The sequence below is a fragment of the Allobosea sp. 01N443 genome, assembly GCF_056399325.1.
Map to the genome: position 1 here is coordinate 1 of NZ_JBFTRC010000015.1, position 53,584 is coordinate 53,584.

General features: G+C 65.6%; 52 protein-coding genes, 1 pseudogene and 2 riboswitches. Of the genes and pseudogenes, 21 read left to right on the top strand and 32 right to left on the bottom strand.

Features of this window, described 5'->3' with window-relative positions:
• Both AC1DRP_RS06650 and coxB read right to left on the bottom strand, forming a co-directional pair.
• The coding region (locus tag AC1DRP_RS06650; RefSeq protein WP_476768145.1) for a cytochrome c oxidase subunit I at positions 1–1,375 on the bottom strand (1,375 nt) is incomplete at its 3' end.
• Between the two features lie 56 nt (positions 1,376–1,431).
• Positions 1,432–2,316: a cytochrome c oxidase subunit II gene (gene coxB, locus AC1DRP_RS06655; protein WP_441488911.1), complete on the bottom strand. Its 885-nt coding sequence runs from the start codon at positions 2,314–2,316 to the stop codon at positions 1,432–1,434.
• Positions 2,317–2,762: 446 nt separating this feature from the next.
• Between coxB and AC1DRP_RS06660 the strand changes: the two genes are divergently transcribed.
• The 7 genes from AC1DRP_RS06660 (at position 2,763) to AC1DRP_RS06690 (ending at position 10,206) form a co-directional block, all read left to right on the top strand.
• Entirely contained in the window at positions 2,763–3,275 is a 513-nt protein-coding gene (locus AC1DRP_RS06660) for an invasion associated locus B family protein (RefSeq protein WP_441488912.1), read from the top strand.
• A complete protein-coding gene (locus AC1DRP_RS06665) occupies positions 3,272–3,883 on the top strand; it encodes a hypothetical protein (RefSeq protein ID WP_441506444.1) in 612 nt (203 codons plus the stop codon). The genes AC1DRP_RS06660 and AC1DRP_RS06665 overlap by 4 nt, the downstream gene beginning before the upstream one ends.
• 94 nt (positions 3,884–3,977) lie before the next feature.
• Positions 3,978–4,077, top strand: a riboswitch (glycine riboswitch).
• A 4-nt stretch (positions 4,078–4,081) separates the two neighbouring features.
• Positions 4,082–4,179, top strand: a riboswitch (glycine riboswitch).
• A 57-nt stretch (positions 4,180–4,236) separates the two neighbouring features.
• Positions 4,237–5,394, top strand: a complete 1,158-nt coding sequence (gene gcvT / locus AC1DRP_RS06670; RefSeq protein ID WP_476768146.1) for a glycine cleavage system aminomethyltransferase GcvT — start codon at positions 4,237–4,239, stop codon at positions 5,392–5,394.
• A 32-nt stretch (positions 5,395–5,426) separates the two neighbouring features.
• Positions 5,427–5,801, top strand: a complete 375-nt coding sequence (gene gcvH / locus AC1DRP_RS06675; protein ID WP_113512857.1) for a glycine cleavage system protein GcvH — start codon at positions 5,427–5,429, stop codon at positions 5,799–5,801.
• An 82-nt stretch (positions 5,802–5,883) separates the two neighbouring features.
• Positions 5,884–7,224: an aminomethyl-transferring glycine dehydrogenase subunit GcvPA gene (gene gcvPA / locus AC1DRP_RS06680; protein WP_476768147.1), complete on the top strand. Its 1,341-nt coding sequence runs from the start codon at positions 5,884–5,886 to the stop codon at positions 7,222–7,224.
• On the top strand, positions 7,224–8,798 hold the full coding sequence (gene gcvPB, locus AC1DRP_RS06685; RefSeq protein ID WP_441488917.1) for an aminomethyl-transferring glycine dehydrogenase subunit GcvPB: 1,575 nt from the start codon (positions 7,224–7,226) through the stop codon (positions 8,796–8,798). The genes gcvPA and gcvPB overlap by 1 nt, the downstream gene beginning before the upstream one ends.
• A 130-nt stretch (positions 8,799–8,928) precedes the next feature.
• On the top strand, positions 8,929–10,206 hold the full coding sequence (locus tag AC1DRP_RS06690) for a L,D-transpeptidase family protein (protein ID WP_441506446.1): 1,278 nt from the start codon (positions 8,929–8,931) through the stop codon (positions 10,204–10,206).
• A gap of 4 nt (positions 10,207–10,210) precedes the next feature.
• On the opposite strand, the gene AC1DRP_RS06695 is transcribed toward AC1DRP_RS06690, so the two are convergent.
• The 11 genes from AC1DRP_RS06695 to AC1DRP_RS06745 all read right to left on the bottom strand — a co-directional run bounded on the left by AC1DRP_RS06695 (position 10,211) and on the right by AC1DRP_RS06745 (position 19,891).
• Positions 10,211–10,966 (bottom strand): dienelactone hydrolase family protein, encoded by a 756-nt coding sequence (locus AC1DRP_RS06695; protein ID WP_476768148.1) that lies wholly within the window; start codon positions 10,964–10,966, stop codon positions 10,211–10,213.
• 173 nt (positions 10,967–11,139) lie between these two features.
• A complete protein-coding gene (locus AC1DRP_RS06700; RefSeq protein ID WP_441488920.1) occupies positions 11,140–11,616 on the bottom strand; it encodes a F0F1 ATP synthase subunit B family protein in 477 nt (158 codons plus the stop codon).
• 12 nt (positions 11,617–11,628) lie between these two features.
• Positions 11,629–12,213, bottom strand: coding sequence for a F0F1 ATP synthase subunit B family protein (locus tag AC1DRP_RS06705; protein ID WP_441506448.1), 585 nt, complete (start codon positions 12,211–12,213; stop codon positions 11,629–11,631).
• Positions 12,214–12,293: 80 nt separating this feature from the next.
• Positions 12,294–12,521 (bottom strand): F0F1 ATP synthase subunit C, encoded by a 228-nt coding sequence (locus AC1DRP_RS06710; protein ID WP_043231023.1) that lies wholly within the window; start codon positions 12,519–12,521, stop codon positions 12,294–12,296.
• Between the two features lie 64 nt (positions 12,522–12,585).
• The gene (locus AC1DRP_RS06715; RefSeq protein ID WP_441506449.1) at positions 12,586–13,344 is read right to left on the bottom strand and encodes a F0F1 ATP synthase subunit A; all 759 of its coding nucleotides are present in this window, start codon (positions 13,342–13,344) and stop codon (positions 12,586–12,588) included.
• A gap of 44 nt (positions 13,345–13,388) precedes the next feature.
• Entirely contained in the window at positions 13,389–13,736 is a 348-nt protein-coding gene (locus tag AC1DRP_RS06720) for an AtpZ/AtpI family protein (RefSeq protein WP_113512844.1), read from the bottom strand.
• A 219-nt stretch (positions 13,737–13,955) separates the two neighbouring features.
• A complete protein-coding gene (gene smc, locus AC1DRP_RS06725; protein WP_441506450.1) occupies positions 13,956–17,411 on the bottom strand; it encodes a chromosome segregation protein SMC in 3,456 nt (1,151 codons plus the stop codon).
• 42 nt (positions 17,412–17,453) lie between these two features.
• A complete protein-coding gene (locus tag AC1DRP_RS06730) occupies positions 17,454–18,083 on the bottom strand; it encodes a DsbA family protein (protein ID WP_441488923.1) in 630 nt (209 codons plus the stop codon).
• Positions 18,084–18,187: 104 nt separating this feature from the next.
• Positions 18,188–18,670, bottom strand: a complete 483-nt coding sequence (locus AC1DRP_RS06735) for a DUF721 domain-containing protein (RefSeq protein ID WP_441506452.1) — start codon at positions 18,668–18,670, stop codon at positions 18,188–18,190.
• Positions 18,671–18,718: 48 nt separating this feature from the next.
• Positions 18,719–19,282, bottom strand: coding sequence for a GNAT family N-acetyltransferase (locus AC1DRP_RS06740; RefSeq protein WP_476768149.1), 564 nt, complete (start codon positions 19,280–19,282; stop codon positions 18,719–18,721).
• A gap of 12 nt (positions 19,283–19,294) precedes the next feature.
• Positions 19,295–19,891, bottom strand: a complete 597-nt coding sequence (locus AC1DRP_RS06745; protein WP_441506555.1) for a demethoxyubiquinone hydroxylase family protein — start codon at positions 19,889–19,891, stop codon at positions 19,295–19,297.
• A 92-nt stretch (positions 19,892–19,983) separates the two neighbouring features.
• Here AC1DRP_RS06745 and mutY point away from each other — a divergent pair.
• Positions 19,984–21,054, top strand: a pseudogene (gene mutY, locus AC1DRP_RS06750) (A/G-specific adenine glycosylase); the annotation flags it as partial.
• On the opposite strand, the gene AC1DRP_RS06755 reads toward mutY, so the two are convergent.
• The 3 genes from AC1DRP_RS06755 to AC1DRP_RS06765 all read right to left on the bottom strand — a co-directional run bounded on the left by AC1DRP_RS06755 (position 21,035) and on the right by AC1DRP_RS06765 (position 24,263).
• Complete coding sequence (locus tag AC1DRP_RS06755; protein WP_113512834.1) at positions 21,035–22,219, bottom strand: site-specific DNA-methyltransferase; 1,185 nt, start codon at positions 22,217–22,219, stop codon at positions 21,035–21,037. The pseudogene mutY and the gene AC1DRP_RS06755 overlap by 20 nt on opposite strands.
• Positions 22,220–22,409: 190 nt before the next feature.
• Positions 22,410–23,021: a ribonuclease HII gene (gene rnhB / locus AC1DRP_RS06760; protein WP_441506454.1), complete on the bottom strand. Its 612-nt coding sequence runs from the start codon at positions 23,019–23,021 to the stop codon at positions 22,410–22,412.
• A 51-nt stretch (positions 23,022–23,072) separates the two neighbouring features.
• Complete coding sequence (locus AC1DRP_RS06765; protein WP_441506455.1) at positions 23,073–24,263, bottom strand: PA0069 family radical SAM protein; 1,191 nt, start codon at positions 24,261–24,263, stop codon at positions 23,073–23,075.
• Positions 24,264–24,390: 127 nt separating this feature from the next.
• Between AC1DRP_RS06765 and AC1DRP_RS06770 the strand changes: the two genes are divergently transcribed.
• The gene (locus AC1DRP_RS06770) at positions 24,391–24,879 is read left to right on the top strand and encodes a glycosyltransferase family A protein (protein ID WP_441506456.1); all 489 of its coding nucleotides are present in this window, start codon (positions 24,391–24,393) and stop codon (positions 24,877–24,879) included.
• Between the two features lie 102 nt (positions 24,880–24,981).
• Here the strand turns inward: AC1DRP_RS06770 and ypfJ are convergent, their stop codons facing one another.
• The 4 genes from ypfJ to AC1DRP_RS06790 all read right to left on the bottom strand — a co-directional run bounded on the left by ypfJ (position 24,982) and on the right by AC1DRP_RS06790 (position 29,384).
• Positions 24,982–25,863, bottom strand: a complete 882-nt coding sequence (gene ypfJ / locus AC1DRP_RS06775; RefSeq protein WP_069877471.1) for a KPN_02809 family neutral zinc metallopeptidase — start codon at positions 25,861–25,863, stop codon at positions 24,982–24,984.
• Between the two features lie 109 nt (positions 25,864–25,972).
• Positions 25,973–26,977 carry a cytochrome d ubiquinol oxidase subunit II gene (gene cydB, locus AC1DRP_RS06780; protein WP_441506457.1) on the bottom strand — a complete coding sequence of 335 codons (1,005 nt, stop codon included), beginning with the start codon at positions 26,975–26,977 and terminating at the stop codon, positions 25,973–25,975.
• Positions 26,978–26,990: 13 nt separating this feature from the next.
• Positions 26,991–28,421, bottom strand: a complete 1,431-nt coding sequence (locus AC1DRP_RS06785; RefSeq protein ID WP_476768150.1) for a cytochrome ubiquinol oxidase subunit I — start codon at positions 28,419–28,421, stop codon at positions 26,991–26,993.
• A 150-nt stretch (positions 28,422–28,571) separates the two neighbouring features.
• Positions 28,572–29,384 carry a uracil-DNA glycosylase gene (locus AC1DRP_RS06790; protein ID WP_441506459.1) on the bottom strand — a complete coding sequence of 271 codons (813 nt, stop codon included), beginning with the start codon at positions 29,382–29,384 and terminating at the stop codon, positions 28,572–28,574.
• A gap of 219 nt (positions 29,385–29,603) precedes the next feature.
• Between AC1DRP_RS06790 and AC1DRP_RS06795 the strand changes: the two genes are divergently transcribed.
• From AC1DRP_RS06795 to AC1DRP_RS06805, 3 genes are all read left to right on the top strand, one after another.
• Positions 29,604–31,283, top strand: coding sequence for an electron transfer flavoprotein-ubiquinone oxidoreductase (locus AC1DRP_RS06795; protein WP_441506460.1), 1,680 nt, complete (start codon positions 29,604–29,606; stop codon positions 31,281–31,283).
• Positions 31,284–31,701: 418 nt separating this feature from the next.
• On the top strand, positions 31,702–33,480 hold the full coding sequence (locus AC1DRP_RS06800; protein ID WP_476768151.1) for a tetratricopeptide repeat protein: 1,779 nt from the start codon (positions 31,702–31,704) through the stop codon (positions 33,478–33,480).
• Between the two features lie 32 nt (positions 33,481–33,512).
• Positions 33,513–34,397 (top strand): 4-(cytidine 5'-diphospho)-2-C-methyl-D-erythritol kinase, encoded by an 885-nt coding sequence (locus AC1DRP_RS06805; RefSeq protein WP_476768152.1) that lies wholly within the window; start codon positions 33,513–33,515, stop codon positions 34,395–34,397.
• Between the two features lie 34 nt (positions 34,398–34,431).
• Here AC1DRP_RS06805 and AC1DRP_RS06810 read toward each other — a convergent pair whose 3' ends face one another.
• Positions 34,432–35,448 (bottom strand): polyprenyl synthetase family protein, encoded by a 1,017-nt coding sequence (locus AC1DRP_RS06810; protein ID WP_441506462.1) that lies wholly within the window; start codon positions 35,446–35,448, stop codon positions 34,432–34,434.
• A 150-nt stretch (positions 35,449–35,598) separates the two neighbouring features.
• Here AC1DRP_RS06810 and AC1DRP_RS06815 point away from each other — a divergent pair, with 150 nt between their 5' ends.
• Both AC1DRP_RS06815 and AC1DRP_RS06820 read left to right on the top strand, forming a co-directional pair.
• Positions 35,599–35,823, top strand: coding sequence for a putative signal transducing protein (locus tag AC1DRP_RS06815; protein WP_069877466.1), 225 nt, complete (start codon positions 35,599–35,601; stop codon positions 35,821–35,823).
• Positions 35,816–36,571 (top strand): tRNA1(Val) (adenine(37)-N6)-methyltransferase, encoded by a 756-nt coding sequence (locus tag AC1DRP_RS06820; protein ID WP_441506463.1) that lies wholly within the window; start codon positions 35,816–35,818, stop codon positions 36,569–36,571. The genes AC1DRP_RS06815 and AC1DRP_RS06820 overlap by 8 nt, the downstream gene beginning before the upstream one ends.
• Positions 36,572–36,696: 125 nt before the next feature.
• Here the strand turns inward: AC1DRP_RS06820 and AC1DRP_RS06825 are convergent, their stop codons facing one another.
• On the bottom strand, positions 36,697–36,918 hold the full coding sequence (locus AC1DRP_RS06825; protein WP_476768153.1) for a hypothetical protein: 222 nt from the start codon (positions 36,916–36,918) through the stop codon (positions 36,697–36,699).
• Positions 36,919–37,178: 260 nt separating this feature from the next.
• Positions 37,179–37,469 (bottom strand): hypothetical protein, encoded by a 291-nt coding sequence (locus tag AC1DRP_RS06830; protein ID WP_441488938.1) that lies wholly within the window; start codon positions 37,467–37,469, stop codon positions 37,179–37,181.
• Between the two features lie 238 nt (positions 37,470–37,707).
• On the opposite strand from AC1DRP_RS06830, the gene AC1DRP_RS06835 reads away from it, so the two are divergent.
• The 6 genes from AC1DRP_RS06835 to upp all read left to right on the top strand — a co-directional run bounded on the left by AC1DRP_RS06835 (position 37,708) and on the right by upp (position 44,485).
• The gene (locus tag AC1DRP_RS06835; RefSeq protein WP_069882152.1) at positions 37,708–38,625 is read left to right on the top strand and encodes a glycine--tRNA ligase subunit alpha; all 918 of its coding nucleotides are present in this window, start codon (positions 37,708–37,710) and stop codon (positions 38,623–38,625) included.
• Positions 38,625–40,763 carry a glycine--tRNA ligase subunit beta gene (gene glyS, locus AC1DRP_RS06840; protein WP_441506465.1) on the top strand — a complete coding sequence of 713 codons (2,139 nt, stop codon included), beginning with the start codon at positions 38,625–38,627 and terminating at the stop codon, positions 40,761–40,763. Before AC1DRP_RS06835 ends, glyS begins: the two co-directional genes overlap by 1 nt.
• Before the next feature lie 236 nt (positions 40,764–40,999).
• A complete protein-coding gene (locus AC1DRP_RS06845) occupies positions 41,000–41,167 on the top strand; it encodes a Thivi_2564 family membrane protein (protein ID WP_441488940.1) in 168 nt (55 codons plus the stop codon).
• A gap of 110 nt (positions 41,168–41,277) precedes the next feature.
• Positions 41,278–42,540: a GTP cyclohydrolase II gene (locus tag AC1DRP_RS06850; RefSeq protein ID WP_441506466.1), complete on the top strand. Its 1,263-nt coding sequence runs from the start codon at positions 41,278–41,280 to the stop codon at positions 42,538–42,540.
• 15 nt (positions 42,541–42,555) lie between these two features.
• On the top strand, positions 42,556–43,773 hold the full coding sequence (locus AC1DRP_RS06855) for a URC4/urg3 family protein (RefSeq protein WP_476768154.1): 1,218 nt from the start codon (positions 42,556–42,558) through the stop codon (positions 43,771–43,773).
• Positions 43,774–43,843: 70 nt separating this feature from the next.
• Complete coding sequence (gene upp / locus AC1DRP_RS06860; RefSeq protein ID WP_441506468.1) at positions 43,844–44,485, top strand: uracil phosphoribosyltransferase; 642 nt, start codon at positions 43,844–43,846, stop codon at positions 44,483–44,485.
• A 99-nt stretch (positions 44,486–44,584) separates the two neighbouring features.
• Here the strand turns inward: upp and AC1DRP_RS06865 are convergent, their stop codons facing one another.
• The 9 genes from AC1DRP_RS06865 to AC1DRP_RS06905 form a co-directional block, all read right to left on the bottom strand.
• Entirely contained in the window at positions 44,585–45,016 is a 432-nt protein-coding gene (locus tag AC1DRP_RS06865; RefSeq protein WP_441506469.1) for a DUF1236 domain-containing protein, read from the bottom strand.
• A gap of 121 nt (positions 45,017–45,137) precedes the next feature.
• Positions 45,138–45,665: an ureidoglycolate lyase gene (locus AC1DRP_RS06870; protein WP_476768155.1), complete on the bottom strand. Its 528-nt coding sequence runs from the start codon at positions 45,663–45,665 to the stop codon at positions 45,138–45,140.
• A gap of 81 nt (positions 45,666–45,746) precedes the next feature.
• Positions 45,747–46,721 (bottom strand): tripartite tricarboxylate transporter substrate-binding protein, encoded by a 975-nt coding sequence (locus AC1DRP_RS06875; protein WP_476768156.1) that lies wholly within the window; start codon positions 46,719–46,721, stop codon positions 45,747–45,749.
• A 62-nt stretch (positions 46,722–46,783) separates the two neighbouring features.
• Positions 46,784–48,286: a tripartite tricarboxylate transporter permease gene (locus tag AC1DRP_RS06880; protein WP_113518957.1), complete on the bottom strand. Its 1,503-nt coding sequence runs from the start codon at positions 48,284–48,286 to the stop codon at positions 46,784–46,786.
• Between the two features lie 4 nt (positions 48,287–48,290).
• On the bottom strand, positions 48,291–48,809 hold the full coding sequence (locus AC1DRP_RS06885; RefSeq protein ID WP_476768157.1) for a tripartite tricarboxylate transporter TctB family protein: 519 nt from the start codon (positions 48,807–48,809) through the stop codon (positions 48,291–48,293).
• On the bottom strand, positions 48,809–49,798 hold the full coding sequence (locus AC1DRP_RS06890) for a LysR family transcriptional regulator (protein WP_476768158.1): 990 nt from the start codon (positions 49,796–49,798) through the stop codon (positions 48,809–48,811). The genes AC1DRP_RS06885 and AC1DRP_RS06890 overlap by 1 nt, the downstream gene beginning before the upstream one ends.
• A 135-nt stretch (positions 49,799–49,933) precedes the next feature.
• A complete protein-coding gene (locus AC1DRP_RS06895; RefSeq protein ID WP_441506473.1) occupies positions 49,934–50,878 on the bottom strand; it encodes a DMT family transporter in 945 nt (314 codons plus the stop codon).
• A gap of 82 nt (positions 50,879–50,960) precedes the next feature.
• The gene (locus tag AC1DRP_RS06900; RefSeq protein WP_476768159.1) at positions 50,961–51,623 is read right to left on the bottom strand and encodes a glutathione S-transferase family protein; all 663 of its coding nucleotides are present in this window, start codon (positions 51,621–51,623) and stop codon (positions 50,961–50,963) included.
• A 26-nt stretch (positions 51,624–51,649) separates the two neighbouring features.
• A complete protein-coding gene (locus AC1DRP_RS06905; RefSeq protein ID WP_441506475.1) occupies positions 51,650–52,807 on the bottom strand; it encodes an acyl-CoA dehydrogenase family protein in 1,158 nt (385 codons plus the stop codon).
• 323 nt (positions 52,808–53,130) lie between these two features.
• On the opposite strand from AC1DRP_RS06905, the gene AC1DRP_RS06910 reads away from it, so the two are divergent.
• The coding region (locus tag AC1DRP_RS06910) for a magnesium transporter MgtE N-terminal domain-containing protein (RefSeq protein WP_476768160.1) at positions 53,131–53,584 on the top strand (454 nt) is incomplete at its 3' end.

Sequence of the window (53,584 nt, forward strand, 5' to 3'; positions counted from 1 at the left end):
GGCCAAGGAAATGCTGCGGGAAGAACAGCAGGTTGGCGCCGAAGAAGGCGACCCAGAAGTGCAGCCTGCCGATCCAGTCCGGCATCACATAGCCCGACATCTTCGGGAACCAGTAGTAGAAGCCGGCGAAGATGCCGAACACGGCGCCGAGCGACAGCACGTAGTGGAAGTGGGCCACGACGTAATAGGTCGCATGCAGCGAGCGGTCGACGCCGGCATTGGCCAGCACCACGCCGGTCACGCCGCCGACGGTGAACAGGAAGATGAAGCCGATAGCCCAGAGCATCGGCGCGGTGAAGCGCAGGCTGCCGCCCCACATCGTCGCGATCCAGGAGAAGATCTTGATGCCGGTCGGCACCGCGATCACCATCGTGGCGAAGACGAAGTAGCGCTGCGTGTTGAGCGAGAGACCGGCGGTGTACATGTGGTGCGCCCACACGATGAAGCCGACGACGCCGATCGCCACCATCGCATAAGCCATGCCGAGATAGCCGAAGATCGGCTTCTTCGAGAAGGTCGAGATGATGTGGCTGACGATGCCGAAAGCCGGCAGGATCATGATGTACACTTCGGGGTGACCGAAGAACCAGAACAGGTGCTGGTAGAGCACCGGATCGCCGCCACCGGCCGGGTCATAGAAGGTGGTGCCGAAATTGCGGTCGGTCAGCAGCATGGTGATGGCGCCGGCGAGCACGGGCAGCGACAGCAGCAGCAGGAAGGCGGTGACCAGAACGCCCCAGGCGAACAGCGGCATCTTGTGCATGGTCATGCCAGGCGCGCGCATGTTCAGGATGGTGGTGATGAAGTTGATCGCGCCGAGGATCGAGGCAGCGCCCGCGAGGTGAAGCGCGAGAATGCCGAAATCGACCGAAGGACCTGGGTGGCCTGCCGACGAGAAGGGCGGATAGATCGTCCAGCCCGTGCCGACGCCGTGGGCGCCAGGTGCGCCTTCGACGAACATCGAGATGACCAGCAGCACGAAGCCGGCGACGGTCAGCCAGAACGAGATGTTGTTCATGCGCGGGAAGGCCATGTCCGGCGCGCCGATCATCAGCGGCACGAACCAGTTGCCGAAGCCGCCGATCACGGCGGGCATGACCATGAAGAAGATCATGATCAGGCCGTGGCCGGTGACGAAGACGTTGTAGCTCTGGCCGTTGGCGAAGATCTGCAGGCCGGGCTGCTGCAGCTCGATGCGCATCATGATCGAGAGGAAGCCGCCGACCAGACCAGCCATGATCGAGAAGGTCAGGTAGAGCGTCCCGATGTCCTTGTGATTGGTCGAGAGCAGCCAGCGCCGCCACCCGGTCGGGTGGGCGTGGGCGTCATCATGTCCGTGTGCGTGGGCGTGGGCGCCCGGAGCCGCAGTTGCCATGGATTCGTCTCCTCGTGCGAAATCTGTTCGCGTGAGTTCAGTCAGATCTGGTTCGTTCACTCGGCCGCGGCGGCGACCTTGCCGGCGGCGTCGCCGGCGCTGGCGAATTTCTTCTTCGATTCGGCAAGCCAGGCCGCATAGCGCTCGGCGCTCACGACGCGGAACGCGATCGGCATATAGGCGTGGTTCTGCCCGCAGATGAACGAGCACTGGCCATAATAGATGCCTTCGCGATCGGCGCGGAACCAGGTCTCGTTGAGACGGCCGGGGATGGCGTCGATCTTGATGCCGAAGGACGGCACGGTGAACTTGTGGATGACGTCGGCCGCGGTGACCTGGACGCGCACGACCTTGCCGACCGGCACGACCGCCTCGTTGTCGACAGCGAGCAGGCGCGGAGCCTCGGCTGCGGCGATCTTGTTGCTGGCGATCGCTTCGGCGCGCTGCTTTTCGTCGAGCATCAGCGAATCGAAGCCGAAGGCGCCGCCGTCCTGCGGATATTCGTAGGACCAGTACCACTGCTTGCCGGTGACCTTAACGGTCAGGTCCGACTGCGGAATCTCGAGCTGGAGCTTGAGCAGGCGGAAGGAGGGAATGGCGATGACGACGAGAATCAGGACCGGGATGACCGTCCAGGCCACTTCAAGCAGCGCATTATGCGTCGTCTTGGAGGGGACGGGGTTCTTCCTCTCGTTGAAGCGCCACGCGACATAGATCAGCAGCCCCAGCACGAAAATCGAGATCGTGAAGATGATCACGTTAAGCCAGTCATGGAACCAGTGAATGTATTCCGAGACCTCGGTGGCGGCGCCCTGCAGATTCATCTGCCAGGGCGAAGGCATGCCGGTGCCGGCCAGCGCACTTTCAGGAAGAAGCGTCGTCGCGCCCGCGGCGAGGGCCGCTGCGGCCACTGTTGCAATGGTCCTGCTCAGAAATCGCATCGGTCCGACATAGCTCCTGTGATCCCGTCGCGGCCCGCTGTCCTTGTCTATGCGGCCCACGCGCAACGAGGCCGGCTGATCGGCCCGCCTCGTTCTTCGGCATTGCGATAAATCAAAGATCACGCTTGCGCCAGAGGGGCAATGCAGGCCTTCCACGCAGCCCGTGCGGCATAATCACGCGAGGTCTCGGCCTCAAGAAGTGCTTCCGTTGTGGCTCTGTCCTTGACAGGGCGGGGTCTGCATGGTCCCAACGCAGGCACATTCGGAGCGTGATTGTTTTGTGTGGAAGCCCTTCTGGCATCCCTCAAAACATGGATCGCCCTCTCGAATATGATTAGAGACGGATGGCGGTTTTGTCGGAATCGGACGAACGATTCCCGCAAGGGCGATCCGGCTTCAGGGGGCGATGTCCGGCTATTCGTGCCGGTTTGAAGGGAATGACGGGGATGGGCAAGTTCATCGGACCTGTCTTCGCGGCTGCGCTGGCGGCCGTGGGCGTATGTCTGGGTTCGAGCAGCGTGGCTTTCGCCCAGGGCGCTGTGAAGTCGACGCACGGCGATTGGCAGTTGCGCTGCGAGGTGCCGCCTGGCGCCAAGGCTGAGCAATGCGCGCTCGTGCAGAATGTCGCGGCCGAGGATCGGCCGAATTTGACGCTGCTGGTGATCGTGCTGAAGACGGCCGACCAGAAGAGCCGGCTTCTGCGTGTCGTGGCGCCCCTGGGTGTGCTGCTGCCGTCGGGGCTCGGTCTCAAGATCGACGACAAGGACATCGGCCGCGCTGGCTTCGTTCGTTGCCTGACCACGGGCTGCGTTGCCGAGGTGGTGATGGACGATACGCTGCTCGGCCAGCTCAAGGCCGGAAAAAGCGCCACATTCATCGTATTTCAGACTCCGGAGGAGGGCGTGGGTATCCCCGTCTCGCTTTCCGGATTCGGGCCTGGCGTGGAGACCCTGCCGTGAATGACGTGATGCCTCGCCGGCTGACTATGCTGGCTGCTTCTGTGCTGTGCCTTGGCCTTGCCGGCTGCGGTTCGCGCTCGCCCGCGGGCGAGCAGAGCGGCATGCAGACGCTGAGCAATATCGTGATGTTCCAGTCGACCAAGCCACCTCCGCCGGTGGAGAAGCCGCTGGTCGATCAGGAGGCGGACTTCGTCTGCCCGAGCGTGACCATTGCCGATGGTGGCGCTGCCATTCGCGCCCAGTCCGGCCCCGATAGCGGTAGCCTGCGGCACCAGATTTCGATCCTGAACGTGGCGCGCGAGTGCACGCCGACGGGCGGTGGCGGCTTCAGGCTGAAGGTGGGTGCCGAAGGCCGTGTGCTGGCTGGTCCGGCCGGTGGCCCCGGCAGCTATTATGCGTCGATGAGCACGGAGGTCCTGCGCGGGACGACCGTCGTTGCACGCCGTGCGGCGCGCGTCGGCGGCACGATCTCGTCCGGTCAGGCGGGCACCGATTTCACCCATATCGAGGACGGCATTGTCGTCCCGGCGGGCAAGGGCGACGTCGAGATCATCGTCGGCCTCAACACCGCTGGCGCTGCGGCGCCGGCTCGCGCGCGGCGCCGGTAGTCCTGCAGTCGCGAATGGCGCCGGTGTTTGCCGTGAACTGAGGCAAGGCGCCGATTGACTCGAAGGCGGCGTCTTGTATCTGTGCTGACGCCGCATCATCCCCGCGGGAGAGACCGGGTCCGGACTTGTCCAGGCCCGGCGCCGAAGGCGCAACCGCCCCGGAAACGCTCAGGCAAACGGACCGCGTGGGAATTGGCGCTCTGGAAAGCGGCGGATGCAACTCCGCCCACCGACGGGTGTAACCTGTCCGGCTGATCCTGCCGGTTCGGGGAAATCTCTCAGGTCCCAAGACAGAGGGGGCGCGCTCCGGACATTCCGTCCGKGGCTTGCGCTCGATTCTGGAAGGGGCCGCCATGGCTGCCGAAGCCGTTGAAGCTGATGCCGCAGGCGCCGAGGCGCTGCTCAAGACCCCGCTTCATTCCCGTCATGTCATGCTCGGTGCCCGTATGGTGCCGTTTGCCGGTTATGACATGCCGGTGCAGTACCCGATGGGTATTCTCACCGAGCATAACTGGACGCGCGAGAAGGCCGGGCTCTTCGACGTCTCGCATATGGGGCAGGCCTTTCTGCTCGGGCCCGATCACGAGACCACCGCGCGCGCGCTCGAGGCTTTGGTCCMCGCCGACATCGTCAACCTCGCTCCCGGCAAACAGCGTTATTCGCAGCTCCTCGATGAGAATGGCGGCATCCTCGACGATCTGATGGTCACGCGCTCCAGCGAGCCCGACGAGGACGGCGCTCTCCTCCTCATCGTCAATGCGGCCTGCAAGACGGCCGACTACGCCCATATCGAGGCGCGCCTGCCGGCCAATGTGAAGCTCGTCCGCGCGGAACATCGCGGGTTGATCGCGCTGCAAGGGCCTGCTGCCGCTGAATCGCTCGCCGCGCTGGCGCCCGAGGCCGCCGAGATGGGCTTCATGAGTGCGCGCAGCATGAAGGTGGCGGGCGTCAAGGCCAATCTCAGCCGCTCCGGCTATACCGGCGAGGACGGCTACGAGATTTCCGCCGCGGCAAACAGGATAGGCGAGATCTGGGACGCGCTCCTGCTCGATCCGCGCGTCAAGCCGATCGGACTCGGTGCCCGCGATTCGCTGCGCCTCGAGGCAGGGCTCTGCCTCTACGGGCACGATATCGACACCACGACCTCGCCGGTCGAGGCCGGGCTGAACTGGTCGATCCAGAAGCGGCGGCGCGAGGAAGGCGGCTTCCCGGGAGCGGCCCGCATCCAGCGCGAATTCGCGGAAGGCGTTTCGCGCGTCCGCATCGGGCTCCTGCCCGAGGGCCGCGCTCCTGCCCGCGAAGGCGCCGATATTGCGACGCCGGAAGGCGAGATCGTCGGCAAGGTCACATCCGGCGGCTTCGGCCCGACGCTCAACGCGCCCTGCGCGATGGGGTATGTCGCAAAGGCCCACTCGGCTCCCGGCACGCGCCTTGACCTGATCGTGCGCGGCAAGCCGTTGGCGGCGACCGTCGCGCCGATGCCCTTCGTGCCCAACCGCTACAAGCGCTGATTCCCGACCCTATCCTGATCTGGAGGACCATCATGGCCGAGACCCGTTACACCAAGGACCACGAATATATCCGCATCGAGGGTGACACCGGCACCATCGGCATCACCGACTATGCCCAGGGCCAGCTCGGCGATGTCGTCTTCGTCGAGCTGCCTTCCGTCGGCAAGGCGGTCGCCAAGGGCGGCGAGGCTGCTGTGGTAGAGAGCGTCAAGGCCGCGTCCGAGGTCTATGCCCCGGTCTCGGGCGAGGTTGTCGCCGTCAACAGCGAGCTCGAGGCTGCGCCTGGCGCGGTCAATGAGGACCCGGCCGGCAAGGGCTGGTTCGTCAAGCTGAAGCTGACCAATCCTGCCGAGCTCGAGGGCCTGCTCAGCGAGGCCGAGTACCAGGACTACGTGAAGACGCTGTGAGCAGCGATTCATTGCCCATGACCTGAATGTCCGGTGCCGGGCGCGCGCTGCGCCCGGACCTGGAATGATCAAGGAAACCCCGATGCGCTATTTGCCCCTCACCGACACCGACCGCGAGGACATGCTCGCGCGCATCGGCGTTCCCGATATCGACGCCCTGTTCAGCGACGTGCCCACCGGCAAGCTGCTGAAGGCTCCGCTCGACCTGCCGCGCGCCAAGGGTGAACTCGAGGTCGAGCGCATCATGGGCCGGATGGCCGCCAGGAATGTCGCAGCCTCCGCGGCTCMGTTCTTCGTGGGTGCAGGCGCCTACAAGCACCACGTTCCGGCGACCGTCGATCACTTGATCCAGCGCTCGGAATTCCTGACCAGCTACACGCCCTATCAGCCCGAGATTGCGCAGGGCACGCTGCAATACCTCTTCGAATTCCAGACCCAGATCGCCGCGCTGACCGGCATGGAGGTCGCCAACGCCTCGATGTACGACGGCTCGACCGCGACCGGCGAGGCCGTGCTGATGGCTCACCGCGTCACCAAGCGCCGCAAGGCGGTCCTATCGGGGGGGCTGCATCCCCACTACACCGATGTGGTGAAGACCCTGTCCGGCATGGCGAGCGACGAGGTCGTGGCGCTGGCGCCCGATGTCGCCGCTAACGAGGACATCCTCGCGCAGATCGACGATCAAACATCCTGCGTCGTCGTCCAGTCTCCGGACGTCTTCGGCAATCTCCGCGACCTGAAGCCGATCGCCGACAAGGCCCATGCCCATGGTGCGCTTCTGATCGCCGTCTTCACCGAGGTCGTGTCGCTCGGCGCGGTCACGCCTCCAGGCGCGATGGACGCCGATATCGTCGTCGGGGAAGGCCAGTCGATCGGCAATGCGCTGAACTTCGGTGGTCCCTATGTCGGCCTCTTCGCCGCCAAGACGAAATATCTGCGCCAGATGCCGGGCAGGCTCTGCGGCGAGACCGTCGATGCCGACGGACATCGCGGCTTCGTGCTGACGCTCTCGACCCGCGAGCAGCACATCCGGCGCGACAAGGCGACGTCGAACATCTGCACCAATTCCGGCCTCTGCGTGCTGGCCTTCACCATTCACATGACCCTGCTCGGCGAGGCCGGGCTCGCGCGTCTGGCCGAGCTCAATCACGCCAATGCCGTGAAGCTGGCCGACATGCTGGCCGGCGTGAAGGGGGTGAAGCTGCTCAACGACAGCTTCTTCAACGAGTTCACGCTGAAGCTGTCGAAGCCGGCGGCCGAGGTCGTCGAGGCGTTGGTCGAGAGGGGCGTGCTTGGTGGGGTGCCGGCCTCGCGCCTGCTGCCGGGAGCCGGGCTCGACGATCTGCTGATCGTCGCCAATACCGAGATCAACACGGATGAGGATCGGGCGGCCTTCGTGGCGGCGCTCGTGGAGGTGCTGTGATGCTGAACCGTCAGGGACGTCCCACCCAGGCTGCTTCCTCCGTGGATCATGGCCGCGAGACCTTCACCGGCAATCGCGCGCTGCAGCAGATCGAACCGCTGATCTTCGAGATCGGCCATCATGAGACGACCGGCGTCGATATCGAGAAGCCGGCGCCGTTCAAGAGCCGCCTCGGCAAGCATGCGCGCAAGGACGGCATCGGCCTGCCCGGTCTTTCCGAGCCGGAGACGATGCGTCACTACGTCCGCCTGAGCCAGAAGAACTACGGCATCGACACCGGGCTCTTCCCGCTCGGTTCCTGCACGATGAAGCACAATGCCCGCCTCAACGAGAAGATGGCGCGGCTGCCGGGCTTCTCGGACGTCCATCCGCTCCAGCCGGTTTCGACCGTGCCGGGCGCGCTCGAGCTGATGCTGGAGCTCGCGCGGTACCTGATGACGTTGACCGGCATGCCGGCCGTGGCGCTGTCGCCCAAGGCCGGTGCCCATGGCGAGGCCTGCGGGATGATGGCGATCAAGGCCGCCATTGCCGCCAAGGGCGAGGGCGAGACCCGCAAGGTCGTGCTTGTGCCGGAATCGGCGCACGGCACCAACCCGGCGACCGCGGCGCTGATCGGCTTCGAGGTCCGGTCCGTCCCGGCGCGCCCGGACGGCACGGTGGCGGTCGAGGACGTCAAGGCCCTGCTCGGGCCGGACATTGCCGCGATCATGCTGACCAACCCCAATACCTGCGGCATCTTCGAGCCGCAGATCGTCGAAATCGCGGCTGCCCTGCATGCGGCCGGCGCGTATTTCTATTGTGATGGCGCGAACTTCAACGCCATCGTCGGCAAGGCGAAGCCGGGTGACCTCGGCGTCGACGCCATGCATATCAACCTGCACAAGACCTTCTCGACGCCGCATGGCGGCGGCGGCCCAGGCGCCGGTCCGGTCGTGCTGTCGAGCAGGCTGGCTCCCTATGCGCCGGTGCCTTTCATCCATGTCGAGGGTGGTGCGGCGCGGCTCGTGGAGCACGCCGGCGACGCGCCGGCGGGCAATGATCCCTTCGGCCGCATGACCGCCTTCCACGGCCAGATGGGCATGTATGTGCGTGCGCTCGCCTATATGCTGAGCCATGGCGCCGACGGCATGAAGCAGGCCTCCGAGGATGCGGTGCTGAGCGCCAACTACATCCGCGCCGGCCTGTCCGACCTGATGTCGCTGCCGTTTCCCGACCACCCCTCGATGCACGAGGCGCTGTTCGACGATGAGTGGCTGAAGGGCACCGGCGTCACCACGCTCGACTTTGCCAAGGCGATGATCGACGAGGGGTATCACCCGATGACCGTGTATTTCCCGCTGGTCGTCCATGGCGCGATGCTGATCGAGCCGACCGAGTCGGAATCGAAGGCCTCGCTCGACCTCTTCATTGCGACGCTGCGCGATCTGGCCATGGCCGCGAAGGGCAATGACAAGGCCCGCTTCACCGCGGCGCCGCACCATGCCCCGATCCGCCGTCTCGACGAGACGCGCGCTGCCCGGCAGCCGATCCTGAAATGGGTGAAGCCGGAGCCGATAGCAGCTGCGGCTGAGTAAGGATGCTTAATCGATAGGGCAGCGATCGGACGCTGCCCTATCGTCATATCCCCTCGCGGTCTTAAGCATTCCTTGACCATGTGCGAGGATGATTTCCTCGGTGCGTGTTTTCGCACCTTGGGAACAGTCGATGTATCGCTCTTTTGTCCGGAGCTCCGCAGTTGCCGTTGCCGCGCTCGTTCTGACGGTCGGCATCGCTCGTGCACAGGAGCCGAGCTACGGCCCCAACACCTATGACCGCACGCTTGAGGCGCTGATCTCCCATGAGGAGATCGCGTCGCGTGGTGGCTGGCCCAGGCTCGCCGGCAGTGTCTCCGCCCTGAAGCCGGATTCGCAGGGGCCGGATGTCGTCGCACTGAAGCAGCGCCTGATGTTGAGCGGAGATCTGCCGCCGACGGCCTTGCCCGGCGACATCTATGACGCTGCGACGATCGCAGCCGTGAAGCGCTTCCAGGTTCGTCACGGCCTGTCCGATCTCGGAACGGTCGGCCGCCTGACGCTCAAGGCGCTGAACGTTCCCGTTGAAGTCCGGCTGAACCAGCTGACCGCGACCCTGGAGCGGCTGAAGAGCAACGGCTTCGTCTTTGCCGAGCGCTATGTCGTCGTGAACATCCCCGGCGCCAGCGTCGAGGCGGTCGAGAACGGCGTGGTCCAGCGCAAGCATCTCGCGGTTGTCGGTCGCCCCGATCGACCCTCGCCGGTGCTCCAGGCCAATATCACCTCGGTGAACCTCAACCCCTACTGGACCGTGCCGACCTCGATCGTGAAGGCCGACATCATCCCCAAGATGCGCAAGGAGCCCGACTTCATCGTGAAGTCGAACATGCGCCTTCTCGGAGCAGAAAATCGGGAGATCGATCCGGCGACCGTGAACTGGGCAGGCCTGACCTCGCCGTATTTCACCGTTCGGCAGGATTTTGGACCGCTCAACGCGCTTGGCCAGCTCAAGATCGACATGCCGAATACCGAGGCGGTCTACATGCACGACACGCCGAAGAAGACGCTGTTCCGTTCGGATGTTCGCTTCAACTCTTCCGGCTGTGCGCGCATCGAAGGGGTGCGCGACCTCGCCGCCTGGCTGCTCGAAGGCACCGAGTGGACCGAGCCGGTGATCGTGGCCGAGATCGCCAAGGGCGAGCGCAAGGACATCCGGCTGAAGAAGGCGGTGCCCGTGGCCTGGGTCTATCTGACCGGCTGGCAGGGCGCCGATGGGCTGGTCCAGTTCCGCGAGGACATCTATGGGCTGGACACGCCGCAGGGCATCGTCACATCGACGATCCAGGCGCGCAAACCCAAGCCGAAAGTACAGCCCGCCAAGCTCGAGGCGCGTCCGGCACCGGCTGCTCCGAGCCCGGTTGCAGCCCCTGCCAGGGCCGCGACTGTGAAGGCGGTCACCGCCGTCAACTGAGGCGTCAGGGCGCCCGGAGGATCGCCATCACGTCGCTGATGGCCTGGGCGCGCGCCGCGACATCCGTCCCGATCGTCACCTTGCCGTCCGGGCGCTGCGAATAGGCCGCGCGGCGCTCCCGGAGCGGCAGGTCCGGATGGTCGAAATCGTGATAGGCGCCGGCGAAGCCCACGAAGCGCGCTCCGCCTTGCCGTGCCAGCGCCTGGCAGGGCGCCGCTGGTGTCCAGTCATCTGCCAGTCCCTGAAGGATCGTCGTCGGCACCCGAGCGCGCCAGCCGCGTTTCAGCAGGACCCTGCAGCCAGGATAGAAGGCGATGATCGCCCGAAACCCTCCGGGGCCCGCGGCCGCGCGATCGGCGGCGACATGGAGCGCTGTCGAGCCGCCATTCGACCAGCCGATCAGATGTATCCCGGCGGGTTTGGCGAAGGGCTGACGGGCGAGCCAGTCGGCGGCGCCGAGGGCATCGCTGGCGCGATCCGCCGGCCGCAGCGCACGTTCGCGGTCATTGCAAAGCGCTACGATCCCGCGCGGGCGAAAACTGTCGGGCAGGAGCACGAGGAAGCCAGCAGCGACCAGCCTGGCACTCCAGTCGCTCTCGCGTGCGCTAAGCCCTCCAGAGGCTCGCCAGAGGCCGCTGCAGCCGTGCAGGGCAACCACGGCGGGGAAGGGGCCTCTTCCAGCGGGCTTGGCGATCCAGCCGGTCAGGACGGTGCCGTCGCGTGACGAGAACGAGACCTCCTCCATTGCGCGGGCCGGCATGGCGCAGGCGAGCACAACAATCGTGGCCAGTGCCAGGCGAGCGATCAGGATGGGGCCTCCATCTCGGCGAGGTTCTATGTGCTCGGCCGAATCCGGCGCGCGCAGGATGTGAAAACGACAACGCCGCAAACCCGGAGGTTCGCGGCGTCGCATTCCCTGGCTGAACTGATCGCTCAGTTCAGCTTGGATTTGATTTCCTTCAGACCGGTCGCGAACAGGCTTTCGGCAGCCTTGCCGCCCATCTGGCTGCGCAGGATGCCTTCGGCGGCCAGCGTAGCGGCCTCGGCGGCGGCAGCGCGGACTTCCGCGGCAGCCTCCATCTCGGCCTGCGCGATCTTGTCCTCGGCGGACTTGGTCCGGCGGGTGACGAAATCGGCGAGCTTCTCCTCAGCCTCGGTGGCAAGGCGGATCGCCTCGTCCTTGGCTGCGGCGACGATCGCCTCGGCTTCACCTTCGGCAGCCTTGCGCTTCGCCTCGTACTCGGCGAGCAGCTTGGCAGCCTCCTGACGCAGCCGGCGGGCTTCGGAAAGCTCGCGGGCAATCTTCTCGCCGCGCGAATCGAGTGCGCTCAGAAGCGACTTGTGGACGCCAAAATACCCCAGAATGCCGAGGAAGATGACGAGGGCAACCGCAACCCAGACGGTATCCATGGTTCGGTCTCCTCAGGCGCTCAGGACGGACTTGACCGCGGCAGCGGTCTCGGCGTCGGTGGGGCTCTGACCCGTCAGCTTGCCGACGATCTCGGCGGCAGCGCCGGCAGCGATCGTCTCGACATGCTTCATCGCGGCGGTCTTGCGATCCGCGATTGTCTTCTCGGCGGCTGCGAGCTTGGCGCCGAGCTCCGCTTCGGTTGCGTGACGCTTGGCATCGGTCTCGCGAGCGCTGGCGGTGCGAGCCTCCTGAGCGATGGCCTGGGCGTTGCGGCGGCTTTCGGCGAGCGCGTGCTCATGGTCCTTGGCGACGGCCTCGACCTTGGCGTGGATCTCGGTGGCCTGGTCGAGATCGCGAGCGATCGTCGTGCTGCGTTCGGCCAGAACCTCGCCGACACGCGGCAGGGCGATCCGCGACATGAGCCAATAGAGCGCACCGAAGCTGATCGCGAGCCAGAAGATCTGACTGGCGAAGAAGGTCGGGTCGAAGGGGGGGAAAGCGCCCTTCGCGAACGCCGTGTCGGCCGAAACCGCCATAACGCTGGCGGCGGCTGATACGACCCCGATGCGCTGTGCGCGGGAAGCGCGAACCTGCATGGAACGCCTCTGAAGGTTGCGTCAACGAATGACGGCTCCGCGGCGCATGATAACGCCTGCGGAGCCGCAGTGAATGCTCGTCAGACGACGAAGAGCAGAACGAGCGCGACGACGAACGCGAAGATGCCGAGACCTTCCGCGAGCGCCGCGCCGATGAAGGCGCGCGGGAACTGACCGTCGGCAGCCGACGGGTTGCGCAGGGCGCCGGACAGGAAGTTGCCGAAGATGGTGCCGACGCCGATAGCGGCGAGGCCCATGCCGAGGCTGGCGAGACCAGCGCCGATATACTTAGCTGCGACGGGATCCATAGTCTTTCTCCGATGTAAAACAGTTGAGAGTGGTGGAAGGGTGAAGTCTCGCGAGCTCGCCCGGTCAGTGTCCCGGATGGAGAGCGTCGTTGAGATAGACGCAGGTCAATATCGTGAAGACATAGGCCTGCAGAAAAGCGACGAGGAACTCAAGCGCGGTCAGCGCGACGGCCAGGAACAGCGGCAGCGGCGCCAGTGTGGCGTAGATGCCGGCGCCGGTCAGGGCGACGACGAAGCCGCCGAAGACCTTGAGCGCGATGTGGCCGGCCAGCATGTTGCCGAACAGGCGCAGGCTGAGCGAGATCGGCCGGGACATGAAGGAGACGGCTTCGATCAGGACCATGAAGGGCAGCAGCCAGCCCGGCACGCCTGACGGCACGAACAGGCCGAAGAAATGGCTGCCATGCTTCGTGATTCCGTAGACCAGCACGACGGTGATCACGAGGAAGGCGAAGGCCGCCGTCACGATGATCTGGCTTGTGACGGTGAACGAACCCGGGACCATGCCGAGCATGTTCGCGGTCAGCACGAACATGAAGAGCGAGAACACGAAGGGGAAGAAGCGCATCCCGTCCCGACCCATCACGCCTGTGATGGTGGACGCGACGAACTCGTAGAGCATCTCGGCGAGCGACTGCAGGCGGCCTGGAACCGTCGCCCGCTGGCTGGAGCCATAGATCATGATGGCGGAGATCACCGCGACGGCCACCACCATGAACAGCGAAGCATTGGTGAAGGACAGATCGAGGCCGAACGGCCGCAGGCCCAGGATCGGCTTGATCTCGAATTGGTGGATCGGATCGATTCCGCCGCCAGCCGCCATAAGTCACCCCTAAATTGCCCCGGTTCGGGGCACTGCAAACACATTCAACGTTCCGGTTCGCCGCCCTTCGGTGAGGAAGGGCGCGTTCCGAGCCGATAGGCGGAGCGCAGGCCGGCGATGGTTCCGATCACCAGGAAGGCGATCAGCAGGAACGGCGACGTTCCCAACCACCGGTCGCCGAAATACCCGATCAGGGCACCAGCGATAACGCCGCCAGCCATATCCGTGGCCGCGCGAAAACCTGATGACATCGCGCCAGCAAGCGCTTTGTCGGGACCCGCCTTCTCTGAATCCGCCTTTTCGGCGGCTTCAGCACGCCCGAGGGCGGCCTTCAGCGAGTCCAGTCTTTCCCGCAACTTCGGATCGGAGCCGTTCGGGTCGGATTCAGACATCAGCAACTCCCTTCCGACCGTGTCATGGCCACGACCGCGTCCGAAATTGCCACGAACCTGTCCGGACCCGCAGGCCGAGCCGTTGTCAGCGCGTTTCCTTTATTGTCCGCTCCGGCGACTGTCAAGGCATGGGGATTGGTGTTAAGTTGTTGAAATTATTTGATATTAGTGCTTTGTGCGGCATTCTTGCCGCATTGCGAACCCGAATGTGGCTTTTTTTCAGACGGCTTCGCGGATTTGTTCCGCTGTTGCGAGGTCGACCGAGACCAGTTGGCTGACCCCTCGCTCGGCCATGGTCACGCCGAACAACCGTTCCATGCGCGCCATGGTAATGGGGTTGTGGGTGATCAAAATGAAGCGCGTCTCGGTATTTCGGGCCATATCGTCGAGCAGATCGCAGTAGCGCTCGACATTGGCGTCATCGAGCGGCGCGTCGACCTCGTCGAGCACGCAGATCGGCGAGGGGTTGGTCAGGAACACGGCGAAGATCAGGGCGGTCGCGGTCAGGGCCTGCTCGCCGCCGGAGAGCAGCGTCATCACCTGCGGCTTTTTGCCCGGGGGGCGCGCGAAGATTTCCAGCCCCGCCTCGAGAGGATCCTCCGAGTCGACCAGCCGGAGCTCGGCCGTGCCACCGCCGAACAGGATGCCGAACAGACGCTGGAAGTGTTCGTGCACCACCTCGAACGCGGCCAGCAGCCGCTCGCGGCCTTCGCGGTTCAGCGCGCCGATGGCCTGGCGCAGGCGCCGGATCGCCTCGCTCAGGTCGTCGCGCTCCCCTGTCAGGCCCGCGCGCTTGGTCTGGATTTCGACGAGCTCGTCCTCGGCACGCAGGTTCACAGCGCCCAGACGTTCGCGTTCGGTCCTCAGGCCTGCGAGGCGACCTTCGATTTCGGCGGGATTCGGCAGCGCTTCGCCCGGCTTGATCAGAGTCAGTTCCTGGAGCCCGGCGAGCCCTGTCTCGAGCCCGTCCTCGATCTGCCGCTCCACATCGACCAGGCGCTGTCGGGCTGCCTCCAGGCGCGCCTCGGCGGAGGCGCGGACCTCGCGTGCACCAGAGAGGGTTTCCAGGGCCGCTCTGGCCAGCCGATCGGCCTCAGCCTGGGCGGTCTCCGCCGTGGCCAGGCGGTCAGCCGCCTCGCGGCGTGCCGTCTCGGCCGCCTCGATCTCGCCGACCAGGCGCCTGCGCTCGACCAGGAAGGTGTCCGGTGCGTCGAGCAGCGCCTTGCGCTCGATCTCCGCAGTCGCGATGCGCCGCTTCGTCTCGTCAGCGGTCTGGGCGCTCGCCCTGGCTCGTTCCTGCCAGGCCCGGATATCGACGAAGATCGTGGCGCGGCGTCGCTCGCGAAGCTCCGCCTCTCGCGCCAGGGTCTGGACGCGGGCACGCGCATCCGAAGCGGCTGCGCGCTGTTCACTGAGGACGGCGCGCGCCTTCAGGAGGACGCTTTCGAGCTCGGTCGCCGGCGCCAGGGCGGCGAGCGCCTCTTCGGCTGCAGAAGCCTGGGTCGTCGCTTCCGCGATCGCCTGGCCCAGGCGGGCGACGGCCTCATCGAGAGCCGAGCGGCGCGCGGCTGTCTCGCCGGCCTTGCGCTCGGCGCTTGCGAGCCGCTCTCGGGCCTGATCCAGATCGCGGCGGGCGAGCCGCACGGCTTCGACGGCGGCCGTTTCAGCCTGCGCGGAGGCGCGAACCGTCTTGCTGGCGGTATCGAGGCCCTGCCGCGCAATCTCTGCAGCTTTGCGCGCGGCCTCCGCCTCGCGTTCGAGGTCGCCAAGGCGATTCTTTTCGGCGAGGCGGCGGGCCGCTGGGGATGGGGCCTCCGCCGCGCTGGTGAAGCCGTCCCAGCGCCAGATGTCGCCTTCGCGTGAGACCAGGCGCTGGCCGGGCTGCAACGAGGCGCGAAGCCTCGCGCCCTCTTCGCGCGGCACGATGCCGACCTGGGCCAGGCGCCGCGCCAGGGCTTGCGGACCGCGCACATGCCGGGCCAGCGCCTCGGCGCCATCGGGAAGGGCAGGGTCCCCCGCAGCATTGCCCATGTCGCGCCAATGAGCCGGGGCAGCAGTGTCGGAGGCGGCGTCGAGATCGTCGCCAAGGGCCGCACCAAGTGCGGTCTCGAACCCTTTCGTGACGCTGATCGCTTCGAGGATCGCCGGCCAGCGATCGCCGGCCGCCGGTGCCAGAAGTTTCTGCAGCGTGCGGATTTCCGTGTCGAGGCGCTGGGCTGCGCGATCTGCCTCGGCCAGCGGCGCGCGCAGCCGGGTCTCTTCTTCTCGGGCTGCACCCAGAACAGCTCTTGCGCTGGCTGCCGCCGAATCCATCTCCAGCATGGTCTCCTCGGCCTGAGCACGCGCGCCCGTCAGCCTGTCGAGTTGAGCCGCGGCATCATCTGCGTCGAGCGCGGCAAGGTCGCGACGCAACCTGTCCTGCTCCGCGACATTCCTGGCCTCGCGGTTCCGGGCGTCACGGAGCGTCCGCTCCATGGCGTCGCGGCGGGCCGCGAATTCCGACAATCTGGCCTGTGCCGTGGAATGCTCACCCTCTGCCTGAAGCAGGATCGCTTCGGCCTCGGCCAGCGAGGCTCCTGCAGCCTCTCCCACGGTCGTGGCCGCGCTGGCTTCGCCGGCAAGCGTCTCATCCTCTCCGGTCAGCCGCGCGAGACTTTCGGCGGCATCGTCGGCGAGCCTGTCCTGGCGCGTCAGATCGCTCTGCAACTCGGTCAGGCGCTTGCCAAGCTCGTCTGCGCGTAGCTTGGCGCGTCTGTTTGCCGCCTCGAGCTCATCAAGGCCGCGCTTCAGCCTGACCAGGGCGGCGGCTGCGGCGGCCTCGGCCTCGCGTAGCGCCGGCAGCGCATGCGCCGCGACGGCCTGATGGCGTGCCGCTTCGGCCTGGATGCCTGTCTGTTCGGCAACGCCGCGGACCGCCGCTTCCAGGGCCCGATCGGCAGCGGCCGCATGTTCGCGCGCGTCGCGATGGGCGATCAGGGCGAGCGTCGCCTCGGCACGGCGGATGTCGGCGGCAAGGCTGCGATAGCGCCCGGCCTGCCGCGCCTGCCGCTGCAAGGCGTCGACCTGCGTGCCGATCTCGCCAAGCACGTCCTCCAGCCGCGTCAGATTTTCTTCCGCCCCCCTGAGTCGGAGTTCGGCCTCGTGTCGGCGGCTGTACAGGCCCGCGATGCCGGCGGCGTCTTCAAGGATGCGGCGACGCGATTGCGGCTTGGCGGCGATCAGTTCGCTGATCTGCCCCTGCCGCACCAGGGCCGGCGAGCGGGCTCCGGTCGCCGCATCGGCAAAGAGCAGTTGCACGTCGCGGGCGCGCACCTCTTTGCCATTGACGCGATAGGTCGAGCCTTCCTCGCGCTCGATCCGGCGGGTCACTTCGAGGACATCGGTATCGTTGAAGGCCGCGGGAGCCTTGCGGTCGCTATTGTCGAGGGTGAGCGCGACTTCGGCCATGTTGCGGCCGGGACGTTCGGAGGATCCGGCGAAGATGACGTCGTCCATGCCGGACGCGCGCATGTTCTTGAACGAACTCTCGCCCATCACCCAGCGCAGGGCTTCGACGAGATTGGACTTGCCGCAGCCATTGGGGCCGACGATTCCCGTCAGGCCTGGCTCGATCAGGAACTCGGACGGCTCGACGAAGGTCTTGAAGCCGGTCAGCTTGAGGCGCGTCAGATGCATCGACGCGCCTCATCGTCCAGGGTGGCAGGATGGCGCGTGGGCTTARCCGGCCAGCAGCGGCTCGAGGATCTTGTCGAATTCCGCGATCGAAAGCGCACCTGCACGCTTTTGCCCGTTGATGAAGAAGGTCGGCGTCGAGTCGACGCCAGCCTTGGCCCCGCGATCCTTCACTTGTGTGACGGCGTCATAGATATCCTGCCGTTTCAAGCAGGCTTCAAAAGATTCCTGTGTGAAACCGGCCTGCTTCACCATCGCGGCCAGCGCATCGACCGGCTTCTCGGTGAAAGCCCAGTTGCGCTGCTGATCGAACAGCAGATCCGACATCGGGTAGTATTTGTCGTTGCCGTTGCAGCGCGCCAGCATGAAGCCCGCCGTCGCCAGCGGATCGAGCGGGAATTCGCGCAGCGTGAAGCGYGCCTTGCCGGTGTCGATATATTTCGCCTTCAGCGCCGGCCAGGTATCGCGGTGGAAGCTCGCGCAATGGCTGCAGGTCAGCGAGGCGTATTCGATGATGGTGACCTTGGCGTCGGGCTTGCCGAGCCAGACATCGCCCAGAGGGCCGGCGACAGCGAGGTCGGCAGTCGCGGATTGCGCCCGGGCCGGAGCGGAACCCAGCATCGCGGCGGCTGCGATCCCGGCCGCGCCGGTCAGAAGCTGTCGCCTGTTCGTCATCGTGCAATATCCTAAGGGGCCAAATCGGTGTCGGGACCATAGTGGCCAACACGAATGTGGCAAGATCGGTTCACGGGGAATGACGGCTTCCTCACGAAGCCGTGTCATCTCGTGGTGGCGGATTTCTGAGCGACGCCCAGGCCGAGCCGTTCCAGCGCGGCCCGCAGTCCCGGGTCTTCGATATGGGCGACCTGCTGCGCGATCCGCCCAACGAGGGCCGGGTCGGGCGGCGGAGGCGCCGGCTTCTGCTGCGGGGCCTCGACCGGTCCCTGTTTCAGCACGAGCTTGCCGACGGCACGCCAGCCGAGATGGGTGTTGACCCGCTCGAGGACCACGGGCCCGAGTTGTTGCATGTCGAGCGCGAAGGCGCCCTCGACGCGCACCACGAGCGTTGCCGGTTCCGATGTCTCGCCGGGCGCCGGGCGTCGGCGCGGCCAGTCAATCTTGAGCGGCCGCGATCGTGCTGCCAGCCGCTCGCCGACAATCTCCGGCCAGTGCGAGACGATGGCGCGCCCGGCAAAACCCTGGGCGGCGAGCGCCGGCGCAAGGCAGTCATCGATCAGGTCGGCGAGGGGTTTGGCAGCCATGCTCTATTCTGGGACCGGCGCATCGGCGCGACAAGGGCAGAAGYTGTATCAGCTGTTCCGGTGACGTCGCCACTCCTCGGCGCTGATCTCCCAGATTTCCGAAAGATGCCGGCCGCCGACATAATCGCGCATCTCGGCCCGGATGACGCGCATGCCGCCACTCTCGGAGATGCGGCGGGACGCGGTGTTGTCGGCGGCCTTCGGCACGCGCAGCACCGAACGCCCGAGGACATCGAACCAGAAATCGGTGACGGCGGCGGYCGCTTCGCTCATCAGCCCTTGTCGCTGCCAGGGCAGACCGAGCCAGAAGCCGCGGTTCTCGTCCTCGCCCTCCCTGAGCGAGATCAGGCCGACGAGTTGGCCGGGCTCGCTCTTCAGCCGCAGGCTCCAGTGCCATTCCGTACCTTGCGCCATTCCTGGCACGGCGACCTCATGCAGATAGGCGAGCGCGCCGTCGGGCGGGTAGGGCCAAGGCACCCGCCTGGTGAGATAGCGCACGATCTCCCAGTGCGGAAACAGCGCCTGGATCGCTGGTGCGTCATCGAGCGTCAGCGGCTTGAGGATCAGGCGGCGCGTTTCGAGGGCGGGGATGGCTTGCGTTGCTGTCGACATGGTCGTTCGCCGTTACGAGCGCGCTTGCCGCAGCGCGCGTGTCATGCGGGTGGAATCCCCCCAAGTCGATAGCCAGATCAGAATTTCGGTCACCATCGCAATGGCGGATTGCAGCATCGTCTGCAGCGAGTGTCTTGCTTCGCTGCCGAGCTGCATTTCGGCATGATGAAGATGCGCCAGCTCTTCCTCGCGGATGCTGTTGATGACGGCGTGGAGATCGGCGTCTCGGCCCTGTAGGAAATGCATTTGTTCATCGAGATGACGGTGTACGGTCTCTTCCACCGCTGCGGTGCAAACCCAAATCGCGCGTCGCCCCATCAATGCCGTCATCAAGCCGAGCAGCGAGCCACCGAGACTCCACAGCTTCATGATCCGGCAGGGACGTGAACCGCGTGCCGGCATGGCCGCATAGAACCTGACGCAATGGTCGATTTCGTCGGTGAGCATCTGCTGCAAAGCCGGGACGATGTCGGGCGTGAGCCGCTTCGCCACTGCGATCTGCGCGGAGTAGATGCGGATCGCGCCGTATTCCCCGGCATGGTTCACGCGCACGATCCGCTTGATCGTGAGGGCGTCGCGGGGTGAAGGGCTCTCCGGCGATATGGTCATGTGATCGCGGGAGCTCAATGACGTTAGCATCTTGGACGTTAGCATCTTGCGGCTGGGGGACGGCACGCTAAACCGGGGACATGACCCTCGCAATGCGCGCCCCTGCTGCGACTGCCGCCGATCTCCTGGACTGGTACGATCGCCACCGCCGTGTCCTGCCTTGGCGTGCCTTGCCCGGCGAGAGGGCCGAACCCTATCGCGTCTGGGTCTCAGAGATCATGCTGCAGCAGACCACGATCGCGGCGGTGAAGCCCTATTTCGAACGGTTCATGGCACGGTTCCCGACGGTTGGGGCTCTTGCCGACGCGCCGAGCGAGGAGGTCATGCAGGCCTGGGCCGGCCTCGGCTACTACTCGCGGGCTCGCAATCTGCATGCTTGCGCCAAAGCGGTCTCGGCGCTGCACGCGGGTCGCTTTCCCGATACCGAGGAAGGCCTGCGCGAACTGCCGGGCATCGGAACTTATACGGCAGGCKCTGTCGCAGCCATTGCCTTCAACCGGCCGGCGGTTGCGGTTGACGGCAATGTCGAGCGCGTCATGACCCGTCTCTTTGCAATCGAGGATGCTTTGCCGGGGGCCAAGCCCTTGATCAGGGAGCGCACCCTGGCCCTGTTGCCGTCGGAACGACCGGGCGATTACGCGCAGGCACTGATGGATCTCGGCGCCACGATCTGCACGCCGCGCTCGCCAGCCTGCGGCATTTGTCCGTGGCAGGCGCCGTGCGTCTCACGGGCGGCGGGGACACAGGAGACCTTTCCGCGGAAGGCGGCGAAGAAGACTGGGGCAACCCGCTACGGGGCTGCCTTCGTGCTGCTGCGCGAGGATGGCGCGGTTCTGCTGCGGACGCGGCCGGCCAAGGGGCTGCTTGGAGGCATGGCGGAGGTGCCGACCGGTCAATGGAGCGCGGATTACCGCCTCGCTGACGCCTTGCAGGATGCTCCGCTTCCGGCGCAGTGGCGCAGGCTGGCAACGCCCGTTCGCCATGTCTTCACCCATTTTCCGCTGGAGCTCACGGTCCTTGTCGCGCGTGCCCCGCGGGCGACGCCGGCGCCGCAAGGCTCCCGCTTCACCCCGCTGGCGCGGCTCCGTGACGAGCCGTTCCCGGCGGTCTTCCTGAAAGCGCTCGAGGCAGGGCTCGAGGCGCTCAGGCCGCTGCCATCTGCGCCCTGATCTCGCCGCGCAGTGAATCGAGCAGCGTCAGCCCTTCCGGGCGCTCGACATGCCAGAAGGTCCAGCCATTGCAGGCGGGTAACCCCTGGGCCAGCGCTCCGACCTTGTGGATCGAGCCGACAGCCGGGCCAAGCAACAGCGTGCCATCGGCCCGGATCGTCGCCTTGTGGCGGCGTTTCTCGTCGACGACACTCTCACCGGCCTTGACCAGCCCGGCCTCGACCAGGCTGAGGAAGGGCACGCGCGGTTCGCTGCGCTTCGAAGGCGCGGTGGAGAACGATTCGGGCGGCAATGGCTGGACAGCGGCGATGCGCTTGCGCGCCGCCTCGGCATAGACCGGGTCGCGTTCAAGGCCGATGAACCGCCGACCGAGAGCCTTCGCGACGGCACCCGTGGTGCCGGTGCCGAAGAACGGATCGAGGATCACGTCGCCGGGGTTGCTAGCCGAAAGCATGACGCGGGCCAGCAGGGCCTCCGGCTTTTGAGTCGGATGCACCTTGGCGCCGGACGCGTCCTTCAGACGTTCCTCGCCGGTGCAGAGCGGCAGATACCAGTCCGAGCGCATCTGCAGGTCGTCATTGCCGCCCTTCAACGCCTCGTAATGGAAGGTGTATTTCGAGCTTTCGCCGCGCGCCGCCCAGATCAGTGTTTCATGCGCGTTGGTGAAGCGCCGGCCGCGGAAGTTCGGCATCGGGTTGGCCTTGCGCCAGACGATGTCGTTCAGCATCCAGAAGCCGAGATCCTGCAGGATCGCGCCGACGCGGAAGATGTTGTGATAGGAGCCGATCACCCACATTGCGCCGTCCGGCTTCAGCACCCGCCGGCAGGCGGTCAGCCAGGCTCGCGTGAAGGCGTCATACTCGGCGAAGGAGGCGAACTTGTCCCAGTCGTCGTCGACGGCATCGACGAGGCTGTCGTCAGGCCTGCGGAGATCGCCGCCAAGCTGAAGATTGTAGGGTGGATCCGCGAAGACGAGGTCGACGCTTGCCGGAGGCAGGCGGTCGAGCGCGGCGATGCAGTCGCCGACGACGACCTGATCGAGCGGAAGATCAAATGAAAGGCTCGAAGCCTTCATCCGAGACTGCAGCGCAGGCCGTCCGGTACGCGAAACCTGAATCCGGACGGCGGCGCTGGCAGTCCCGGTACGCGAGGTACCCATGACGCCGAACCATTTACGCAACTTCAACAGTCGCGATCTTGGGGGAGTCAGGGTAAAAGCCGGGTTTCCGGGTTGAAAAAAATGCGTCTCGTTTTGGGGCTGCAGTTTTTGCCTAGTGCATTGGCAAACCAGCTGAATCCGGATCGGGTGTTAAGAAACGGCTAACGTGTCGCGGGCATCGCACAACCGCTCAGCGCCGCCAGACGCCCTTGATCGGCGCGAAGGAAAAACGGTGCTCCGGGCACGGGCCGTGGGTCTGTATCGCGGCGCGATGCGCGGCCGTGCCATATCCGGCATGCCCGGCAAAACCATAGGCCGGATAATGCGTCGCCAGGCGCGCCATCATCCGGTCGCGGGTCACCTTTGCGATGATCGATGCGGCCGCAATCGAGGCCACGCTGCCGTCGCCCTTGATGATCGCATCGCAGGGGCAGGGCAGAGTGGGAGGGTCGTTGCCATCGACCAGCACATGCCGCGGCTGGACAGGCAGACCGGCAACCGCGCGCTTCATGGCGAGCAGCGTCGCCTGCCTGATGTTGAGCGCGTCGATCTCCTGCGCTGTGACGCTGCCGATCCCGATACCGAGCGCGGCTTTGGCGATCTCCCCGAACAGCGCTTCGCGCCTTGCGGCGCTGAGTTCCTTCGAATCGGCGAGGCCAGCCGGAATCAGGCCGGGGTCGAGAATGACGGCAGCCGCCACCACTGGCCCGGCCAGCGGCCCGCGTCCGACCTCGTCGACGCCGGCCAATGGCCAGAATCCTTGCTCAATTGCGTGCGCCTCGCGGCTGAAATCGGCGGCCATGCCCGGTCCAGGAAAGAAATCGTTGCCGGGCTTATGCCGGAAGGCCGTCGTCTAGAACAGGCTGAGCTGTGCCTTTTCCTTCTCCGGCTTCAGGAAGAGGTCGCTGCGCAACCGCAACCGCGTCGCGTTGAAGCCGAGGCGTTCGGCTGCCATTTCGAAGCGCCGCCCGATCATCCAGGCATAGGGACCGGAACCGACCTGACGCTGGCCCCAGGCCGAGTCGTAATCCTTGCCGCCGCGTGTCGAGCGGATCAGCGAAACGACATGGCGCAGCTTGTCTGGATGGTGGGTCAGGAGCCAGTCCTGGACGAGATCCTTCACCTCCAGCGGCAGCCGCAGCAGCACGTAACCGGCCTCGCGCGCCCCGGCGGCCTTGGCGGCGTCGAGGATGCGCTCGATTTCCTGCTCGTTGATCGCGGGGATGATCGGCGCGACCAGCACGGTCACCGGAATGCCGGCATCCGACAACCGCTTGATCGTCTCCAGCCGCTTCGCCGGCGCGGCGGCGCGCGGCTCCATGCCGCGCGCGATCTTGGGATCGAGCGTCGTCACCGAGATCGCGACCTTGGCGAGGCCCTGCGCTGCCATCGGCGCCAGGATGTCGATGTCGCGCTGTACCAGTGCCGATTTCGTGACGATGCCGACCGGGTGGCGGAAGCGCGCCAGCACCTCCAGGATCGAGCGCATGATCCGCAGCTTCTTCTCGATCGGCTGATAGGCGTCGGTATTGGTGCCGATCGCAATGGTGCGCGGCTGGTAGGACGGTGCAGACAATTCCTTCTCGAGCAGCAGCGCGGCGTCGGGCTTGGCTGTCAACTTGCTCTCGAAATCGAGCCCAGGCGAAAGCCCGAGATAGGCATGGCTCGGCCGCGCGAAACAGTAGACGCAGCCATGTTCGCAGCCGCGATAGGGGTTGATCGAGCGGTCAAACGAAATATCCGGCGAATCATTCCGCGTGATGATCGTGCGCGCTTTCTCGATCGCGACTTCGGTCTTGAAGGCTGGTAATTCGCCGAGAGAGCCCCAGCCATCATCTTCGGCGACGCGCTGCTCGGTCTCGAAGCGTCCGCCTGGATTGATCGTTGCCCCGCGCCCGCGCCGTCGTTCCGGATCGATGCGGTGGCCGGCATAGGCGAGGGGGTCAGCCGGAGCGACACGCGCGGATGCCGACAGGGTTTCGCCGTCATGCCGCCTGAGCGGCTGGGCTGCGATCGGTCGCGAACTGGGTCTGGCTTGCTGCATGGCGCTGAGCCGTTCCTGAGAGGGCCGTAAGAATCGGCGTTTCCGTGACCATCAATGTGAACATATAGGGAACAAAATGCAAGTGGCGGGATTGCGGCATGTTGCGCTGCGTCATAATCAATGGGCCATGCTTACAGCCGTCATCAGGGCCGACGGACCGGCCAGAGCACTCGCTGCGACTTTTTCCGCGCTGATCCCGGCCGTTGCCGAAGGTTTCCTCGGCCATGCCGTGGTCGTCGATGCGGATGGTGAGGGGGAGGTGGAACGCCTCGCCGATGCGACGGGTGCGACCTATGTCAGGGCGGCCGTGCCTGAAAGCTGGCATGCCGGTGCCGCGCAGGCGCGCGGCGATTGGCTGCTTCTGTTGAGCGCCGGGGACATCCTGCAGCCAAACTGGATTCAGGCGACCGAGCGCCATCTGCTGCTGGCGCCCGACAGGCCGGCCCTGTTGCCGCTGAGCGGGGTTGCTGCGGCGCTCAAGGAGCGCGCCGCGCTGTCATTCGGCCCGCGTCGGCTGCGGGCCGGCCTTGTGGTGCCGAAGGGGCTGGTTCTGGCCGGGCGGCTGAATGCCGCGCCGCGGCGTCTCTCGGTGCGCCGGGAGCGTGCCGTATCCTGAGACGCAAGGCATCGGCCCGAAAGGTGGATCGCGGTATTCGGGGAAAGCCGACGCAACCCCAGAAGGTGAGATCGGATCGGATACGAGATCGGGTCCGATGATCTAAAGCTGGTTCGTCCGGAAGGTATCGCAGCTTTGCAGCGAGCCGGACTTGAAGCCGGTCGTGAACCAGCGTGTGCGCTGCGCCGACGAGCCGTGGGTGAAGGAATCGGGCACGGCCACGCCTTGCGAGGCTTGCTGCAGCCGGTCATCGCCGATCGCCGCCGCCGTCCGCATCGCCTCGTCGACATCGCCCTGGTCGATTCGGCCCATCGCCTGGACATTATGCGCCCAGACGCCGGCGAAGCAGTCCGCCTGCAGCTCGACCCGCACTGACAGCGCATTCGATTCGCGCTCCGAGATGCGCTGTCGCAGCTGGTTCACCTTGGGCAGGATACCGAGCAGGTTCTGGATGTGATGGCCGACCTCGTGGCCGATCACATAGGCATAGGCGAAGTCACCACCACCGCCGAGCTTGCGCTGCATCTCCTGGAAGAAGGAGAGGTCGAGATAGACCTTCTTGTCTTCGGGGCAATAGAACGGCCCCATCGCTGCCTGTGCCGTGCCGCACCCCGAGCGATCGATGCGCGAGAACAGCACGAGCTTCGGCGGTTCGTAGCGGCGGTTCGCCTGCTGCGGCAGGATCTTGGTCCAGATATCCTCGTTCTGCGCCAGCACCGCCGAAACGAAGCGACCCATTTCATCCTGCGGCGGGCCTGAGGCCGGGCGGCTCTCCTGGGTCGGAGCACTGCGCCCGACCCCGAGCATTTCGGCGCCACCGATCAGGATGCGCGGATCGATCCCGAGAGCCCAGCCGACAAGGCCAAGCACGACCATAGTTCCGATGCCGACACCGCCGCGCCCGCCGGGAAGCCCCGCGAAGCCGCCGCCGCCATTGCGCCTGTCCTCGAGATTCTCGGACTGGCGATAATCTTCCCAACGCATGGCGGAGTCCCCGTCTAGTCCCGAGCAATCTCGTGGAGAGAGGCCCGGAACTCAAGCTATTCGTCAACCGGCTCGCGCGCGGGTGGTTCCCCAGGTTCTTCCTGTTACCTCAGTGATAGCCGCTGTCGGCCCTCACCTTGCCGCGGAAGGTCCAGTAGACGAAGGCCGTGTAGAACAGGATCATCGGCAGCAGGAAGCAGACGCCGATCAGGACGAAGATATGGGAGGACGGCGCTGCGGCCACATCCCAGATCGTCAGGCTCGGGGGCACCAGATAGGGATAGTTCGAGATCGCGAGTCCCAGGAAGCAGAGCAGGAAGATCGCGATGGTGAAGGCAAAGGGTGTGAATTCGTGCTGCCCGTGCAGCCGCTTCCAGACCATATAGCCGCAGAACGCCGTCAGGACCGGGAATGGCCAGAGCAGCAGCAGGTTGGACGGCGTGAACCAGCGTTCGGCGATGCGCGGATGTGCGTAGGGCGTCCACAGCGAGACGATCACAGCGAAAGCCATCAGACCGAGCAGGAGCCATTTCGCCTGGCGCCGTGCCCTGTCCGCGACGGCACCTTCCGTCTTGAAGACGAGCCAGGTCGCGCCGAGCAGCGCGTAGCCGACGACGACGCCGACCCCGCACATCACCGAGAACGGCGTCAGCCAGTCGAAGGGGCCGCCGGCAAACTCGCGGTTGCTCACGGTGATGCCCTGGATCAAGCCACCGAGCACGAGGCCCTGAGCGAAGGCCGCAAGGGTCGAGCCGAGCCAGAAGGCAATGTCCCATTTCCTGTGATGCGGCTTGGCGACCCAGCGGAATTCGAAGGCGACCCCGCGGAAGATCAGCGCCAGCAGCATCAGGATGATCGGTGTGTAGAAGGCCGGCATGATGATGGCGTAGGCGGTCGGAAAGGCGACCCAGAGGCCGCCGCCGCCGAGCACGAGCCAGGTTTCGTTACCGTCCCAGAAGGGCGCGACCGAGTTCATCATCTGGTCGCGTTCGCCCTCGTCCCTGGTCGTCGGGAAGAGGATCGCGATGCCGAGGTCGAAACCGTCGAGCACGACATAGAGCATCACGGCAGTACCGATCAGGACGGCCCAGATGACGGGGAGATACCATTCCATCTCAGCTCTCCCCTCAATTCGCCGGCTGGATCTTGTCGTCGCCGGGATGCCCGTCGCCGAACAGCACAGAGGCGTCATCCTGCGTCGCCTTGAGCGTCCGCTGCGAAGGCTGCTCCGGTGGGTCCGTGGCGAGGAGAGCGTCGGGGCCCTTGTCGATCAACCGGTTCATCAGCAGGATCCCGGCCGCAAAGACCACGGAATAGACGCAGACGAAGAGCGCGAGCGAGATTGCGACCTGCATCGCCGTCACCGGCGAGACGGAGTCGACCGAACGCAGCACACCCGTTGCGAGCCAGGGCTGGCGCCCGACCTCGGTCACGAACCAGCCGGCGAGGATGGCGACGAAACCGAGTGGCCAGGTGTATTGCGCCAGCCAGAGCCAACGTCGTGCTTCGAACACCTTGCCACGTGACCAGAGATAGGCACCGAGCCAGCCGAAGCCGATCATCAGGAAGCCGATGCCGACCATCAGCCGGAAGGCGAAGAAGGGAATCTTGACGGGCGGCCGGTCCTGCGGCGCGAAATCATTCAGGCCGGGAAAGAGAGCGCTCATGCTGCCATGGGTCACGAGGCTGGCGAGCCCGGGAATCGCGATTTCGTAGCGGTTGATGCCGGCCTTCTCGTCGGGCCAGGCGAAGAGAACCAGAGCGCCGGGCTTCGACGAATCCCAATGCGCTTCGATCGCTGCGAGCTTCGCCGGCTGGTATTTCGCCGTGTCCTCGCCGTGCTGGTGGCCGATGATGGCCTGGATCGGAGCCGTCAGGGCGATCATCAGGATCGCCATTCGCACCATCGTCCTGGCAGGCTCGATGCTCGTCCCGGCCAGGAGATGGCGCGCTCCCGTCGCCAGCACCACGAAGGCGGTGGTCAGATAGGCCGCCGTCATCATGTGCATGAAGCGCAAGGGGAAGGTCGGATTGAAGATGATCTGCAGCCAGTCGACCGGATAGGCGATGCCGTCGCGCATCTCGTGGCCGGTCGGATACTGCATCCAGCTATTGGCCGAGAGAATCCAGAACCCCGACAAGGCCGTTCCGGCGGCGACGATCACCGCGGACAGGAAATGCAGCCAGGGCGGAACGCGCTTCCAGCCGAACAGCATGACGCCGAGGAAGGAGGCCTCGAGGAAGAAGGCGCTCAGAACCTCGTAGCCGATCAGTGGACCGATGACGTTGCCGACCACCGTCGAGAACCGGCTCCAGTTCGTGCCGAACTGGTAGGACAGCACGATGCCCGAAACGACGCCCATCGCGAAGGAGACCGCAAAGATCTTGGTCCAGAACCGGGCGAGCAGGTGAAACTTGTCGTCGCCGGTCTTCAGCCAGAGGCCGAGCAATGTCGCGATATAGGCGGAAAGCCCGATGGTGAAGGCGGGGAAGACGATGTGGAAGGAAACCGTGAAAGCAAATTGAATACGCGAAAGCAGAAAAGCGTCGATTTCCATCGCAAGGCTCCGGCCGGCACGCCGCACGAGCGGCTTGAAACGACTCTGCCCGCACAGCATCGTCGCTGCGCGGCAATTTAGTCAAATCCGAAACTGCGCGAGGGGCCGGAATGTCGCAGAGGCAGGGCTGCGTTGTCGCAGGCGAATACTTTAGCTGGCTGCGTCGAGCGCTGTCCTGAGCGCCCGCATGTCGCGCCAGGCGAGGCGTTTCTGCAGGGGCTGGCGCAACAGATAGGCGGGGTGAAGCGTGGCGAGGGCGCGGATGCGCCTTGTGCCCATATCGTACTCGGTCCACTTGCCGCGCGAGGCGAGGATGCCGGTGAAGCCGAGCAGGCCCTGGGCAGAGGGGCCGCCGATGCAGACGAGGATATCGGGATTGGCGAGTTCGATCTGCCGCTGAATGAACGGCAGGCAGATCGCGACCTCCTGCGGCGTCGGCGTGCGGTTGCCGGGCGGACGCCAGGGCAGAAGATTGGCGATGTAGACATGTTCCTGCCGGTTGAGGCCGATAGCCGCCAGCATCCGGTCGAGCAACTGGCCGGAGCGCCCGACGAAGGGCAGGCCGAGCCTGTCTTCATCGGCGCCGGGGGCCTCGCCGACGAACATCACGCGCCCCTCCGGATTGCCGTCGGCGAAGACGAGATTCTTCGCGGTCGCCTTGAGCGCGCAGCCCTCGAAGCTGGCCAGTGCCTCCTTCAATTCGTCGAGCGTCTTGGCCTGCCCGGCCAGCAGGCGCGCGCTCTGCATGGCCTCGTCGGGCGCCGTTGCGTCGGCCGCGATGACGCGCGCGGCAGGAACGGCACGCAGAGGATTGCGGCGTGCTGCAGGCTGCGTGGCGGCAGCTTCGGCGGCCTGTGCGGATTCGGCGAAATGGTCATGCGGCGTCTCGTCGAGCATCTCGGTGACGCCCATCTCGGCGTACCAGGCAATGAGTTCGACGGGATCGTGGCCAGCAGGGATCATCCCGGCGTCTTAGCACGGTCCGGCGCGGCTTCGCGACACCTGTCGGGCGGCTGTCCCGGCTCCGCGTGCTCGCCAGAGCGGTCAAACGCGGTTGCAAATTGGAACGTGGGCTCGGATAGAGGGGTTCCAATCTGGTTTCGGTTTGGCTTGAGCCAGAGAGTGTGATCGTTCATATATAAACTATCGCTGTCGAGGCGAAAGTTGTTGGCGGAGGGCAGGATGGAACTCGAGGAAGCGCAAAGCACCCCGCGCGAGAGCATGGACTATGACGTCGTCATCGTCGGCGCAGGTCCCGCTGGTCTCGCAGCCGCCATTCGCCTGAAGCAGCTCGACGAGGCCATCTCGGTGGTCGTGGTCGAGAAGGGGGCGGAGGTCGGCGCCCATATCCTCTCGGGCGCGGTTATCGATCCGATTGGTCTCGACGCGCTGTTGCCTGACTGGCGGCAGGACGAGGCACGCCCGCTGACCACGGAAGTCAGCGAGGACATCTTCTATTTCTTGACCGAGCCGAACGGAATCCGGCTGCCGAATTTCGGCATGCCGAAGCTGATGAACAATCACGGCAATTTCGTCGGCTCGCTCGGGCTGGTGACGCGCTATCTGGCGACCCGCGCCGAGGCGCTGGGTGTCGAGATCTATCCGGGCTTCGCGGCCGCTGAGCTTCTCTTCGATGAGAAGGGCGCCGTCACTGGTGTCGCCACGGGCGACATGGGGATCGCCAAGGACGGCACGGTCTCCGAACGCTTCACCCGCGGCATGGAGCTGCGCGGGCGCTATACGCTGCTCGGCGAAGGAGCGCGCGGCTCGCTGTCCAAGATCGCGATCCAGCGCTTTGGTCTCGACAAGGATCGTGAGCCCCAGAAATACGGCATCGGCCTCAAGGAGATCTGGCAGGTCAAGCCGGAGAAGTTCCACAAGGGCCGGGTGCAGCACTCCTTCGGCTGGCCGCTCGACGGCAAGACCGGTGGCGGCTCGTTCCTCTATCATTTCGACGACAATCTCGTCACCGTCGGCTTCGTCGTGCATCTCAACTACGAGAACCCGACACTCTCGCCCTTCGACGAGTTCCAGCGCTTCAAGACGCACCCGATGATCCGGGACGTCTTCGAGGGCGGCAAGCGCCTGTCCTACGGCGCGCGCGCCATCACCGAAGGTGGCTGGCAATCCGTGCCGAAACTCAGCTTCCCGGGCGGGGCATTGGTCGGCTGCGCGGCCGGCTTCGTCAACGTGCCGCGCATCAAGGGCAGCCACAACGCGATCCTGTCCGGAATGCTGGCGGCCGAGCATCTCGTGCCGGCGCTGGCGGCGGGACGCGCGCATGACGAAGTCAGCGAGATCGAAACCAGCTGGCGCGCGTCTCCGATCGGCCGCGACCTCAAGCCGGTCCGCAACGTCAAGCCGCTCTGGTCGAAATTCGGGACGATCGGCGGTGTTGTGCTCGGCGGCATCGACATGTGGCTGAACCAGCTCTTCGGCTGGTCGCCTTTCGGCACGCTCAAGCATGGCAAGCCGGATTACGCGACGCTGAAGCCACTGAGCGAGGTGACGCCGATCACCTATCCCAAGCCGGACGGCAAGCTCTCCTTCGACAAGCTGTCGTCGGTGTTCCTGTCCTCGACCAATCACGAGGAAGACCAGCCCGCCCATCTGAAGCTGACCGACCCCGCCATTCCTGTGGCGAAGAATCTGCCGCTGTATGGCGAGCCCGCCCGGCTCTATTGCCCGGCCGGCGTCTACGAGATCGTCTACAAGGACAACGAGACGAAGAGCGATCCGCGCTTCGTCATCAACGCGCAGAACTGCGTGCACTGCAAGACATGCGACATCAAGGATCCCGCCCAGAACATCACCTGGGTGGTGCCTGAGGGCGGCGGTGGCCCGGGTTACTCGAACATGTGATGAGTCGGCGACGGTGACCGGTGCGATAAGGAGGCCGCGCCCTGCCAGGGCGGCGGCTTGTCCTGCCGAAATGGTCACTTGGCCCCGGCGAGGTGCGGTCGATGATCGCGGCGACCGAGCGAACGATCGTCTCCCTGGGATGATCCTGGGCGAATCGTCGCCACAGAGCCGAGAGATGCAGCTGCAATGGTGATGGCGTGCCGAACTGCAGCGTGACGTGATTGAATTTGTGCGCTGCACGACGTGATTGCAGTGGTTGTTGCATCCTTGCTACGGAGGCGATCTGCGCCGGCTTTGCGGCTTGCCGGGGCGCCCGGAAACGGCCATCTTGCGCGCCTATGCGAAGCGGTCACGGTCGCGCTGAATGGACCCAGCCCCTGTGCCACACGAGGCAGCGGACCGAGGGAGAATAGCAGTCGTGACGTTTCGAATGAACGGCCGAGGGGCCGGCGCGACATTGGCCTTGGCCTTGTTTGTCGCGCTTCATGCCGGGGCCGCTGCGCAGGCCACCACGCAAACCAATACGCCGACCCGCACCACCGAGCCGCTTGAGCCTGCCGAAAGCCTTGAAGGCAACTATCTGGCCGCGATCGTGGCCGGTGCCGGCCGAGACCTTGGCGCGGCCTCGGTCTTCCTGCGGGAGGCGATCAAGGGCGATCCGAAGAACAACGATCTGCTGGAGCGTGGTTTCGTCGCCTTCCTGGCCGATGGCTCCATGGATGACGCGTTCCGCGCCGCCGAGAAGCTGGTGCAGCGCGACCCGAGCAACGGGCTGGCGCAGCTCGCGATCGGCATTCGCGCCATCAAGCAGAAACAGTATCAGACGGCGCGCAATCACCTGCAGCGCGGCGGGCGCGGGCGTTCCGCCGACATCACGGCGACCTTGCTGTCCGCATGGTCCTATGCCGGCTCCGGCCAGACCAACCGCGCGCTCGAGACGCTCGAGCGGCTCAAGGGCGAGCCTTCCTACAATCTCTTCCGCGACTATCATGCCGGCCTGATCCTCGATATCGCCGGCCGCAAGGCGGATTCCGAGCGCAGGCTCAAGGCGGCCTATGAGGCCGAGAAGACGACGCTGCGTCTCGTCGATCTCTGGGCTCGCTTCCAGACCCGCTCCGGCGATTTCGAAGGAGCTGCGGCAACCTATGGCGCCTTCGACAGGCTCCTGCCGAATCACCCCATCGTGCGTGACGGATTGACCCGGGTCGCCGCCAAGGAGCCGCTTGCCCGCTCGGTCGCTACGGCGCAGCAGGGTGCAGCCGAAGTGCTCTACGGCCTCGCCAGCGCGGGGAACCGCCAGGGAGACGAGGCCGCTGCACTGCTCTATCTCAGGCTCGCCCTCTATCTCGACCCCAATCACGATCTCGCCGTCCTGACGCTCGGCGACATCCTGGAGCGGGCCAAGCAGCTCGATGATGCGGTGACGGTCTACAACCGCATGCCGCCGGGTTCGCCGCTGGCCTCCAATGCCGAGATCCAGTCCGGTCTGGCGCTGGAAGCGCTTGGCAAGTCGGACGAGGCGGTGAAGCATCTCGAAGCGCTGATCGCAGCGCGTCCTGACGATGTCGACGCGCTCTCGGCGCTCGGCAATGTCTACCGCTCACGCAAGCGCTTCGCCGAGGCTGCCGACACCTATGACAAGGCGATCGCGAAGCTCGCTTCGCCGGGCCGCTCGAACTGGGACCTTTATTACTTCCGTGGCATTGCCCGCGAGCGCATCAAGCGCTGGGCGGAGGCCGAGGAGGATCTGCGCAAGGCCCTCGAACTGATGCCGGAGGCGCTGGGGCGCGAGCGGGCGCTGGTGCTCAACTATCTCGGCTATTCCCTGGTCGATCAGCATCTCAAGCTCGATGAAGCGCTGGGCATGCTGCGCCGGGCCGTCGAACTGCGCCCGCGTGACGGCTACATCACCGATTCGCTCGGCTGGGCTTACTACCGGCTCGGCCGCTATACCGAGGCGACCCGCGAACTCGAGCGCGCGATGGAGCTGCGGCCCTCCGATCCGGTGATCAACGATCATCTCGGCGATGTCTATTGGCGCGTCGACCGCAAGCTGGAGGCGGTCTTTCAGTGGAACGCCGCCCGCGATCTCAGCCCGGAGCCCGAGGATCTGGTCAAGATCAAGCACAAGATCGAGAAGGGGCTGGAGGAGGCCCCGTCGGCCAATGCCGCCGAGCCGAAGGCGGATGGCGGCTGACCGATGCATTGTGATGCGGTGACGGACCTCGCGTGCCTGTTGCGCTGACGACCCGCGCTCGCGCCAAGGTCAATCTCGATCTGAAAATCCTCGGCCGTCGCGCCGATGGCTATCACGAGCTGAAGAGCCTCGTCGCCTTCGCCAGTGTCGGTGATTCGCTGGCGCTGGAACCGGCTTCAGGCCTCGGCCTGACGATCGGTGGTCCGCAAGGCACCAGTCTTGTCGCGGATGATGGGAATCTGGTTCTCCGTGCCGTGCAGGCGCTGGCAGACGAGCTCCCCGGACTGCGAACCGGACATTTCCACCTCGTCAAGCGTCTGCCGGTCGCCTCCGGCATTGGCGGAGGCTCGGCTGACGCGGCAGCAACCTTGCGTCTGCTGGCAAGGCTGAACGGGCTCTCGCCTGCCTCGCCTCAGCTGCAGCGCGCTGCCATCAGGGTTGGCGCCGATGTCCTGGTCTGCCTCGAGTCGCGCGCTCGCATCATGGCCGGGATTGGCGAGCGCCTCGGCCCCGCACTGTGCCTGCCGCCGCTCTTCGCCATTCTGGTCAACCCGAATGTCGCCGTCGGCACCGCAGACGTTTTCCGTACGCTCGGACTTGCGCAGGGGCAATCTTGCCCGGCCGCAGTGGAATCGGGCATCGGTGCGGCGGAGCGCTTCGCTGCTGCCCCGGACCTGCTTGCGGCGCTGCATCGGACCGGCAACGATCTCGAAGCCCCGGCGGCTCAGGTCGCGCCGATCATCACCGACGTCCTGCAGCGGCTGTCCCGGCTGCCGGGTTACCGGMTCGGCAGAATGTCAGGCTCGGGCGCGACCTGCTTTGCCCTGTTCGACGATTGCCGGCAGAGCGCTGCCGMTGCGAAGCTGCTGGCGGATGAGCGGCCGGATTGGTGGATCAAGCCGACCCTGCTGAGATGAGGTCCGCGGGCTGCTCAGTGCGCCCGCGYCACGCTCAGTACGCCCGCGCCACGCAGAAATCGACCGTCTCGTTCAGCGCCTGCTTCATCGGCGATGAGGGGAAGAGGCCGAGCGCATCCTTCGCCATCTTGGCGTAGTGCTGGGCCCGCTCGATCGTATCGTCGAGGGAACGGTGACGGCGCATGATCGCCTGCGCCTCCTCGAGATCGCCGTCCTTGATCTCGCCATCCTGCAGCGTGCGGCGCCAGAAGGCGCGTTCGGTCTCGTCGCCGCGCCGGAAGGAGAGCACGACCGGCAGGGTGATCTTGCCCTCGCGGAAATCGTCGCCGGTGTTCTTGCCGAGCTTGTTCGCGACGCCGCCATAATCAAGCGCGTCGTCGATGAGCTGGAAGGCGATGCCGAGATTGAGCCCATAGCTGCGGCAGGCGGCAGCATCGGCCTTGGGTGATTCGGCGATCACCGGCCCGACTTCGCAGGCCGCCGCGAACAGCTCCGCGGTCTTGCCGCGGATGACGGCGAGGTACTCGTCCTCGGTCGTGGCTGTGTTCTTGGCCGCGGCGAGTTGCATCACCTCACCTTCGGCGATGACGGCGGCTGCGGTGGAGAGAATATCGAGCGCGCGGAGCGAGCCGACCTCGACCATCATCTTGAAAGCCTGTCCGAGCAGGAAGTCACCGACGAGCACGCTCGCTTCATTGCCCCAGACCATCCGGGCCGCGAGCTTGCCACGGCGCATGTCGCTCTCGTCGACGACGTCGTCATGAAGCAGCGTGGCGGTGTGCATGAACTCGACGCTGGCCGCGAGCTTGACATGACCCTCGCCCCGATAGCCGCAGAGCGCGGCCGTGGCGAGCGTCAGCATCGGCCGCAGGCGCTTGCCGCCCGACGAGATCAGGTGGTTGGCGACCTCGGGGATCATGGTGACGTCCGAGCCGGTGCGCGACAGGATCATCGCATTGACGCGCTCCATGTCGGTGCGTGTCAGGCCCACGAGACCCTCGATGCTGGCCTGTCCCTGTTCCTTGTCCTCGAAGGGTACGACGACGCCCACGCTGCTCACTCCGGCCGATTTCAGCTTTGTTGCATTGCCACAACCGTTGCATGGGTGGCCAGCCCCCGCAATCGCACTTTGACGCCGCACCCGCGAGTCCAGGGCCGAAAATGGCTTGCGCGCAGACCCTGCCTTCGTCTCCATGACACAATGCACGAACTCGTCCGTACCAATGACCTTGTCCTGCTTGGCGCCATCGAGGCGCTGCTCGCATCCGCCAATCTCGATTGTCTGATCGCCGACCAGCACATGAGCGCGCTTGAGGGCATGACCGGAGCCTTCCAGAGGCGCCTGCTCGTGCGCGAGGTGGATCGCCGAAGGGCCCGCGCGCTTTTGATCGAGGCGGGGTTCGGCGCCGAGCTGCGCGATGAGTGATTCGGAGACGGATCTCGGCGAGATCGTCGAGGATCGATTGCTCGATGGCCGTCTGATTCTTCGTCAGCCGAAGAAGGGGCATCGTGCCGGCACGGACGCGATTCTGCTCGCTGCGGCGTTGTCGGAAGACGAGACAGGCCCGCTGGCCGATTTCGGCGCTGGCGTCGGGACGGTCGGTCTGGCCGCGGCGATGCTTCGGCCGGAGCTGACGGTCACGTTGATCGAGCGGCATCCCCGCCTTGCGGCGCTGGCCGAGCAGAACATCGTCCTGAACGGCTTCGGCGATCGGGTCAGGCTCGTTGCGGCCGATGTCGGGGCCGGTGCCGAAGCCAGCCTTGTGCCAGCAGGTTTCGCCTGCGTGGCAATGAACCCGCCCTTCTTTGTAGACGATACGGTGAAGGCGTCGCCAGTGAGCAACCGGCGAACGGCGCATGTCGCCGATCAGCCGTTCGAAATCTGGTTGAAGGCAGCGCGCCGGCTGCTCAAGCCGCGCGGACGCGTCGCGATCATTCATCGGGCCGAGGCGCTGGGGGCTATTCTGAATGGGCTGGAAACCGGCTTTGGTGGCGTGGCCATCCGCCCCGTGCACGCCTCGGCCGACCGGCCGGCGATTCGCATCATCGTCACGGCGACGCTGAACAGCAGAAAGCCGGCAGCGCTGCTGCCGGCCTTTGTCTTGAACGGGCCTGATGGCCGCTTCACCGAACTCAGCGAAGCGGTTCACCGTGGCCGGGCACTGCTCGGCTAAAGCATCGGCCCGAAAAGTGGATTGCGGTTTTCGGGAAAGCCGATGCGAACACAGAAGGTTAGATCACCGGCCCGAAAAGTGGATCACCGCTCTCGGGAAAGCCGATGCAATCACGGACGGTGAGATCAGCGGCAGATCCGCTGCTGCTGCACGACCCAGCGCGAGCCATCCCAATAACGGAACGGGCGGAAAAAGCAGCGCGGGCGGTAATACGGACCGCCATAGCCGTAATAGGGCTGCGGACCGCCATAATAGGGCCGACCGTAATAGGGGCGCGGGCCCCAACCCGGGCCATAGCCGTACTGGACCTGCTCGTAGCCATGATCCGCCTGCGCGGCTGCACTCAAGCCGAGGGTGACGACCTAGGCCGAGGCCGGGGCGCTGGCGATGACGCCGCCGCCGAGGCTKACCGCTGCCGCGACACCGAGAAAAGCTTTGCGAAGCATGGCGTGGATTCTCTCCCCTGCCTGGCGCCCGCGGCCCTTGCCGCGCGGTCGAACACCAATTCGGTGAAGATGCTAACGCTCAAAAACTGAACGGCGCGACACCGCGCCGTTCAGCTATCCTTCATCGGACCGCCACATGGCAGCCACAATTCACGCCGCGATCAGCGGCAGACGCGCACCGAACGCATCACCCAGCGATAGCCGTTCCAGACGCGGCGGTTACTGTAGAAGCAGCGCGGACGATAGACCGGGCGGCCGTAATACGGGCGGCGCGGGCCATAATAGGGACGCGGGCCATAGTACTGCGCCTGCTGGACCAGATCAGTCGGAGCCTGCGTCGTCTGCATCGTGCCGGTGCTGACCGGTGCGGCCGTTGCGGGGGCGACGGTGAAGGCCGCGAACATGAGGGTGAGCGCTCCGAAGAGAGCGGCAATGAAACGTGATGACAGCATTAAGCTACTCCTGCTGGCTGACGCCGCCGGCCCGTCTCGAGCGCTCGCCCCGAACGCCGCGGACTGTACGGTTGCTGCGGAGATTATCCCGCCGATCATGAACGAATGCTGTCCGCGTCGGTTCCATGGTCATGCGCGGAATGCTTGACCGCGCGCCGTGGCTGCCCCTAAGCACGCCGCTATTCTTAGATTGTCTGGAAGGCTCAAGCTCTTGGCCGGTGCTCCCGTCTCCGATCCGATGAACCCGACCCGCTCGTTCCAGGGCCTGCTGCTGACCTTGCAGCGCTTCTGGGCGGAGCGCGGTTGCGTCGTCCTGCAGCCCTACGACATGGAAGTCGGCGCCGGTACGTTCCACCCGGCGACGACGCTGCGCGCGCTCGGTCCCAAGCCCTGGAAGGCTGCCTATGTCCAGCCTTCGCGTCGGCCGAAGGACGGCCGCTATGGCGAGAACCCCAACCGCCTGCAGCATTATTACCAGTTCCAGGTCATTCTGAAGCCATCGCCGCCGGATCTGCAGCAGCTCTATCTCGACTCGCTCCAGGCCATTGGCGTCGACATGGGGCTCCACGATATCCGCTTCGTCGAGGACGATTGGGAGAGCCCGACACTGGGCGCCTGGGGGCTCGGCTGGGAGTGCTGGTGCGACGGCATGGAGGTGAGTCAGTTCACCTATTTCCAGCAGGTCGCCGGCGTCGAATGCGCGCCTGTCGCGGGAGAGCTGACCTATGGGCTCGAACGTCTCGCCTGCTATCTGCAGGGCGTCGACCGCATCATGGATCTGAATTTCAACGGGCTCGAGGGTGAGGATCGCGTCAGCTACGGCGATGTCTTCCTCCAGGCCGAGCAGGAATTCTCGCGCTATAATTTCGAACATGCCGACACGGCGATGCTGTTCCGCCACTTCAACGATGCCGAGGCCGAGTGCCGGGCGCTGCTCGCCGCGGGCGAAGCCGGGGAGGGAGCCAATGATCCGCGCCACTCGCTGGCGCTGCCGGCCTATGACCAGTGCATCAAGGCCAGCCACATGTTCAACCTGCTCGATGCGCGCGGGGTGATCTCGGTCACCGAGCGCCAGAGCTACATCCTGCGCGTGCGTGAACTGTCCAAGGCCTGCGGTGCGGCCTGGCTGAAGACCGCCGGCGGGGGAGCGAACTGATGCCCGATCTCCTGCTCGAACTCTTCTCGGAAGAGATTCCCGCCCGCATGCAGCGCAAGGCGGCGGAAGACCTCAAGAAACTCGTCACCGATGCGTTGGTCGAACGCGGCCTCGTCTATGAGGGCGCCAGGGCCTTTGCGACGCCGCGCCGCCTCGCCTTGCACATCGCTGAACTACCGGTGCGCGGCCGCGATATCCGCGAGGAGCGCAAGGGGCCGCGCGTGGGCGCGCCCGACGCCGCCGTCCAAGGGTTCCTGAAGGCGGCAGGGCTTGCCTCGCTCGACCAGGCGACCATCGTCAGCGACCCCAAGAAGGGCGATTCCTACGTCGCCATCATCGAGAAGCCGGGGCAGGAGACGGTCGCGGCCATCGCCGAGATCGTCCCGCACGTGATTCGCAACTTCCCTTGGCCGAAATCGATGCGCTGGGGCAAAGCCTCCGCCGCTGGCGCCAGCCTGCGCTGGGTGCGCCCGCTCCACTCGATCCTCTGCACCTTCGGGCCGGAGACCGAGGAGCCCGAGGTGGTCCGGTTCGAGGTCGACGGCATTGCCTCTGGCAACACGACCTATGGCCACCGCTTCCATGCGCCCCAGGCCATAACGGTCAGGCGTTTCGACGATTATGTCGCGCATCTGGAGAAGGCGAAGGTCGTGCTCGATGCCGACCGGCGCAAGGAAATCATCCTCACCGACGCCCGGAACCTCGCCTTCGCGCAGGGGCTGGACCTCGTCGAGGATGAAGGCCTGCTCGAGGAGGTCGCCGGCCTCGTCGAATGGCCGGTCGTGCTGATGGGCGCCTTCGAGGAGCGCTTCCTCGAGATTCCGGGCGAGGCGATCCGCGCCACGATCCGCGCCAACCAGAAATGCTTCGTGCTGCGTGACCCGGTGACGGGGGCGCTCGCCAACAAGTTCATCCTGGTCTCGAACCTGAACGCCAGCGATGGCGGCAGCGCAATCGTCGCCGGCAACGGCCGCGTCGTGCGTGCGCGCCTCTCGGACGCGGCCTATTTCTTTGCGACGGACAAGGGCTCGCTGCCCGATCTCGACACGTTCAGGGAGAGTGCCGGGACACTTGGCCTCGACCTCGCCAAGCCGCTCGACCAGCGCATGGCCAAGCTCGACAAGCTCGGCGTCGTCTTCCACGCCAAGCTTGGGACGCAGGGCGCGCGCGTGCAGCGCATCGCGGCGCTGGCTCGCGAGCTGGCGCCGCTCGTCGGTGCCGATCCCGCTCTCGCCGAACGCGCGGCGAAACTCGCCAAGGCCGATCTGCCGACCGAGATGGTCGGCGAGTTCCCGGAATTGCAGGGGCTGATGGGCCGGAAATATGCCGAGCTGCAGGGCGAGAACGCTTCTGTCGCGGCAGCGATCGAAGAGCACTACAAGCCCCTCGGCCCGTCCGATCGTGTGCCGACGGACCCGGTCTCCGTTGCCGTCGCCCTGGCCGACAAGCTCGATACGCTGGTCGGCTTCTGGGCCATCGACGAGAAGCCGACCGGGAGCAAGGATCCCTACGCGCTGCGCCGTGCGGCGCTGGGTGTGATCAGGCTGGTTGTCGAGAATGGGGTACGGCTCTCGCTCGCCGGTGTCGCCCCAGATCCAGACCTCGTCTCGTTCTTCCACGACCGCCTGAAGGTCGTGCTCCGCGATGCCGGGGCGCGGCATGACCTGGTCGATGCCGTGCTGGGCGAAGGCGCATCGAACAGCGACGATCTCCTGCTCATCACCCGCCGCGTCGACGCGCTCAGCCGCTTCCTCGACACCGAGGACGGCGTGAACCTGCTCAGCGGTTATCGCCGTGCGGCGAATATCCTCAAGGCCGAGGAGAAGAAGGACGGCGAGGGCGCTTTTGCCGCTGCCGCCGATCTCCAGCTCATCGCCGATGCCGGCCTGATCGAGGAGAAGGGGCTCGCCGTTGCACTGGCCCAGGCGACGCCGAAGGCCGAGGCTGCCGTCGCCAAGGAGGATTTCGAAGGTGCGATGGCTGCGCTGGCCGAGCTCAGGCCCTCGGTCGATGCCTTCTTCGACAAGGTCACGGTCAACGATCCCGATCCGGCCCTGCGCGCCAACCGTCTCAAGCTGCTCAACCAGCTGCGCGAGGCGACGCGCGCCGTGGCGGATTTCTCGCGGATCGCAGGCTAGCGCGCCCCACGGCTCGCCATTCCGGCGAGCATCCGCGCCTCGCGACAGGCATGGTCGGGTCAGTCCCGATTATGCCGAAAATGGCGGTGAAAGCTCGGGATAAGCGGGCGCTCGGCCCCTGAAACGGAACCAATTCCCATCCTGCGACGTTCTGTCCTGCAGAGAAACCGTGCCGCGAACGCCTCGCGCACGGCCTCCGGGGGGCCGGCAAGCGGCCGCGATAAAGGATGTGGGCTATGGGTCTGAGTATTCTGATTTCGCTTCTGATCACGATTCTGGTGATCGGTCTGGTGCTTTATCTCGTGCGCATGCTGCCGCTCGATGCCCAGATCAAGAACATCGTCCAGATCATCGTCATCATCATCGGCATCATCTCGCTGCTGCGCTATCTCGCGGTTTTCTGAGCGCCAGCGCGGGTCGATTGACGTGCGCTGAGCACTGATCCACTCTCCTATCGGTCAAAAGGGCCCGGACGACTCCGTCATGGGCCCTTTTCCGATTCGAGAGCGTCGCGATGAATTCGCAGAACCGGACCACCCATATCCGCCTGACGTCGCATCCCGAGCCTGGCAGTGCGGCGACGCGCTTCCCGATCCGATGGGGTGCGGAAACCGCCGTCGAGCGCGGCCCGGTCATTGCCTCGACCACCAACCCGGCTGACCGCAACGTCATAGGAGCCCATGGCGGCTCCTACTCGGTCTATCGTGCGCTTGCGATCTCGGCGCGCGCCATGAATCCGTCGCAGCGCCCGGACCTGACGAACACGCAGCCGACCACCGACATTCTGCCGCGGCCGCAATGGGCTGAACCCGGCAAGATCGTCTCGCTGGACCCTTACGGCCATCGGGTCGCACAGGATTTCGGGCGACTGATTGCCGAGGGCGTCGATATCCGGCCCACCATCGCCATCACCAAGGCGCGGCTGAACCTGCCGGAGATTCTCGCTGCGATGGCTGGCCACAGGCTCGCCGCCGATGAGGGTATCCTGCACAAGTCCGGCGATATCAGCGTCACCAAGATCGCCATCGACCCGGTCTGGCACCTGCCGGGCATTGCCGAGCGCTTCGGTACGTCGGAGCAGGAATTGCGCCGCACGCTGTTCGAGCAGACCGGCGGCATGTACCCCGAACTCGTCACCCGGCCCGATCTGCACGTCTTCCTGCCGCCGATCGGCTCGATCACCTGCTATGTCATCGGCGATATCTCAGCGATCATCGATCCGAAGCGCAGGGTTGCCTGCCGTGTCCATGACGAATGCAACGGCTCGGATGTCTTCGGCTCCGATATCTGCACCTGCCGGCCCTATCTCGTGCATGGCATCGAGGAGGCGGTGAAGGAGGCGCAAGGCGGCGGCGTCGGCCTCATCGTCTACAACCGCAAGGAGGGCAGGGCGCTTGGCGAGGTCACCAAGTTCCTCGTCTACAATGCCCGCAAGCGCCAGGAGGGTGGCGATTCCGCTGCGACCTATTTCGAGCGCACCGAATGCGTTGCCGGCGTGCAGGATGCCCGCTTCCAGCAATTGATGCCGGATGTGCTGCATTGGCTCGGTGTCACGCGCATCGACCGGTTGATGTCGATGTCGAACATGAAATACGACGCCATGGTGCAGTCGGGCATCGAGATCGGCGAGCGCGTTGCCATTCCGCCGGAGCTGATCCCGCCCGATGCCTCGGTCGAGATCGAGGCCAAGAAGGCAGCCGGCTACTACTCGCCGGAGGGCACGCCTGGCGACAACACGCTGAAGGCGACCGTCGGTCGCGACCTCGACAAGTTCTGAGAGCACCAGCCAGCCATGTCCGACCGTGACCCCGAGGCCGTCCGCCGGCTCCTGAAGCCCGCCGCAATCCGTGAGCGGGCGCAGGAAATGCTCCAGCTCGGCCTTGAGGGCCGCCTGCTGCATTTCTCCGTGCATCCCGAGCGGCTGGCGGCCTGCGCGGACTATGTCCTCGAGACGATCCGGGCAAATTATCCGACGCTGGACATCCCCTTCCACGCGCGCTGGCGCCATTTCGTGGTCGGAGGCATGGATCGCTGGAGCATGCTTGAGCGCGGGGCGCATTTCCCAGATGCCGGAGCGCGCGGCCGCGCGGCCTACGATCTCGCGGTCGTCAGCGTTCTGCTCGATGCCGGTGCGGGGCCCACCTGGAGTTATCACGACAGGGTGACGGGCAAGCCGATCAGCCGATCGGAAGGGCTGGCGCTCGCCTCGCTCGACATGTTCGCTGCGGGGCTGTTCTCGAGCGACGCGGCGGACTCGCTACGGGCCGATTCCGAGGCCCTGAAGCGGCTCGACACCGAGGCACTCGCCGCCGGTTTCCAGGCCGGACCGGCCAATCCCCTGCTTGCGCTCGAAGGGCGGGCCGCATTGCTGAACCGACTCGGCGAGGAACTCGAACGCCAGGGCCTGACACGGCCGGGCGACCTCTTCGATCRCTTCATCGAGACGGCGTCGGGCGGCTCGATCCGCGCCGCCCACATCCTGGCCGAGGTTCTTGGCACCTTCGGCGGCATCTGGCCGTCACGACTGACGATCGCAGGAATTGCCCTGGGCGATACCTGGCGTCATCCGCTGATCGCTCCGGATCTCTCCACGGCCGGACTCGTGCCGTTCCACAAGCTCTCGCAATGGCTCTCCTATTCGCTGATCGAACCGCTGCAATGGGCCGGCATCACCGTCGTCGATATCGATGATCTCACCGGCCTGCCCGAGTATCGCAATGGCGGGCTGTTCCTCGACGTGGGCGTGATCACGCTCAAGCATGCGGATGATGCGGCGCGCAGTCACGACGTCGCGTCGCCGCTCGTGGTCGAATGGCGGGCGCTCACGGTGGCCCTTCTCGATGAGTTGGGTGTGCTCATTCGGGAGCGGCTTGATCGCTCGCGGGACGAACTCCCGCTCGCCAAGATCCTCGAGGGTGGGACCTGGGCTGCCGGACGGCGCATCGCACGAGAAAAACGCGGGGATGGCGGGCCGCCCTTGACCATCGTCAGCGATGKCACGGTATTCTGAGACCGTGCTGCCGTGAGCAGCAGCCTTCGCCTGGGGCGAGGGCTCATGAGAACGATGAGGGGTAGAGCGTATGACCAGGCATTCCGACGGCGTCACCGTGGTCGACCATCCGCTGGTCCAGCACAAGCTGACGCTGATGCGGGAGAAGGATCGCTCGACCAAGAGCTTCCGGCAGCTCCTGAACGAGATCGGCATGCTGCTCTGCTACGAGGTCACGCGCGACCTGCCGACCGAGTTGATCGAGATAGAGACGCCGCTGACCAAGAGCATGCAGCCGATCATCGCCGGCAAGAAGCTGGTCTTCGCGCCGATCCTGCGCGCCGGCGTCGGCTTCCTCGATGGCATGCTGGAACTCGTCCCGGCTGCCCGCGTCGCTCATATCGGGCTCTATCGCGATCCTGATACGCTCCAGGCGGTCGAGTATTATTTCAAGGCCCCGTCCGACATTGCCGACCGCATGATCGTGGTCATGGACCCGATGCTGGCCACGGCAAACTCGGCCGTGGCGGCGATGGATCGGCTGAAGGAGCGCGGTGCCAAGGACCTTCGCTTCGTTTGCCTGCTGGCATCGCCGGAAGGGGTCGCACGCCTGCGCGGTGCTCACCCGGATGTGCGCATCTGGACGGCTGCGATCGACGAGCGCCTAAACGAGCACGGCTATATCGTGCCGGGCCTCGGCGATGCCGGCGACCGCATGTTCGGCACGCGCTGACGCATGGATTGAGGCCCGCCCCATTGCTGGAGCGGGCCCGATCTGRAGAGCGGCCGGGTCTCGATATAAGGTCGCCCTTCGGATCGTTTCGATCACCGGTTATTCGATCACCTGGACGATGCGGCGAGTCTGCGGCTCGACCAGGACGGCACGGTTGTTGATGACCGTATAGCGATAGTTCTGAGCGCCGTATTCCGTCGGCACCTGGCGGTAGACCACGCCCCGCTCCGGCAGGACCGTGCCGACGGCAACGGGTTCGGCATAGGTGTAGGACGGGACCTGCTGCTCGACGACATACTGGCGGAAGCGCGGTGTCGTCGCGTCGCCGATGATCGCACCGACCACCGCGCCGCCGACGCCGCCGACAACGGCACCGACCGGACCGCCGACAACCGCGCCACCGACGGCGCCGCTCACGGCCCCGCTGGTTGCACCGCCGACCGCGCCGCCCTTCGGCGCTGTATCCGTCTGGGCAAAGGCCATCGCAGGAGTTGCAGCGATAGCAGCAGCAATAAGGAGCTTCTTGATCATTTTCATTCTCCTTCGAATTCGGGAAACTGGGAGGAGAACGATGTACTGCAGATTAGGTTCCGGAATTTCGAGGTAACGAGATGTGACTGACCGCGAAAGAACTCGCGATCAGTTCGCGATATCAACGACTAACGTCGATCACGACGTGGATTTCTCGCTTGCGAAGGTCGACGACTTCGGTCCTTCGCGGGGGGCTGTTCGGGGTGTCGAAGAGCTCGCTTACGGTCGCCTCTTCCGAGAGGAAGAGAAAATCGGCATGCGTGCCTGACTCGGGATAGGCGTCGATCGAATGCCAGGTGCTGCGATGCAGCAGGATGCCGGTTCGCTCGAGGCGGAAGGCACGCAGGTTGGCACCCGTCGGGAAATCTGCCTCGCGCGGTGCGACCACGAGGACGGAGGATGGTCCTCCCAGCGGCATCCGGGTTTCTGTGACATGAAGATGCCGTTCCATGACCCGCACGACGAAGGGGCGGGCGTGATAGCGCACGATCTGGAGCCTGGCCTGGCTCTCGGCGCTGAACGGCTTGATCCAGATGTCATAGCCCTCGCGCCCGGCATCGCGGGGCCCTTCCGGCGCAAGCAGCCGGCCATAGGGCGCGAAGGTCTCGGCGGTGAGAGGCTCGATGGTGAGGCTGATCGTCTCGGTCATGGCGCGATGCTATCGGTTCGGGGCCAAAAGAAAACGGCGGGCCGCTGGGCCCGCCGCCATGGAAGCCGATAGGGAGGGCGCTTACTTCGGCGCCGCCGCCAGGGTCGGGCTGAGCTTGTCGGCGTCACGCTTGATCAACGCGCCGAAGCCGGCGGGCGTGCGCTCCTCGGCGCTCGGCATCACGGTGCCGAGATCGAGCAGGCGCTTCTTGACGCCTTCGTCCTTCAGGGCCTTGTCGAGCGCATCGACGAGCCGGTCGACGACCTCCTTCGGCGTGCCCTTCGGCGCGGCGATGCCGTTCCAGGCCTCGATCTGATACTCGGGCAGCCCGGCTTCCTTGGTGGTCGGCACGTTCGGCAGGGCGGGCGAGCGCTCGGTCGAGGCAATCGCATAAGCCTTGATCGTATCGGCCTTGACCTGCTCGGCGACGCTGACGATCTGGTCGCACATGAAATCGATCTGGCCGGAGACGAGATCGTTGAGAGCTGGGCCCGTGCCGMGATAGGCGACGGCGTTCAGCTTCGGCACGCCAAGCTGACCCTTCAGCAACGTGCAGGTCGTCCATGAGACCGATCCGACGCCGGCATGGGCCTCGTTCACCTTGTCGGTGTTCGTCTTCACATAGGCGACGAACTCTTTCAGGTCCTTCGGCTCGAAATTCTTGCGGGCGACGATCAGGATCGGCGTGCCGCCGGCGAGGCCGATCGGCTGCATGCCGTTGATCGGGTCGTATTTCAGGCCGGGATAGGTCGCAGGCGCAGCCGAGAAGGTGCCGAGATGGCCCATCGCAATGGTGTAGCCGTCGGGCGTTGCGGTCAGGGCGCGGGTGATACCGGTCGTGCCGCCGGCGCCCGCCACGTTCTCGATCACGACCTGCTGGCCGAGTGTCTTCGACATGTTCTCGCCGACGATGCGGGCGATGATGTCGGTCGGGCCGCCGGCAGCGAAGGGCACGATCATGGTGATCGGCTTCTCCGGATATTTCGACTGTGCCTGCGCGCTGCCGGTGAGGGCGAGCGCAACTGTCGTAGCCAAACCAAGTACGAGTTTCTTCATGTGGATCCTCCCAGAGATCGGTGACGTAGCGTGATGGTGAAATGGATGGCGAGGCAACCCCGTCATTCGGTGAACACCTCGTCGCGCTTCTGGGAGATCGATGGCAGCAGAGCGACGACCAGAATGATCACGGCGACGGCCAGCAGGCCGCCGGAGATCGGCCGTTCGATGAAGGTCATGAACGAGCCGCGCGAGATGATCAGCGCCTGCCGCAGCTTCTCTTCCATCAGCTTGCCGAGCACGAAGCCGAGCAGCATCGGGGCTGGCTCGAAGCCGAGCTTGATCAGGATGTAGCCGAACAGGCCGAACAGCGCGGTGAAGGCGACGTCGACCGGCTGGTTGTTCACCGAGTAGATGCCGATGCAGCAGAAGATCAGGATCGCCGGGAACATCAGGCGGTAGGGCACCTGAAGCAGCTTCACCCAGACRCCGACCAGCGGCAGGTTGATGATCAGCAGCATCAGGTTGCCGATCCACATCGACGCGATCATGCCCCAGAACAGTTCTGGGTTCTTGGTCATGACCTGCGGGCCGGGGATGATGCCGTGGATGGTCATCGCGCCGACCATCAGCGCCATCACCGCATTCGGCGGGATGCCGAGCGTGAGCAGCGGGATGAAGGCCGTCTGTGCGCCGGCATTATTGGCCGATTCCGGACCTGCCACGCCTTCGATGGCACCGCGGCCGAAGCGCGAGGGGTCCTTGGCGATCTTCTTCTCGATCGTGTAGCTGGCGAACGGGCCCAGTACCGCGCCGTTGCCCGGCAGGATGCCGAGAATGCCGCCGATGGCGGTGCCGCGTACGACGGGCAAGAACGACTGCTTGATGTCGTTCCAGTCCGGCAGCAGGCGGCCGATCTTGGCGCGCACGACGTCGCGCGTCTCGGGATTCTCGAGGTTCCTCAGCACCTCGGCAAAACCGAACACGCCCATTGCAAGCACGGCGAAGTCGATGCCATCGGACAAAGGTGGGAAGCCGAAGGTCATGCGCTCCTGGCCGGTCTCGAGATCGGTGCCGATCGTCGAGAGCAGAAGGCCGAGCATGATCATGCAGAAGGCCTTGAGGATCGAGCCGCGCGCAAGCACGACCGCGAAGCAAAGCCCCATGACCATCAGCGAGAAATACTCGGCCGGGCCAAACAGCAGTGCGAGCTTGGTCAGGGGCGCGCCGAGCGCGGCGATGATCAGGGTGGCGACGCAGCCGGCGAAGAAGGAGCCGAGCGCTGCGGTTCCGAGCGCAACGCCGGCGCGGCCCTGCTTGGCCATCTGGTGGCCGTCGAGGGTGGTGACGACCGCGGTCGCCTCGCCGGGGATATTGACCAGGATCGCCGTGGTCGAGCCGCCATACTGGGCGCCGTAATAAATGCCGGCCAGCATGATCAGAGCGCCGACAGGATCGAGGCCGAAGGTGATCGGCAGCAGCATGGCGATGGTGGCGATCGGCCCGACGCCGGGCAGCACACCGATCAGCGTGCCGACRAGGCAGCCGGCGAAGGCGAGTGCGATATTCTGCAGCGAGAGCGCGACGCCGAAGCCGAGCTGCAGATGGGCAATCATTTCACTCATTGAATCAGATCCCCAACAGCCAGGGTGCCAGGGGGATCGGCAGACCCAATGCATATTTGAACAGCAGTGCGCAGAAGGTCGTCATGACGAGCGCGAAGATCACCAGCTCCTTGATCTTGCGATCATMCGCGGCCAGGCCGGAGATCAGCACGACGAGGGGGCCTGAAACGACGAGACCGAGCTGCGGGACCTTGATCGGCCCCAGATCGAAGCCACGAATGGTGAGGCCGAAGACGACCGCGCCGMCGAGCACGAAGATGACGCCGCGCCAGGACCAGCCCGAGAGCTTCTCGCCGTTAAAGCGCAGCGAACTCAGGGCCAGCAGCACTCCGAGCCCGGCGCATATCACGGCAAACGCCTTCGGCAGCATGCCCGGCCCGATCTGCCGCAGCGACCCCATCGGCAGATCGCTGGCGAGGAACAGCGCCACGGCAGCGAGAAGGATCATGAACAGCCCGGCGGCCAGATCCTGTTGCGAACGGACACGCAGCCCCTGCGCGCGTTCAATAGTGTTCAAGCTCATCAGGCTCCTCCAGTCTKCGGTCTGGCGGTCTGGGCCGCACGCTTCAGTTTTTTGACAGGCATTGTGAATGGCAGGACGTTTTTCTCGTCGATCAACGTCACGCTTTCGCGAAGGATGTTCAGAAAGTCGTCGCGCGCCGCGAGCTTCTGGTGCGGACGCCAGGCGACGCCGACAAGGGCGCCGGGCGGCGGCGGATCGAGCAATGCGCCACGCAGGCGGCGCATGGTCACGCCCGGAAAGGTCAGTCGCGAGACCCAGTCGGGGGCGAGCGCCATGCCGAGCCCCGCGGCGACCGCAGACATCATGGCAGGCTTTTCGGTAGCCTCGATCGTCACGTTCGGCACCGAGCCGACGCTTTCGAAATAGGCCATCACGAGATCATAGGCGAAGGGCCGGATCCGCTTGGACGGAACGACGAACGGCTCGCCGATCAGGTCGTTCATCGTCAGGCTCTCACGGGCGGCGAGAGGGTGGCTCTCGTTGAGCACCACGATCGGCCGTTCGACACGCAATATCTCGAAGGCGCAGTCTGTCGGCTTGCGTGGCGGACGTACGAGCGCGATGTCGAGCTTGCCGGCTTCCAGCATCTGGATCAGTGCCGCGGTCATGGCTTCGACAAATTTGATCTCGATACCGGGATGGCGTTCGCGGAAGGCGACGAGAGCTTGCGGGACGAAGCTGGAGGAGGCGGCGTCGATTGCGCCGACCCGCAAGACCTTGCTCGAGGCGAGCGAGGCTTCGCGCACGGCGCGCGAGGCATGTTCCATCTTGACGAGGATGCCCTTGGCTTCCTCGAGCATCAGCAGGCCGGCGCGGGTCAGCGCGACCTGACGTGTCGTGCGCGTAAGCAGACTGACGCCCAGCTCGTCTTCCAACGTGCTGATCTGGCGCGAAAGTGCGGGTGGTGCGAGGCCAAGCCTTTCAGCCGCGCGGCCGAAATGCAACTCCTCCGCCACCGCGATGAAGCATCGCAGTTGCCGAACATCCATGACGATCGTCTGCTCCCCTCTGGCGTATCGCTTTTTGCGATATCTTCCAGCCTTCGMGGTTATGGCCTTTAGCGGCTGGTGCCGTGAAAGCGACCGTAGAGCAATTCATAATTTTTTGGCAACAAAGCCGTGGACCTAGCCGAGGCTTTCCTTGGGATGAGGGCCCTTGCGGCGCCGGAAGAGCCGTCCGTCGATCAGGGCGAGGCCGAGGAAGATCGCTGCCATGCCGAGGAAATGCCGTGGCAGCAGCGCTTCCCCGAGCAGCCCGACGCCAAGCAGGATGGCGCTGACCGGCACGAGGAAGGTCACCAGCATGGCGTTGCTGCCGCCGGCGCGCCGCATGATCTGGAAGAAGATGACATAGGCGAGCGCGGTCGAGAGCAGGGCGAGTCCGACCAACGCACCGATCGCGGCCTTGGATGGGAACGGGAGGAGCCATGGCGGGGCGAGGAGCAGGACCAGTGGCAGGGTCATGACCGTCGTGGCGCTGAGCTGGCCCGTTGCCGTCACCAATGGCGGGAGCTCGCGGAACCGGCGGCCATAGAGACCGGCAAAGCCATAAGAGAGAGCCGCCGCCAGGCAGGCGAGCTGCGGAAGCAGTGCATTGCCGAGCCCACTGATCACATCCGGGCCCATCAGGATGGCGACGCCGACGACACCGGCCAGCACGCCGGTGATCTTCAGTGGTGTGGCCTTCTCGTTGCTTCCGAAAAGATGAGCGACGACCACGCCGAAGACCGGGGTCGTCGCATTCAGGATCGCGGCGAGGCCAGCGCCGATCTGCGTCTGCCCCCAGAAGATCAGGCCGAAGGGGATGAGGTTGTTCAGCAGGCCCATGCCGAAGAAGGCGAGCCACATCCGGCCGCCCACTGCCATCGTCAGGCCAAGCGCGCGCACGGCGACATGGAGCACGGCTGCCGCAAGCGCGACCCGCGCCAGCACCACGGCGAGCGGCGGCCACTCCGTCACCGCGATCTTGGCGAAGAAGAAAGAGCCGCCCCAGAGCAGCGAAAGCACGAGCAGCAGGAGCCACTCGCGCGTGCCCATCGCGGGAGGCGGGGAGGCGGGAGAGGAGCCCATGGGGTCGGTCCTTGACGCGATCCTGAAACGCAGTTGCAGGATCGCTAGGGTGAAGTCAGGCGGGCCGCCACCCGCTTTCTGATCAGGCGGCTTCGGCGTCCCGTGCCTCCCACATCGCCTTGAAGGCAGGGCGGCCCTGGCAGACTTCGAGCCAGGCCTTCACATGCGGGACGGCGGCAAACAGCTCGGGCGCGCCGGTCTGGGCATAGCGAATGACTTCGGAGACATTGATGTCGACGACGGTGAAGCGACCGCCGACGAGATAGCCGTCCCTGGCGAGGGCATCGTTGAGCACCGCCAGAGGCGCGCGCAGGGCCTCTGCCGCGGCGTCGGCCAGTTTGGCGTCGCGCTCCGCCGGCGGCTTGGCAATGCGGTGATAGAGCGTGTTGAGCGCGTTGATCTCGCATTCGGTCGCGGCCCAGAGCGTCCACATCGCAGCAAGTCCCTCTTCCTGGACGTCTTTCGGCGCCAGCGGCCCGCCATGCTTGCGGGCGAGATAGAGGTTGATCGCGAGCGATTCGTGCAGGACGAAGCCGTCATCGTCGATCGACGGAATATGCCCGTTGGGGTTCACCTTCAGGAATTCGGCGCTGCGGGTATGAACCGGTGCGTCAGCCGCTTTGGGATCAGGCACCCGGCCGGCCTGGATCACAGGCACGTGCCTGAAGGAGAGGCCAAGCTCGTTGGCGAGCCAGATATTGCGCGTCGCGCGCGAACGATAGCACCCGTAGATCGTCAGGGTCATGAGGCAGGCTTTCAGGTTGGGGGTGGTCAGACGGTCTGGCGCAAGGTCTCGCGGGCGATGATCAGGCGCTGGATCTCGGAGGTGCCCTCATAGATGCGGGTGATGCGGGCATCGCGGGCATAGCGTTCGACGGGGAAGTCGCGGCAATAGCCGGCGCCGCCATGAATCTGGATTGCCGTGTCGGTGCAGCGATGCGCCGCTTCCGAGGCGAAGAGCTTGGCCATCGAGGCTTCCCGGGCGAAAGGCTCGCCGCGATCCTTCCGGGCGGCGGCGTCGAGGATCAGCAGCCGCGAAGCATGCAGGTCGAGCTCGCGGTCGGCGATCATCCATTGCAGGCCCTGGAAGTCGCTGAGCGCCTGGCCGAATTGCTGCCGCTCCTTGGCGTAGGATTTCGCGGCCTCCATGGCCGCGCGGGCGATGCCGAGCGAAACGGCGGCGACGCCGATGCGCCCGCCGGCCAGCTCGCCGACCGCAACCCGGAACCCGTCATTCTCCCGACCCATCAGGTTCGAGGCCGGGATGCGTGCGCCCTCGAAATGGATGGTATTCGTGGCCGAGCCGGTCTGCCCCATCTTCTTCTCGGCCTTGCCGACGCTGACGCCCGGCGTGTCGGCCGGAACCAGGAAGACCGAGATGCCCTTGCCTTTCGGTGCGTCGGGGTCGGTCACGGCCCAAACGACGAAGAGGCCGGCATATTCGCCGCTGGTGATGAAGATCTTCTGGCCGTCGAGCACATAGCTGTCGCCGTCGCGGCGCGCCCGCATCCGCATGCCCGCGGGGTCCGAGCCCGCTCCGGCTTCGGTCAGGCAGAAGGCGCCGGCCGCATAGGTGCCGTCAGCGAGCTTCGGCAGATAGGCGGTCTTGTGCGCGGCCGAGCCGACCGCCTGGATGACCTCTCCGACCATATTGGTCACCGAGGTCGTGACCGCGGTCGAGGCGCAGGCGGCCGCGAGTTCCTCCAGTGTCAGCGCGAAGGCGACCGTGCCGGCCTCGCTGCCGCCGAACTCGCCGCGGACATTGAGCGCCATGAAGCCGTTTTCGGCGAGGGTCTTCAGATTGGCCAGGAATTCGCTGCGACCCTCGCCGCGATCGAGAGCCTCGGCCAGCGGCGCCAGCCGGTCGGACGCGATTTTCCGGGCGGCTTCGCGGATCAGTCCTTCCTCGTCGCTCAGCGCGAATTCCATGCTGCCCTCGTCGTTTCGTGCACCGACCTTAGAGGGCCGGCACTGAACCGCCAACCGGCGTGATCGGCTCGTTCCTGCGAAGATGGACGCGCGTTCCCGCACATGCGCTCCGGTCACGGAGATGGGGGTTGACGCGATGAGCCTTCGGGTGCATCTCGGCCTCGCTGCAAGCCTTCCGGCGGCAGTTTCACAGGAACCCCGACCCAATGCCAACCGACAGTCCCAGTCGACAGTCGATGCCGTCTGACGCCGCTTCGCGCGCCTGACCGGGGAAACCGGCTCGCCTGCGATCGGCCATGACGGCCGATCAAAGGATACGAGCTATGAATGCCGTTGCCACCGCACCGGAGCGGGATCTTCTCGCTGCAACCCTCGCCCAGACGCTGGCGCGGGACCATATCGCCGACATTGTCGAAACCCTGAACGACCAGGACGTCGAAACGGTTGCCGCCGTGCTCCTTGCCTTGCCGTTCGAACGGGCCGTCGAGGTCCTGGACCAGCATGAACTGACGGCGGCCTCCGAAGCGCTCGGCTTGATGCCGGAAGCGCGCGCGGCGCAGTTCCTGTCCGCCATGTCGGCGGACCGCGTCGCCGACGTGGTCCCGGAATTCGACGAGCCGTTGCGCCTGCGCCTGCTCGGCCGTGTCGACCACGACACGCGCGCGACGCTGAATCGCCTGCTCGCCTATCCCGAGCAAAGCGCGGGCTCGATCATGACGACGGAATTCGTCAGCGTCCCGGCCGACTGGACCGTCGCGCGCACGCTCGATTACATCC

Excerpts from the sequence above, each read along its gene's own strand:
- cydB (WP_441506457.1), bottom strand. The coding sequence starts at position 26,977 with ATGGAATGGTATCTCCCCGTCATCTGGGCCGTCCTGATCGGTACTGCC.
- gcvH (WP_113512857.1), top strand. The coding sequence starts at position 5,427 with ATGGCCGAGACCCGTTACACCAAGGACCACGAATATATCCGCATCGAG.
- AC1DRP_RS06785 (WP_476768150.1), bottom strand. The coding sequence starts at position 28,421 with ATGGAAATCGACGCTTTTCTGCTTTCGCGTATTCAATTTGCTTTCACG.
- AC1DRP_RS06905 (WP_441506475.1), bottom strand. The coding sequence starts at position 52,807 with ATGGAATTCGCGCTGAGCGACGAGGAAGGACTGATCCGCGAAGCCGCC.
- AC1DRP_RS06790 (WP_441506459.1), bottom strand. The coding sequence starts at position 29,384 with ATGATCCCTGCTGGCCACGATCCCGTCGAACTCATTGCCTGGTACGCC.
- AC1DRP_RS06720 (WP_113512844.1), bottom strand. The coding sequence starts at position 13,736 with ATGTCTGAATCCGACCCGAACGGCTCCGATCCGAAGTTGCGGGAAAGA.
- AC1DRP_RS06865 (WP_441506469.1), bottom strand. The coding sequence starts at position 45,016 with ATGATCAAGAAGCTCCTTATTGCTGCTGCTATCGCTGCAACTCCTGCG.
- AC1DRP_RS06700 (WP_441488920.1), bottom strand. The coding sequence starts at position 11,616 with ATGGATACCGTCTGGGTTGCGGTTGCCCTCGTCATCTTCCTCGGCATT.
- AC1DRP_RS06705 (WP_441506448.1), bottom strand. The coding sequence starts at position 12,213 with ATGCAGGTTCGCGCTTCCCGCGCACAGCGCATCGGGGTCGTATCAGCC.
- AC1DRP_RS06690 (WP_441506446.1), top strand. The coding sequence starts at position 8,929 with ATGTATCGCTCTTTTGTCCGGAGCTCCGCAGTTGCCGTTGCCGCGCTC.
- AC1DRP_RS06755 (WP_113512834.1), bottom strand. The coding sequence starts at position 22,219 with ATGGGTACCTCGCGTACCGGGACTGCCAGCGCCGCCGTCCGGATTCAG.
- AC1DRP_RS06820 (WP_441506463.1), top strand. The coding sequence starts at position 35,816 with ATGAGTGATTCGGAGACGGATCTCGGCGAGATCGTCGAGGATCGATTG.
- AC1DRP_RS06895 (WP_441506473.1), bottom strand. The coding sequence starts at position 50,878 with ATGGGCTCCTCTCCCGCCTCCCCGCCTCCCGCGATGGGCACGCGCGAG.
- AC1DRP_RS06830 (WP_441488938.1), bottom strand. The coding sequence starts at position 37,469 with ATGCTGTCATCACGTTTCATTGCCGCTCTCTTCGGAGCGCTCACCCTC.
- upp (WP_441506468.1), top strand. The coding sequence starts at position 43,844 with ATGACCAGGCATTCCGACGGCGTCACCGTGGTCGACCATCCGCTGGTC.
- AC1DRP_RS06845 (WP_441488940.1), top strand. The coding sequence starts at position 41,000 with ATGGGTCTGAGTATTCTGATTTCGCTTCTGATCACGATTCTGGTGATC.
- gcvPB (WP_441488917.1), top strand. The coding sequence starts at position 7,224 with ATGCTGAACCGTCAGGGACGTCCCACCCAGGCTGCTTCCTCCGTGGAT.
- AC1DRP_RS06770 (WP_441506456.1), top strand. The coding sequence starts at position 24,391 with ATGCTTACAGCCGTCATCAGGGCCGACGGACCGGCCAGAGCACTCGCT.
- AC1DRP_RS06745 (WP_441506555.1), bottom strand. The coding sequence starts at position 19,891 with ATGACCATATCGCCGGAGAGCCCTTCACCCCGCGACGCCCTCACGATC.
- AC1DRP_RS06795 (WP_441506460.1), top strand. The coding sequence starts at position 29,604 with ATGGAACTCGAGGAAGCGCAAAGCACCCCGCGCGAGAGCATGGACTAT.
- AC1DRP_RS06715 (WP_441506449.1), bottom strand. The coding sequence starts at position 13,344 with ATGGCGGCTGGCGGCGGAATCGATCCGATCCACCAATTCGAGATCAAG.
- AC1DRP_RS06815 (WP_069877466.1), top strand. The coding sequence starts at position 35,599 with ATGCACGAACTCGTCCGTACCAATGACCTTGTCCTGCTTGGCGCCATC.
- AC1DRP_RS06835 (WP_069882152.1), top strand. The coding sequence starts at position 37,708 with ATGAACCCGACCCGCTCGTTCCAGGGCCTGCTGCTGACCTTGCAGCGC.
- AC1DRP_RS06870 (WP_476768155.1), bottom strand. The coding sequence starts at position 45,665 with ATGACCGAGACGATCAGCCTCACCATCGAGCCTCTCACCGCCGAGACC.
- coxB (WP_441488911.1), bottom strand. The coding sequence starts at position 2,316 with ATGCGATTTCTGAGCAGGACCATTGCAACAGTGGCCGCAGCGGCCCTC.
- AC1DRP_RS06695 (WP_476768148.1), bottom strand. The coding sequence starts at position 10,966 with ATGCCGGCCCGCGCAATGGAGGAGGTCTCGTTCTCGTCACGCGACGGC.
- glyS (WP_441506465.1), top strand. The coding sequence starts at position 38,625 with ATGCCCGATCTCCTGCTCGAACTCTTCTCGGAAGAGATTCCCGCCCGC.
- AC1DRP_RS06850 (WP_441506466.1), top strand. The coding sequence starts at position 41,278 with ATGAATTCGCAGAACCGGACCACCCATATCCGCCTGACGTCGCATCCC.
- AC1DRP_RS06900 (WP_476768159.1), bottom strand. The coding sequence starts at position 51,623 with ATGACCCTGACGATCTACGGGTGCTATCGTTCGCGCGCGACGCGCAAT.
- AC1DRP_RS06765 (WP_441506455.1), bottom strand. The coding sequence starts at position 24,263 with ATGCAGCAAGCCAGACCCAGTTCGCGACCGATCGCAGCCCAGCCGCTC.
- AC1DRP_RS06660 (WP_441488912.1), top strand. The coding sequence starts at position 2,763 with ATGGGCAAGTTCATCGGACCTGTCTTCGCGGCTGCGCTGGCGGCCGTG.
- ypfJ (WP_069877471.1), bottom strand. The coding sequence starts at position 25,863 with ATGCGTTGGGAAGATTATCGCCAGTCCGAGAATCTCGAGGACAGGCGC.
- AC1DRP_RS06710 (WP_043231023.1), bottom strand. The coding sequence starts at position 12,521 with ATGGATCCCGTCGCAGCTAAGTATATCGGCGCTGGTCTCGCCAGCCTC.
- smc (WP_441506450.1), bottom strand. The coding sequence starts at position 17,411 with ATGCATCTGACGCGCCTCAAGCTGACCGGCTTCAAGACCTTCGTCGAG.
- AC1DRP_RS06735 (WP_441506452.1), bottom strand. The coding sequence starts at position 18,670 with ATGGCTGCCAAACCCCTCGCCGACCTGATCGATGACTGCCTTGCGCCG.
- rnhB (WP_441506454.1), bottom strand. The coding sequence starts at position 23,021 with ATGGCCGCCGATTTCAGCCGCGAGGCGCACGCAATTGAGCAAGGATTC.